This is a genomic window from Oscillospiraceae bacterium (assembly GCA_034925865.1).
Classification (GTDB): Bacteria; Bacillota; Clostridia; order Oscillospirales; family SIG627; genus SIG704.
Genome location: JAYFRN010000002.1, coordinates 1 through 57,671, shown reverse-complemented (window position 1 = coordinate 57,671; position 57,671 = coordinate 1). Strand labels below are relative to the sequence as shown.

Here is a 57,671-nt window from a genome sequence, read left to right as displayed (position 1 = left end):
CGAATAATATGCTTTCTCTTCACGCAAGCGACAACAATGAGTATTACGGCTATGGAATTTGGCTGGACAAACAGTATAATGAATGCAGTATAGGCAATGGAGATTTCACTCCTCACTTTGAAGGTTGCGATCCGGGAGTCAGCTTTATTTCAAGTAGAAGTATAAATAAAATTGTTATTACTGTCGTCAGCAACATGGGACAAAATGTATGGAAAATAAGAAATGATATATTAAAAGAAATCGAGGATTTATAATGCCAACCGTAACTTTCTATAATCAAAACGAAATACCCGACGAGTTTTTGGATTTTGCGGTAATTGCCGCGAGATATAACGGCAAATGGATATTCTGCCGCCATAAGGAGCGCATGACATGGGAAATTCCGGGCGGACACCGTGAACCCGGCGAGAGCATTCTTGAAACCGCAAAGCGTGAACTTCATGAAGAAACCGGAGCGGTCGAGTTTGATATTAAGCCTGTAAGCGTTTATGGTGTAACGAGATACGGGATGCTGTTTTTCGCCGATGTGAAAAAGCTTGACGAGCTGCCGCCGGAAATGGAAATAGGTGAAATATCTCTTTTAGAAACTCTGCCGAAGGTGCTTACATATCCGGAGATTCCGTATTTGCATGAACATGTGCAATGGTGGCTAAATCTCCAAACCAATGCTGATGAGCTTTGGGATGTTTACGATGAAAACAGGTTTCTTACGGGACGCACACACAGACGCGGTGATCAAATGCCCAAAGGTGATTATCACCTTGTGGTTTATATTTGGCTGCAGAACAGTAAGAGCGAATACCTGCTTACAAAACGCACTCCAAATAAGGGCTTTCCGAATATGTGGGAATGCACAGGCGGTTCGGCACTTGCCGGAGACGATAGCCTGACCGCGGCAATGCGCGAGGTTAAAGAGGAAACCGGATTGACTGTTATAGCCGGAAACGGCAAAAGAATCATGACTTTGAAGTACGAAGATTGTTTTGGCGATGTTTGGCTTTTTCGGCAGGATTTTGAGCTTAGTGATATTGTGTTTCAGCCAAATGAAACCTGTGGTGCCATATATGCGACAAAAGAAGATATTTTAAAAATGAGAGAGGACGGAACACTTGTGCCGTTTTCGTATCTCGATGAGTTTTTTGAGAGGGTGGCAGATTTGCGTTTGATTACTCAGTGAACTGAACATTCTTGAAGTTTCAAATTTAATTTTCCGAATAAGGATAGATTATGACTACAAATATGATACCTGAGTTGAAAATTACACATGTTAATATAGATCCCCAAAAGCGAATTCTTGTTACTAGTGATATTCACGGGCATTTGTCTTACTTAAAGAATGTACTTGAAAAAGCAGAGTTTTCCGAGAATGACATTTTAATTATTGTCGGCGATATTGTCGAAAAAGGTCCTGAGAGCCTTAATACTCTGCGTTATGTAATGAAGCTGTGTGAAAAAGGCAATGTGATACCTCTCATCGGTAATGTAGATGCGTGGCGGCTTAATATGATAAACGGAATATGCGAAGAAAGTGTTCAGAATTTTTATGACTATATTCTTAATTGCAGAGCATGGTATGGTACGAGCTTTTTCGATGAATTGACAAATGAGCTCGGATTTATTTGTAAAAGCCCCGAGGATATACTGGAATCAAAGGAAGCGGTTATAAGGCATTTCAAAGCTGAATTTAGCTTTCTTTCAGCTTTACCTACGGTGGTTGAGACACAGAACTATGTCTTTGTCCACGGCGGACTTCATGATAAAAAACCTGATGACAATTGTAAAAGAAAGCTTTTTGAGCTTTTGAAATATGATGATTTTATGTCCGCCGACCTTTGCTTTGATAAATATATAGTCGTAGGTCATTGGCCGGTTATGCTTTATGGAGATAAAATTGCTCAGTCAAATCCCATAATCAATAAAGATAAACGTATAATTTCCATTGACGGCGGCTGCGGCATTAAAGAATACGGTCAGCTTAATTTACTGATAATTCCTGGTGTAAATAGCGGCATCGAAAGCGTTTACTATGTCAGCTATGATGATATCCCTGTATACTGTGCTCTGGAATCTCAGAAGGAATCAAATGATTCAATCAGTATTCGCTGGATCAATAACGAGATTAAAATTCTAGAAAAATCGGACGATTTTACATATGTCGAACATAAAGACAGCGGGCGAAAATTATGGATACCAAATTCTTATATACGGGACGAAACTCACTGTCGGGATTACACAGATTATGCTTTACCTGTTCAAAAAGGCGATAAGCTGTCGCTTATAACTGAAACGTCAAAAGGATATATAGTTAAAAAGGAAGGCGTTACCGGGTGGTATTATGGAAAACTGAAAAAGGTATAGCTTTTTATCGTTTACTTTTTCAATTTTAGAAAGGAATGTATGATGAATCTCGAATATTCATTATACAACAATTTATTATGCAGGGTAAAAGAGCTGATAAACAATCATTATTGCATATAATTAAAAATAATATTTGGATGCTTGGGCGCGTAATAAAATATGCCCCGAGTCTTATAGTTGATCAACTTATAAGAATTCCATTGTCAGTTTTAGCTACATATGTAAATGTCAATATTACCCGGTGGATTCTTGATAGTGTCCAGAACGAAATAGGATTAAAATCAATTATAATCAAAATAATAGCTATTTTTTCGTTTTACATTATTTTTAACTTCTTTTTTTCTTTTTCAGGCATTGTATGGGTGCCGCAGAAACAGATAAACCTCGGATCAAGAATTCGAGAGGATGTTATAAAAAAACCGGTAGAATAAATCAAATTGACTTTCAAAACAGCGAATTTTTTGACCTTTACACATTAGGACTGAATGAAATAGACGTTCGCGCAGTTTCTGTGCTCAACAGTGTAGCATCTTTTCTGACAGCATTTTTAAATTTTCAAATAGTTTTTGCAGTTACAGCAACAATCAACAACAGCTTTGCTTTTTTTGGTGTAATTGCTGCTGTATTTGACTTTGGACTTAGCATAATAAAACAAAAATTATATTATAAACAAAATATCGATACTACACCTGACGATCGTAAACGAGGATATATAAATCGTGTTACTTATCAACCGGAATTCACTTCAGATCTTAAAATATATCCTAACTTTATTGATCTTCTCGTTTATCGGTACAAAAAAGCTACGTACGCTGTAAAAGCGATTATATTAAAATACTCATGGAAAATATTACTGCTTGATCAATGTCAACAAATCCCCGGCACAATATTCAGATATATGATACCTTGGATTTATATAGCCATTCTTTTAGCAAACGGTCAGATTTCAATTCCGGAAGCGACAGTATTATCCGCTTCAACCTTGTCGATTGCGGGAAATCTAACATCATTTATGATTAGTTCTGGCTCATTTTATTCGCACAGTCTTTACATTAATAATCTTCGAAAAATTTATAATTATAAAGAAAAAATAGAATGTGACAGCGGTGAGAATATTAATCCTTCAGCACCAATTAATATTCGCGTTGAGGATGTTTCTTTTTCTTATACAGAAAAAGAAATAAATACAATTAATAATATAATTATGAATATTAACCACGGCGATAAAATAGCAATAGTCGGCTATAATGGAGCGGGAAAAACAACACTTGTTAAATTACTGATTCACTTATATGATATAGATGGCGGTAAAATTATAGTTAATGACAGGAATATTTCCGAATATAAAACCAAATCACTTCGTTCACGTATTGCATTTTTAAGTCAGGATTTTAAAATCTACAATTTTTCGCTTGCAGAAAATGTCCTCATGCGACCTGTTTTAAGTAATGATGATATTAATCTTGTAAATACTGCGTTAAAAAAAGTAGGATTATATGATAAAATTATAGCGTTGAGTAATGGGATAAACACTTTTATCACGCGTGAATTTGATGAGACAGGTACTTATTTTTCCGGTGGTGAGATGCAAAAGCTTGCACTCGCAAGAATTTATGCCGGAAATTACGACTGTATTATTCTCGATGAATCGACGAGTGCGCTTGATCCCGTAAGCGAAGATGAAATTATCCGCACGATATTTGAAATATTTAAAGATAAAACAATAATAATGATCTCTCATCGTTTAGTCACGGTAAAATATGTAGATCGAATTTATTTTATGTCTCATGGGTGTGTATGTGAGAGCGGAACTCATCAAGAACTAATGTCGAATGGTGGCGATTATTGCAAATTCTATTCTACGCAAGCGAATAAATTTCAAATATAGGTGGAAATATGTTAGCTAAGTTTATAAAGAAAGTTTCAAACCGATGATAAACATTAACGATTACACGAAGATAATTTTAATCGGCAGCGGCGGAAGCGGAAAGTCCACCTTTGCGAAACAGCTTGGCGGCGTTACCGGTCTGCCTGTCATTCATCTTGACAATGAATTCTGGCGTCCGGGATGGGTGGAAACGCCGCGCGACGAATGGGTTGAAAAGCAAAAACAGCTGATCAGCGGTGAAAAATGGATTATCGACGGAAATTACGGCGGAACGCTGGAAATGCGGTTTGTCGCGGCGGATTTAGTTATATTTCTCGATATAAACCCGGTTATCTGCGTTTGGTCGGCGGCAAGGAGAACCGGGAAAAAGCGCTCTGATTTGCCACAGGAATTAACTGAGCCAAAAATTTTCAGCAAGGATTTCCGGGAATTCGCCAAATGGATATGGAACTACCCTAAAACAGGGAGAAATAAGGTTATTGCGCTTCATGAGAGGTATCCGGATAAAGCGTTTTTACAGATAAAAAGCCGCAGGGAATTGAAGAAGTATCTGAAAGTAAAGAGGAATAATGGTTAATGTTGATAGATAATTATAATGTGCCAGATATCTTTATTAAAACTGGTCAAAAAAAAGAATGGCTACGTCCACATATTCACACGAATGTTGATAGATTTTTCTTAAAAGATAAATGTTATGCCAATGAATTTGAATGGAGAATCGTACTTTTAGGTGAAAACGGAAATGATATTACATTAGAAAATGATGATCATTATATATTAAATATTGAACCTATTGAAGTATACAAAATCGGAAATACAATTGATATATTAAATAGTTTTTCGATAATAATTGAAGAAGTATTATGATTACTAAACAAAAACCGTTTTACAAGCGTTTCGAATTTTTTGATATGCTCAGCGGACAGCTGCAGACTTATGAAAGCGAGTGAGTAGTTATGAATATAGCTGTTTTTGCCTCTCATGGAGGTTCGGATTTACAGGCAATAATTGACGGTTGCAAGAACAAAAAAATAAATGGACATGTATGTGCGGTTATAAGTAATAATTCAGACGCTTACGCTCTTCAAAGAGCGAGAAATGAGGAAATTGATTGTTATTGTATCAATGCGACAAAGCACCCGAATTGTTCAGACTTGGATATGCAATTACTTGACATATTGGTCTTACATAATACAGATATGATATTTCTTGCGGGGTATTTAAAGAAAATAGGAATACCGATTCTTCAAAAATATGATAACAGAATTTTCAATATTCATCCTGCACTTCTTCCTAAATATGGAGGTAAGGGAATGTACGGAATGAATGTTCATAGAGCTGTTGTTGAAGCTGGCGAAAAAGTATCAGGCGTGACAGTCCATAGAGTAAATGAGGAATATGACAGCGGTGATATTGTATCTCAAACAAGAGTTGATGTTCTACCTAATGATACGCCTGAAAGCCTTGCGGCACGAATACTTGAGCGCGAACATTCTTTTTTAGTCGAGGTAGTCAATAATATTATTTCCGGAAAAATTAAGCTTGGAAGGTAAGTGATAATATGTGTATTACGATTGAATATCTTCAAGAATATATAAAATCAAAGGACTGCAACCCGGAAAAAAAGGAGCAGTATTTTCTTAAGCTTTCGGAAGAAGTCGGTGAGCTTGCGCGCGCAATTCGAAAAAATCTTCGCCCGCATTCTGAAGAGCAGATCAAAGAAAAAATAGAAGAAGAACTTTGGGATGTAATTTATTATGCGTTAGCAATCGCGAATACCTATGATATAAATCTTGAATCGGTGATTCCGCTTAAAGAAAAGTTAAACAACGAAAAATACAATACCGGAATTAAGTTTGGTGACAGATTATAATATTATCGCTATGTCACACAAAGCGAAGTTGTCATATGGTATAAAATGATTGGAGCAGAAAAAATGGAATATATTGAAAACAAACCTACCTCCGCAAAAGCGATCGCCGACCTGCGTCAGTCCGTCGGCTGGGACCGCATGGAGGATGATTATAAAAATCCCCTGATGACTTCGTATTATCATATCACGGTATACGACGGCGAAAAATTGATTGGTTATATTGATACTGTTTCAAACGGCGTAACCGACGCGTACATACAGGATTTGATGGTTCATCCGGATTATCAGGGGAAAGGAATCGGAACAGAGCTGATGAACCGCACTATCGGATATCTGAAAAAGCACAGGATTTTTATGATTTCGATTATTTTTGAAGAAAAACTGAAACCGTTTTACAAGCGTTTCGGATTTTTTGATATGCTCAGCGGACAGCTGCAGACTTATGAAAGCGAGTAAAACAAATGGAATATAAAATTCGCATGGCTCGGATAACTGACTCTGATGAAATCTTGAAAATATACGAGCCGTATATTACCGACACTGATATTACTTTTGAAATTGATGTTCCGTCTGCTGAAGATTTTCGAATCAGAACTGAAAATATAATGAAGCAATATCCATATCTTGTCTGCGAATGCTATGGTAAGATTGTCGGTTATGCTTATGCTTCAAAACATCGCGAAAGAGCCGCATATAAATACAGCGTCGATTTGTCAATTTATATTATGCCGGAATATCACCGCCTCGGCATCGGGCGTAAGCTTTATAACTGCCTTTTCGATATATTGAAAAGGCAGGGCTTTTATACCGCATATGCGGCAATTGCTTTGCCCAATGAAAACAGCATCGCTCTCCATAAAATAATGGGCTTTAGTGAAGTCGGTGTTTTTCACAACGTTGGATATAAGAAGGGCAATTGGCATGATGTCATTTGGTTAGAAAAAGTCCTCAATGAATATGAGAATGCGCCGGGAATAATTAAAAATATAAATGATATCGGAAAAATCATATGATCCTCTCCGTCTCGTGCCGCACGGATAATATATTAATTGTTCTACATCTCCGATGTATTTATTGATATGTTGTTCGGATGGCTACAGACATATGAAAGTGAGTAGATTCATGAAATTAATTGTAATAGCTGACATACATTCAAATCATATTGCGTTGGAGTCAGCTATAAAAATGATAGATGAAATAAATCCTGATGGAATTATTTTTCTTGGCGACTATGTTACCGATTGTCCATATCCACAGAAAACAATGAAGTTGCTATATTTGTGCATTGAAAATTATCAATGTTGGTTTATACGTGGCAACCGTGAAGATTATTTATTGAATCATCAAAAAAATCCCAATGACGGATGGTGTTATTCATCAAGCGTTGGCTCGTTATTGTATACATACGAAAACCTTACAAAAGATGATTTACGCTTTTTTGCGGATATGCCGTTATGCCGAGATATAGAAATTAACGGTTCCCCTGTTATTACCGCATGTCATTCTTCGCCTGCAAGTACTACAGAATGGATAAAAGATAAACCGGAGCTGCTTGACAAATATATAGGCGAAATAAAAGGAGATATTCTTCTGTGCGGTCATACTCATCGAATTGGGTTATACCGCAATCACGATAAAACCGTGTTGTTTTGTCCCAGCTTCGGATTACCTCAGGACATGAACAGCGATGCACGATTTACAGTTTTGGAGCTTATGGATGGTAAATGGTCATATAAAATGCTTTCTATTGAAATTGATATCGAAAGGCTGATTTCTGAATTTGAGGAAAGCGGGCTTTCCAATAAGGCACCGGTTTGGTCTCGCACTATAATAAAATTGCTTATAGAAAAGCGAGACGCCCCTATGCAATGCGTTAGTCTTGCATGGGATAAAGCCAAAGCAGATAATTACAGTGGTGGTACAATATTACCGGAAGCTTATTGGAATGAAGCAGCAAAGGAGCTTGGAATATAGTGATCCTCTCCGCCTCGCTACTCATGGACATTAAACGCTATTTCATAGAATAATAATTCAAATAATGCAATTACATTTATTTATTATGAGAGAACTGAAATGATTAAAGCAATACTTTTCGATTTTGACGGCGTATTGACAACAGACGCAACAGGCTCAACATCAATTTGCAATTATATATCAATGTATACTGGTATTAGTTTAGAAGCTTTTAAAAGTGAATATTACAAGTATAACAATGACCTTTTATATGGTAAAATTACACACGTTGATATATGGCAGAAGCTATGTGATAATCTGAATTATAATATCAGTATGGATATTCTTAATGACTCTTTTATAAATACGCCGATTGATAAACAAATGCTTTTTCTTGCCGAAACCTTGAAAATTAAAGGCTATAAAATCGGAATGATAACAGACAATAAAGCCGATCGCATAAACTGTATTGTAAAACACTTAAACTGGAGCAAAGTTTTTGATGTTATTACCGTTTCAGCTAATATTGGATCAGGAAAAAACTGTGAAGAAATATTCATTCAAACGATTGAAAGCTTAAATCTTTTACCAAATGAGTGCGTTTTCATTGATAACCAGGAGAAAAACCTCATTATACCGAAGCAAATGGGCATAATGACAATTTATTTCGATCATATAAAACGTGATTATGAAAATCTTATAAATGAATTATCAAAAATAGGGTGTATTTTATGATCCTCTCCGCCTCGCGCCGCACGGATATTCCGTGCTATTACTCCGAATGGTTCATGAACCGCATAAGGGCGGGATACGTTCTGACCCGCAATCCCATGAATCACGCGCAGCTCTCACGCATTGCCATAACGCCCGATGTCGTGGATTGTATCGTATTCTGGACAAAGGACTCGGGAAATATTATAAGCTGTCTTCCGGAGCTCGACCGGATGGGATATAATTATTATTTCCAATTCACGCTCACGCCGTATGACAGGACAATCGAGCCGAACCTCAGGAATAAAACCAAAATCGAAGAAGCCTTTATCGAGCTATCAAAGCATATCGGCAAAGAACGCGTCAAATGGCGGTATGACCCGATAATTATCAATGCTTCGCTTGATATCGCATATCATAAGCTTCATTTTTTGCGTATGTGTGAGAAACTCTCGCCATATACCAACACTGTTACAATCAGCTTTGTGGATATGTATCCAAAGCTGAGAACAAAACTGATCCTACCGATAACAGAGGATAAAATCACTGAGTTATCAGCGTTTATCGGTAAAACTGCAAAAGAATACGGCATCCGCGCTGTCGCCTGCTGTGAGAAAAACGACCTGACGCCGTTTGGAATACAAAAAGCTTCTTGTATCGACAGAGAGTTGATTGAGAGAATTCTTTCAGAAAGGGCGAAACCTGAGAAAATAGCACTTGACACATTATTTCCCGACAGGAATCAACGTGAAGGCTGCGGCTGTTGTGAGAGCATCGACATAGGCGCGTACAACACCTGCATGAATGGGTGCATATATTGCTATGCGAATAATGATCCCGTTTCAACGGCGCGCCGTCATAAAGCTCATGACCCGAATGGTGAGCTGCTTTTCGGAGCTGTCGGAGAAAATGAGAAAATAACTATAAGAAAGGTAAAGCGGGATGCACGCATCCTGTCGTATAATAAATAATAAAATGCAAATTTCGTTTTACTTTTTAGATAAATTAAAATCAGAGATGGTTTTACCAATACTTTACGATATTTTATATTCCAACATGAACGAAATTGCACCGACAGGAAACAGTTATGAGCAGGATCGAACCGAATGGACATCTTGTATTTTACCCGCGCTTGAGAAAACGCAGCGGCAGATTGTTTTGATTTATAATAGAGATGTTATTATCGGATATTTTCAGTACTATGTGAATTCAAATGTATTCATGATGGAAGAAATACAGATTAAGAAAGAATACCATGGAAGTGGAATATTCGGTCAGCTTTATAAGTGGCTTATAAAAATGATTACTCATGATATTTTGTATGTAGAAGCGTATGCAAACAAGAAAAATATTAAATCCCAAGCAATACTGAAGCATCTGGGACTTGAAATTATCGGGGAAAACAAGAACGGAAAAAGCTTTCTTTTCAGAGGGAAATATCAGATGATTACCGAAAAATACGAATTGGAGAAATAAAATGAGAGCACCATTTCAGATTCTTGCAATACCGTATAGAATAGTCAACGATACCTTTGCGTTTTGCGTTATGCACCGTTCGGACATTGACCAGTGGCAGTTTATCGCCGGAGGCGGCGAGGATGCGGAAACACCGGTTGAGGCGGCAAAACGCGAAATTTTCGAAGAAGCGGGAGCAACAGTTAATGATATAATAAAGCTCACCTTTATGACATACGTCCCCGCAAATTGCTTTGCGGAGCGTCACCGCAGGCTGTGGCCATCCGATACATATATTTTACCGGAATATAGCTTCGCGTTTGAATGCAACGAGGAAATAGTTTTATCGCATGAACATACGGAATGTGCCTGGATGACATACGATGAAGCTTATGAAAAACTCAAATGGGACTCAAATAAAACAGCTTTATATGAATTGAAATGCAGACTGGAGAATACAAAATGAACAGAATTGAGTTGCTTTTTGATGAAATTGAAAAGATACTTGACCGAATGACAAATAAAGACTCCCGCCGCGCAATGAATAATCATTTATACGGTGTTGCACAGGCTGCCGCTCTGATAGCACTTCGGAGAGGTGAAAATACCGAGCTTGCGACGATGGCGGGAATTTTGCATGATATAGCATATTGCAGAAGCTGTGATATCGAGCCATACAGAATTTTTGATGTCACCGGTGCAAATCATGCCGAAAAAGGCTCTATCGCGGCATTGGAAATATTGACAGAATTAAATATTACCACTCTGGAGGAAACCAGGATAATTTGTGACGCGATAAAAAGGCACAGCGATAAGAATACTGTTGATAAACCATTCGACGAGGTGCTGAAGGATGCGGATGTTTTTTCCCATGGACTACATAATGTTACATCCTGTAATTTTCGAGGCGAGAGATGGGATCGGTTGTGTGAAGAATTCGGGATTGATAACCCGAGAATAAATAATTAATATTTATCATTAGTGTATAAGAATATAAAATGTAGTTGTTTTAATTGAGATGAAGGAGAGAATTTACAGCATGGATTTCGGAATGCCAACACTACTTGAAATAAAATCGCTTGAGGACTGCGCTGCGCTCTGTCATGAATTGGGGCTTGCGTTTATCGAGCTGAATATGGATTTGCCTGAGTATCAAGCAGATATGCTCGACCCGACACAACTTTTGGACATTGCGGGACGATTCGGCATTTATTATACCATCCATCTTGAAGATACCGCTTCTCCGTGGGATTTTAATAAGCGCATTGCAGCGGCGTATATTGAAACCGTATTACAGACGATTAGAATTGCAAAACAGATAAGCATTCCGGTTTTGAATATGCACTTTCATCAAGGTGAACATTTTACCTTGCCTGAAAGAAAAGCGTATCTATTTAAGGAATACCCGCATGAGTACCGTCAGAAACTGATCGCATTTCGGGATACTTGCACGGCGGCTATTGGTAGCGCAGACATTAAAATATGTATTGAGAATACGCGTTCTTTTCAGCTTGACTACGTTGAGGAGGGTATTTCACTCTTACTTAAAAGCCCTGTATTTGGTCTAACATTTGATATTGGGCATAATGCAGGAAACAATTTTCAACAACAACCTGTAATTGAGCGTAACATAAACCGTTTGTGTCATATGCATTTACACGATTACGAAAGGACGCGCGGTGACCATCTCCCGCTTGGCGAGGGGGAATTGGATTTGTTAAAATATGTCGATATCGCAAAAAAATATAATTGCCGTGTGGTGCTTGAAACGAAGACCATAAATGGAATTAAGCAGTCGGAAAATTATATAAAGAGATTAATAAGCGGATTTCCATATTAACAAAGTATGGAATATTTGAAAGGGAAAAATGATTAATGTTGAGCAAGCGACAGAAGAAAAGAGCATTCCTATTATTGAAAATATTCTAATGGATGCCTTTATTTGGCTTGACGGTATCGGAAAGCCTTTATGGAGTAAAGAACAAATTTCTTGGGCACGACTATCGAGAGATTTTACGCCATCGGATTTTTATATTGCATTTATGGATGGTGCGTCGGTTGGGTGTATGGCACTTATCGATTACGATCAAAATTTTTGGCCTGATGTCAAAAAAGGTCAATCATTATTTATTCACAAGCTAGCAGTAAAACGTGTAGCGGCGGGGCAAGGAGTTTCTTCAGCATTGATAGATTTTGCAAAAAATGAATGTATAAAGCGGAGGATACCGGCTCTTCGCCTTGACACACATGCTCTTATTCCAAAACTAAGGGCGGTTTATGAACGTAATGGTTTTACACTTGTGGAAGAACGAGTTTTGTTCGGGAAATATCACACAGCTTTTTATATTTGGGAAATTGAAAATAAAATGACGCTAAATTCATAAAATTGGAGAAGAAACATGGCTACCTGGATGACGCATTTTCGCGTTGCGGATAAATTTATCGACATCATAGGCAAAGACAAGCTTGATTTACCCTGCTTTATATTCGGAAATATCGCGCCGGATTGCGGAATCCCGAATGACGATAACCTTACGTATACGCCGGACAAGGATATTTCACATTTCGGGCATACAAGCAACCGTGATTATGCCGCTTTCAGAGAAAACTATTTAGAGGATAAAAGTGATAAAGAAAGCTTTTCTTTTTATCTGGGATATTATCTGCATCTGCTTACCGATGCGGAATGGGTTTGTAAAATCGCTCGTCCTGCAGAAAAGCAATTTAAGGACAGCTTTACCGATAAAAGCAGCTTTATATGCGCAATAAAAACAGATTGGTATGACCTCGACAAGTTGTATTTGAAGAAAAATCCCCAAATGCGCGCTTTTTCTATATTTTCGGGAATGAAGAGCTTTGCAAATATTTATTTTAATTTTTTCCCGTCTACTGCTTTTGACTGGCAGCTGAACAGAATACGCAGCTTTTATCTTGCCCCGGCCGGTAATCTCAATCGTGAATATAAGTATTTGACAGAGGCCGAGCTTGACGGATTTATGAATGAGTCACTTATAGATATGACGGAAGAAATGGTGAGGGTTGTATAGTGAAACTATACATAACCGGCTCCGTCGCAAGCGGAAAGACAACGCTCGCGCGCAGTATCTCACAGAGGACAGGAATTCCGTTTTACAGTCTCGATGAAGTTGTTCATGAAAAGGACGATACCAACCCCACAGGAAACCGCAGGCGTACACCTGAAGAACGGGATTTGATTTTTGCCGGAATTCTTGCCAAACCGTCATATATTATCGAGGATACCGGACGCGAATGCTTCGAAAAGGGAAGGCGGGAGGTCGATAAAATCATATTACTTGATATACCGATTCCTGTTCGTCGGCACAGAATAATAATGCGGCATTTATTGCAAAATTTTGGGCTTGAAAAATGCGGTTATAAGCCTACATGGAAAATGCTTAAATGTATGTTCAAATGGGCGAGGGAATACGATACGAAGATAAAAGCCCGCATTATGACATACGGTGATAAGGTCATTGTGCTAAAAAGTATAAAAGATATTAAAGAGTTTGAGGAAACTTGTATTTAATATGAAGGTTAAAAATGTTTGACATAAACCAACTTCCCGAAAACATATTCCGCAAGGTGCGCGGACTTACTTATAATAAAGATTCAATCGGAGAATCGGGCTCTGATGTGCTTTTATTTGATGAAATGGCTTTGAAAATCGAAAATACCTGTGAGTCGGCGAATAATGAAAAGATTATGCTAGAATGGCTCGATGGAAAGCTGCCCGTGCCGAGAATTGTCGAATTTGAACAAGCGGACGCAAAGAATTATCTTCTGATGACACGGCTGCGCGGTGAAATGGCCTGCTCTGACTTAAATATGGCGTCGCCTGAGCACATGGTAAAAGCATTGGCTGACGGATTGAAAATGCTTTGGAAAGTTGATGTTTCGTCCTGCCCGGTTAAAAACGGGCTTGATGAAAAGCTGAAAGCGGCAAAATACAATATTGAAAATGACCTTGTCGATTTGGATGACCTGAATGACGATACCTTAAGTGAAGACGGCTTTTCTGATATACAGGCACTTTATGATTTTCTTTGTGCCAAACGTCCCAAACAAGACTTTGCGCTTTCGCTTTCACATGGCGATTACTGTTTACCGAATGTATTCGTGTCCGGTGACAAAGCCGTGGGCTTTCTCGATCTCGGAAACGCCGGGGTTGCGGACATATGGCAGGATATCGCGCTGTGTGTGCGTTCTTTTGAACACAACCTCTGTTTATACGGGTATAACAACAATGATTTCATAAAATATAAAGAGCTGTTGTTTAACGAGCTCGGCATAAAGCCGGATGAAGAGAAAATAAAGTATTATATTCTTCTTGACGAGTTGTTTTGATATATGTAAAGTGATAAAGAAAATGAAAAATCTTATTTTAATTCTTGGAGCAAACGGCATCGGAAAATCTACAATAAGCGCACAGTTGCTTCGTCTTCTGCCGAATTCCGCATATATCGACAGCGATTATTGCCGAATGATGAATCCGGCACAGCTTAATGACGAGACTGTTTTCGTAAATAAAAAGAATATATTAGATCTGATGCTCAATTATTTTGGCTGTTCAATTATCGATAATGTGATATTCCCATATGGTTTTCATGGGCACAGAAAACAGCTTTTTAACGATTTATTGAATGAACTCAAAAAAAAGGTAGATTTTCGTCTTTATACGATTCTGCTTGTCTGTGATGAAGCGGAAAACATCCGCCGATTGAAGGCTGATAACAGAGATGATGAACGCATAGAAAGAGCACTGAGAAACACCCGTAATATTTTTGGTGGTCTTGATTGTCCGACAATCGATATAACCGAGCTTTCGCCGGTTCAAAGCGCGGAGAGGATTATGAAGATAATTATAGATATGTCAAAATCGTATTGACATATAGCAATGTATGTTATATAATAAAAATATTATCAGATTGTTTTATGCAGTGCAATTCAGCTGCCTTTTTATAAATTATATCAAAAATCGAAAGGGAGTAAACAAGCATCATGCTTACCGGAAAAATTAAAAGAATTTCAATTTTAGCTATATGCATATTAGTGATGTCATTCTTAATTATCGGAGTATTTGCTAATACTACAAGTGCCGGCGCTTATGACATAATAAAATCGACATTAACAGAAGTTGAAAAACAGATTGATGAAGTTAAGAAACTTGATGGCAAAAACTGCACAAACAGTTTGCCTCTTGGATTAAGCTCAAACCCTTATGACTATATTGCAAACAACAGCGAATATAATAGGCTGGTTGCGATGGGTCTGGACGCAATGAATGCGATTGAGAAGTGCCTTGCTGATGAAAATGCTTATACAGGTTTGAAAGGTTATATATTGGCAATCGCGATGGAGGATATCGCGAAAGTTGATTTGAAAAGCTTTAAAGCATACAACTGGCAGGACAGCAAATCATTTTTATCCAGTTGGAAACAACTGAAAATAAATGCTGTCAACGAAGTTCCTCAGGTAATGTCAAATGCTTCTCTTTCGTCACAGGAAAAATGGGCTGAAATTGCGAAATTCGGAATACTTGCGGTTGAGCCTCTGGAGGCATTTCGGACGCAGCTTCGTTCCTCTGATAACGGCAAAGAAAGCAACGGTGAATCAGAGAAATTAGCTTCGCAGATGATAAACTTGCTGACTACAAGCAATAAAAGCACGATCACCGGAATAGCTCGTTCGGATATAAATCCTCCGGATTAAATCTAAGAAATAATTCAACATATATGAAAACCGAACGCACTCGGGTTTTCGTGTTCGTTAAACGCTACGATTTAAAATTATACGCAAAGACATATTCGCATCTCTTGCTTTTTAAAGGTAAAAAGAGACCGTGAATATGTCTTTGTTTTTATTATTAACTTATAACTTATAACTTATTATTGATTACTCTCTTGTATATCTTCCCACTCGGCACTTGTTTCAGGTTCCTCGTCCGGATCTGTTGAAACGGGCAAATCCGCTTCGGATATGACGGATATGCCGCTTGCGGATGGCTTTGAAAGGCACCCATAATCACTTGCGCAATATATATAATTGATCAGATTGAAGGTTGTCTGTCCCACAATCCCGTCGGGAACCAGCCCGAACAGCCTTTGAATGGACATTACCGTCTTTTCTGTCTGGGCGCCGAATATGCTGTCAATCTCGACTTCTCCTATTATCGGCAGATATTGATATATGAGTTTCAGTCGCGCCTGTATATATCTTACTTCATTTCCCGCAGAGCCGCGTTTTAAAGGCGTTCCCGCGTATGACTTGGTGCCTACGCATGTCCTGTCTGAAAAGATACATTTTGACGCAACCTCGTTGTATGTGGATGTAAGTCTGTTCCATGTCTGCCTGCTGACAATTCCGTCAGCTATGTAATTATAAATTTTCTGAAATTCCATGACACTTGCTTTGGTGAGGGCTCCGAAGCCGCCGTCTTCTTTAAGCGATTTAATCGGGACAAAAATTGTGTTTATCAGATTTATCATTGCCTGAACGTGACGTACGTCGTCTCCGGTCGAACCGACACGAAGCGGTGTTCCGGGATACGGTCTTAAGGTAAAAGGAGAATTCGGCACGTCAAGATTCTTCACAGCGCCGAGATATACATTAACAATAGAAAGCCACGTTATTTTTCCGACGATTCCGTCTTCGGTAAGATTATAATTGCGTTGAAAGCTTTTTACGGAATTTTCCGTGCCGCGTCCGAAAAAGCCGTCGACCACGGTGGTTAGCACATTCGGATTTACCAGATTAATTTTGCTTAAATAAAACTGAATCTGCTGTACCTCAATGCCCTTGGAATTTAATTTAAGAACAAATCCGGGATATGCATACTCCGTATATGCCGGGCGCTGTCCTTCGCTTGACAGTTCAGCAAGCCTTTTAACGGAAACATATACATATGATATTTTGTACCATGTCGATTTACCGACTATTCCGTCGACTGATGTAAGAAACAGCTTTTGAAACGCCCTGACCGCCTTATCTGTCATCTCGCCGAAAACGCCGTCTGTCGGCGTAAATGGTATTATCGGATAATTTATCGCGATGCGGTTTAATTGAGACTGGATAAGCCGTACATTATCGCCTTTTGAGCCGATAGATAACGGAGTTCCCGGATAAGAGCTTGTAATCGCGCGCAAATTTCTTGAAGCGACCAGCTCGACATTGCCATAATAATATTTGATTATTTCATCAAAGCTGTATCCCTCATTCGCGAGAGAGACTGTGCCCCATTGGCTCATTCCCGGACATGTCACGGTAGTACCGCTGCAATATTCCGCATAATAAGGCGCTGTACTGAATGGTCTTTTTATATATACATTGAATACTTCATCAACCTCTGAAGAGATCGAATCAAATACATTTCTTCCTTTTACAAAATATTGATCATAGGCGGTTGATGAAGTGATGTCAAAGTTATACCCTCTGCTTCTGTACCACTCGGTGTAAATCCTGTTCAGAGCAAGCGAAATCTGCGCAATAATATTTGCTTGAAGCGAGCTTTTCGGCCAGGTCGGATATATTTCGCTTGACGCCACGTTTTTTATATAATCCGTAAAGCTGACCGTATAATTTTCAGCGTTAGAGGACGGAGCTCCGAGATGCACGACAATTTTTTCTGGTATATAAACTCCCTCCAGAATTTGTATTGCAGGTTTTACGATATCATCGGACATAATTTTATCCGCTTTCCGTTCCTGCACAGGATTTAGATTCGCTTTACTGTCGGGAATTTTTTTAATTGTTTCATTTTGCGTGTATGTAAGGTGATGAGGAGGAATCAGATAGTTGAGCGGAGGAGCGGCATCGGGAGACGGAACGGTTACGGGAAGCGGGATCATATCTACCGGCAGAATTGCCGTATTATCTCCGAATATCTGAATGTTGTTTATTATACTTCTATAATATCCGTCCGCACTTACTGCGGCAGTATATACCGAATATGGTGTTCCAGAAAAATGGGGATTAAGGCTTTCATTCAAATCCGGAGCCTCAAGAGGTATCGGCTGAGTCATGCCGCCGACTTCCAATCCGGTGGTTTTTTCGTAAACAGTCGTCCCGTTGGAGGTATCGATTTTTATTTTACATTTATTAACCGCTAACTGATTGAAGGCGGTTCTGAGTTTTAATATAAGATATCCTTGTGACATAAGGCTTTCTCCGTTTCATTGTTTGTTTTATTGTTATATATTATGTAAATTGTGATACTGTGTTTCAATGATTGGTTTATAATGCAAGGGTAATAATCCTTAGTGCAAGGCGAAAGGAATAAATTCATCGATTTTGCTATATGTATAAATATCATGTTTAAGCAGTGTATAAAAGTTTTATCACGCCATTTCCTTATATAATATGCAAATTTCATGCATTTGACAATAAAAATGTCCATAGATTTTATATGATTATAAGACACGCTTTTCAAAAAAAAGCCTCTGCAACTTTTTCTGTGCAGAGGGCTCGTAAAAAGCAGATAATTAACTCGGAAATTAAATAATTACCGCTGAAAGAGAGAAAAAGCTCTGGCATATGGGCTTTTCTCTCTAATAAAACAATATTATTTAGATGCCGCATTAATAATGGATATGTACTTTAATATAATTCGCTTTTATCAAATGGGTTGAAAGTCGAAATAGCCGAGCATTCCCTCATAAATTGCATATGCGAAACCATAAGGATTGTCGCGCAGCAGGGCGGCGTCGCTTTCATTGGTGATAAAGGCGAGCTCAATCAGGACTGCCGGCATTTTTGTTTTTCTGAGGACATAGATATCGGGACGGATTCTCACGCCTCTGTTCTGTGTTCCCATTCTTGAGACAATTGATTTAAGGATATGTTCACCAAGCCAATATCCTTGAGTATATTGCGCGTAAACCAATGCTTCTGTTCCGTTTGCTGAGGGATTGCTGAACGCATTACAGTGGATGCTAATAAAATAGTTAGCAGGCCAGCTGTTTGCCATATATACTCTCTGCGTCAGGCTGCTTGCGGTCGAGGTGCCGACGACTGCGCTCGGAGTTTTGCGTGAAACACGCACTTCAAAACGCGGATCTTTTCTTAAAATATCCGCCAGATATATTCCTACTTTATATGTAACTTCCTGTTCGGTAAGACCGTTCCCTTCGGCCCCTGGATTTATATTTCCCGGGTTGTGCCCCTGATCAATAAAAACACGGATTGCCATATAATCACCACCATTACAGTGTATTAGCAATCCGCAAAAAGTGTTCATAATAATTGATCAGTTTATAAAAAATCTCAGCACAGTACATTGTGTTATTAACTCGGCAATTAAATAATCCTTGTTTTACAATGAGAAAAGATCATATACCAGAGCCTTTTCACTCTTTCAGCGGTAACTATTTAATCGCCGAGTTAATAAAAAGCAATGATTTTCAGGGTTTCAAGGAGATAAAAAGCGGAATCCTTTAAAGTCTGTCGTTTATTTTCTTTGAAATGGTCAGACATACTGCCGCGGTCAACACAATAAGCGCAATTGAACCAAAAGACGTAGCGATATGGTCGTTGCGTCTTTTCCTGTTTATCATTTGCGAAAGACCGAAATATTTTAAATCGGCTTCGTTTGGGTTCAGCTCTGAAACAAACGGCGCTTTCTGTTCGGGCGTTTCCGGTCTGATTCTGTAATGACGGTAATAATACCGGCATTCAGGACACTCACGCAGGTGATCGTTGACCAGTTCCATTGTGCTTTTGCTCGCCGTGCCGTCTTTATACAGGCTGACGAGATCGATAATGGTATCACATGTTATATTCATCATTTAATTCCTCCATGAGCATTTTTTTTGCCCTGAAATATATCACCTTTGCTGAATTTTCTGTTATTCCGAGTACACTTGCTATTTGAGAAAAGGGGATTTCGGCATATATCCGCAGAATAACTACATTGCGGTATTTTTCGGGAATTTTAGATATTATTCTTTTTACTCCCGTTATTACCTGCTGACGTTGAAAAATTTCTTCGGGGGATTCACTGTCTCCGGAGCAGTATACATCGGCGATTGAATCAAGGCAGACCGTGTTCAGATCCATACGGTTCTTCTTAAGATATTTAAAATATGTGTATTTTGCTATCGCCGCCAGCCATGTGAATATATCGCTGTCACCTTTGAACTTGTGGAACGAAATATATGCCTGATAAAAGGTCTCCTGAGTCAAATCCTCCGAGAGATCGCTGTTTCCCGAAAGCCGGCAAAGGAAGGCATAAATTCTCGGATAAAAATCTATATAAAACTGTTCGAAATTTTTTTCTAAGTTATTATCCACCGCTTCTCCTTCCTTATATTTAAATAAATCATTCTTATTCTGTTTAGTGTCGGTATTTGATAAAAGGTTACAAAAATATTTTTAATTTTATTTCATGGTTTCTTGTAACCAATATGCCGTTTTTGAATACTAACTGACAAATACAAATGAAACGGTGCATTATGAATTTTAAAATTATAGCGACCGGGAAATTTATTCCCGAAAGAATTGTAACAAATGATGAGCTTACACAATATATTGATACCTCGGATGAATGGATAAAAAAGAGAGTCGGTGTACATGAGCGCCATATATGCACAACCCAAAGCGCTGCCGATCTGGCATACGGAGCGGCAATTAACGCTTTGGAAAACGGCAGCGTTAAGCCTGCTGAGCTTGACGGAATAATATGCGCCTGCATCAGCTCGGAATATGCTTCTCCGTCGATTGCATGTATTCTTGCCCAGCGCCTCGGTCTGAGCTGTATGGCTTACGATGTCAGTGCAGCCTGTTCGGGTTTTATTTATCTGCTCGAAACGGCGGCGGGCTTTTTTGCACGGGGCAAGGTCAAAAAGCTTTTGATTGTCGGTGCGGAGCGCATGAGCCGCATGGTGGATTGGCGTGACCGCTCAACCTGTGTTATTTTCGGAGACGGAGCGGGCGCGGTTCTGCTTGAAGAGGGCGACAGCTATAAATCGTCTGTTTTTAAAACCACTGGAGGATGCGACGTTGTATGTGTTCCGCAGTTTTCGGGCGAGAATTCGCCGTTTTACAAAGCCGATTCTCCGGAGCCTTTCATACATATGAACGGACAGGAAACTTTTATATTCGCGGTTAATTCCGTGTGCTCGGATATAGAATATCTTCTGGCAGAAAACAATTTGTCTATGGAAGACATCGCTTATATAGTGCCTCATCAGGCAAACAAACGGATAATAGATTATGCCGCCGTAAGGCTCAAGGTGAGTTCTGAAAAATTCTATTTGAATATTGAAAAATACGGAAACACCTCGAGCGCCTCAATTCCGATCGCCCTTGACGAAATGAACAGAAACGGAATGCTGAAACGCGGCGATCTTATTATTATGTCCGCGTTCGGCAGCGGGATGACAAGCGCAGCATGCCTGATTAAATGGTGACATCTGCCCGTGCGGCAGTATTCATAAATAAATTATATTACGAAAAGGATTAAAAGAAAATGATTTTTGAGAAAATAGTTGAAATTATAGCTGAAAAAACAGATAGGGACCCTAGTGAAATAACGAGGGAAACGCTTTTTTCGGATCTTGAAATTGATTCGCTTGATGTTGCTGAAATGGTAATGAGGCTTGAAGATGAATTTTCAATTTCGATTGAGCTTGACGGAATGCAGAAAACTGTAGGAGAATTCGCCGAAAAAGTAGAGAAAGCATCGGCAGCAAAGAATAAGACTGAATAAATATAACCTTCGAGATGATTTTTGCTTTGCGTACCCGACACCTGAATTTGCAATAAGCCACCGGCTTGCTGTGAAACCGTAAAATTTTTCGAACAGGATAGATTCATTCATCTGTCTTGATGAATGTGTCATGGTCATTAATATGAATAAAAACAGGATTTGCGAACTCGCAAAAATAAAGTATCCAATATTTCAGGGCGGAATGGCATGGATCGCCGATGCCCGTCTTGCCGCGGCCGTATCAAACGGCGGCGGGCTTGGAATTATATCGGCTATGAACGCCAATGCGGAGTATCTTCGTCAACAAATCGCGCTTGCGCGCAGTTTGACTGATAAGCCCTTCGGAGTCAATATAATGCTAATGAGCCCTTATGTCGATGAGGTGGCACAGATCGCCGCCGACGAGCGTGTCGCAATCATAACAACCGGCGCCGGAAGCCCCGCAAAATATATGGAGCTTTGGAAAAGCCGCGGGATAAAGGTGGTCCCTGTAATTGCTTCGGTCGCTATGGCAAAGTCTGCGGAGCGGAGCGGTGCGGACGCGGTTGTCGCCGAGGGTCAGGAATCGGGCGGACATATTGGAGAGCTTACGACAATGACGCTTGTTCCGCAGGTATGTGACGCGGTAAAGCTTCCGGTTCTGGCTGCCGGAGGAATTGCCGACGGACGCGGTATAGCGGCGAGCTTTGCGCTTGGCGCGGAAGGCGTCCAGCTCGGAACACGCTTTTTAGTGGCAAAAGAATGCGGAGTGCATCAGAATTATAAGGATATGGTTATGCACGCGAGTGACATATCTACAGTCACTACGGGAAGGCGCTTCGGCGGCAATACATGCCGCTGTCTGAAAAATAAATTCAGCCGTGATTTTCTCAAAACGGAATATCTGCCAGAAACGACTGCCGAAGACGTTGCTGCTCTCGGCGTGGGCGCGCTCAGGAAAGCGGCTGTCGAGGGAGATCGAGATCAGGGATGCTTCCTTGCCGGTCAGATTTCCGGAATGATCAATCGCGAACAGACAGCAGCGGAGATAATTTCCGAAATATTCACACAGGCCGAAGGTCTAATGAACGGAGTTGACTGGAAATGAAACGTCGGTGCGCATTTATATTCTCAGGACAGGGTTCGCAGTTTCCGGGAATGGGAAAGCTCTTTTACGATTCAAGCAAATCTGTGCGTTCGCTTTATGAAGCGGCCGAAATGCTTCGCCCCGGAACGATGGAAATTGCCTTCGGTTCAGATGCGGCGGCGCTCCGCGATACTCGAAACACTCAGCCATGCCTATATCTTGCGGCACTCGCGGGGGCTATTGCGCTCGGAGAGAAGGGAATCCATGCCGATTTTGCCGCCGGCTTTTCTCTTGGAGAGCTTCCCGCGCTTGCCTATGCGGGTGCTTTTACATATGAAGACGGATTTCGTCTGGTTTGCCGCCGCGCGGAGCTTATGGCCGAATGCGCCGCGAGCAATCCCGCGAAAATGATCGCTGTTATGAAGCTTCCGGATGAAAAGGTAGAAGAAATTTGCCATGGTTTCGCACAGGCGTATCCGGTGAATTATAATTGCCCAGGTCAGCTTGTATGCGCCGTTGCGGAAAACATAGAAAAAGAATTCGTTCATTCTGTCTCGGCGGCGGGCGGCAAAGTGCTTACCCTTGCGGTAAGCGGCGGATTTCATTCTCCGTTTATGGATAAGGCGGCCGTGTCATTCGCAGAATTCCTGAAGGACTTTATACTGCGCGAGCCGGAAATTCCTGTTTATTCAAATTATTCCGCTCAGCCATATGTGTCAGATATCGCATCCGGATTGCTTTTCTCACAGATAAATCATCCTGTCAAATGGCAGAAAATAATTCAGAATATGAGCGCCGAAGGCGCTGATGTATTCATTGAAGTGGGCGCAGGCGCCACGCTTAAAAAGTTTGTTGAAAAGATCCTGCCCGGCGTGGCAGCTTATTCCATACAGAATTATGAAGACATATCGGATGTTTCCGGGGAGGTTGGACATACGGATGCTGAAGAATAAAGTTGCGATAGTGACCGGAGGTTCCCGCGGTATAGGACGCGCCATATGTGAAAAATTTGCCGTGGAAGGTTGTTCGGTTGCGATTATATATCAGGGGAGACAGGATGCCGCCGAGAAAACGCTTGCAGAAATTCTTTCGATGCTTGCTCCGGGTGCGGGAGCGAAAGTATACAAATGCGACGTGTCTGATTATGATGACTGCGCTGTGCTCGTAAAGCAGGTTTGCGCGGATTTTGGACATATTGATATTCTGGTAAACAACGCGGGGATAACGCGTGACAAGCTGCTTCTTGCGATGAAACCCGAGGATTTCGATGCGGTGATGAATGTAAATTTAAAGGGAAGCTTTAATATGATCAAACAGGTTTATCCTTTGTTTTTACGTCAAAAAAGCGGCAGGATCATAAATATTACATCAGTTGTCGGACTTTGCGGTAATGCGGGACAGGCAAATTACAGTGCATCAAAAGCCGGACTTATAGGTCTTACAAAATCGGTCGCAAAGGAACTTGCGGGACGCAGCATATGTGTCAACGCAATAGCGCCCGGCTTCATCAATACGGATATGACCGCATCACTTCCGGAATCCGGATTTGAGGAGAGCATTCCCGCACGTCGCAGAGGTGAGCCGGCGGATGTGGCGGCGCTTGCGGCATTTCTGGCTTCGGACGAAGCCGGCTATATAACAGGAGAGGTTATTCGTGTCGACGGCGGTTTGGCCATGTAAAAATAATACACGCTTTGGAGTAAACATATGAAAAGAGTAGTTGTAACCGGAATTGGCGCGCTGACTCCGATCGGCAATTCGGTAGCTGAATTTACCGAGGCGCTCAGAAACGGGAAAAACGGAATTGGGAAAATAAAAGCGTATGATGCAACGGATTCAAAATATACGCTTGCTGCCGAGCTTAAAAACTTTGATCCCTTAACGCGTCTCGAAAAAACAACGGTGCGCAAAAACGATTTATTTGTTCAGTACGCGCTTTATTCCGCGGATGAGGCGATTGAGGACAGCGGAATTTTGGGGAAAATATCTCCTGACAGGTTGGGAGTGTATTACGGTTCCGGAATCGGGGGCTTCAATACGCTGTGTTCGGAACATCAGGCATTTCTTGAAGGCGGACCGCGCAAGGTTACGCCACAGTTCATTCCCAAAATGATAATCAATATGGCCGCGGGAAGCATCGCAATTCGTTATCACGCAAACAACGGGTGTATTTCGGTTTGCACCGCTTGCGCCAGCTCAACATCGGCGATCGGAGAAGCATACAGAGCAATAACCGGCGGATATGCGGACGCGATAATATGCGGAGGCACGGAGGCGGCGATAAATCCTCTTACCGTTGCCGGCTTCGGGAACTGCATGGCGCTTACCGACGCTGCTGATCCGTCTGCGGCATCGCTTCCGTTTGACCGGAGGCGCGCCGGCTTCGTACTCGGCGAAGGCGCGGGAACTCTGATTTTAGAGGAGTATGAACACGCAGTTTCAAGAAACGCGAAAATATATGCTGAAATTTTCGGGTACGGTTCCACCTGTGACGCATATCACATCACTGCTCCGCGTCCGGAAGGAACGGAAAGCATGCGTGCGATCAGGGATTCTCTTTCCGGTTCGGACGGCGGCGACTGTTCAAAAATTTATGTAAACGCACACGGTACGGGAACGCCTCTCAATGATAAAACAGAGACGCTTGCGCTTAAACTTGCTTTTGGCGAGGAAGCGAAGCGCTTGCATATAAGCTCAACTAAATCTATGACAGGGCATATGCTCGGTGCCGCCGGCGGCGTGGAAGCCATCGCCGCTATATGCGCGCTGAGAGACGAAATAATTCCTCCGACGATAAATTTATTCGAGCCGGATGAATCCTGCGATCTCGATTATACCCCGAATACCGCACAGCATGCGAAACTTGATATAGCTTTATCTGTTTCGCTCGGTTTCGGTGGACATAATGCCTGTGTGGCATTCAAAAAAACAGAAGGGTGAAACCGAATTATGGATATATCAAGACTTCGTGAAGCAGCTGAAATAATGCGGGAATTCGGACTAGTTAAGCTCGATATAACCGATGGTGATACACATATCGCACTTGAAAAACCGAATTTAACATCTCCGCAGCCGCCCCTGCCTTTATCGGTTCAAACTGATAATTCACAGCCTGATACTATGCCGCGCTTTGAAAACACCTTACCCAGGAAGAATATCTATATATTAAAATCGCCGATTGTCGGAACGGTTTATTTTTCACCCGCTCTTGACAAACCTCCGTATGTAAGCGTCGGTTCACGGGTTGATGTGGGTGATGTGGTATGCATTATTGAGGCGATGAAAATGCTTAACGATATTACGGCCGGAGTGGGTGGAACAATAGTAAAAGTCTGTGTCGAAAGCGGAAAGCTCGTCGAATACAATCAGCCCCTTTTTGAAATTGAAATTGAAATTAATGAAGATAAAAATGAAAATGAATAAAAACATTGATAAATAATGTGGAAGGGACGCGGGCGGACCGTTTCTCCGCGTTCGGTGTTTCGGATGAATAAAGAAGAACTTAAAAAGCTACTGCCGCACCGCAATTCCATGCTTCTGCTTGACGAAGCCGAAGCGATGGATGGTGTTGCTCGCGGAACAGTCAAAATCAGAGGAGACGAATGGTTTTTGGACGGTCATTTTCCTGGAAACCCGGTTGTCCCCGGAGTCATACTCTGTGAAATGATGGGGCAGTCGGTATGCGTTCTCCTCGCTGCTCAAAGCGAAGGGAAAACTCCGATGTTTACCGGACTTGATCATGTACGGTTTCGCCGCCCGGTCAAGCCCGGAGAGTTATTCTGCACTGAGTGCCGCATAACTCGTGTTTGCGGCAGCATTTATTTTGCTTCCGGCGAAGGCTTTGTGAACGGTAAAAAATGCGTATCCGCGGAATTTTCATTTGCTTTGACAGGAAACGGGTAAAACTATGATAGCAAAAATACTTATTGCCAACCGTTCGGAGGCGGCGGTGAGGATCATTCGCGCCTGCCGTGAAATGGGTATTAAAACAGTTGCGGTCTTTTCGGAAGCGGAACGGGATTCGCTGCATGTTGCGCTTGCGGACGAAAGCGTCTGTGTCGGCGGAGCGTATTCCGGCGACAGCTATTTGAATATGGAGAGGATCGTCAGCGCGGCGATAGCCACAGGAGCGGTCGGTATTCACCCCGGCTGCGGCTTTCTGTCTGAAAATGCTGATTTCGCAAGGCTGTGCGAGGCGCAGGATCTGCTTTTCATAGGTCCTGACAGTGAATGTATACGTTCTCTGGGCGAAAAAAGCCGCGCGCGTGAAATTGCCGCAAGCGCGGGCGTTCCGACCGTACCGGGCACCGGAGTGATCAAAAGCGAAGAAGAAGCTTTAAAATTTGCGACTGAAATAGGATATCCTGTTTTGGTCAAGGCAAGCCTCGGAGGGGGCGGAAAAGGCATACGCCGCGCGAATGACGCGGAATCACTGCGCGGAGCATTTTCGGCAGCTTCAGGAGAAGCAAAAAAAGCATTCGGATGCGCTGATGTATATATAGAAAAATATTTAACTCATATCAGACATATAGAGGTTCAGCTGCTTGCCGATAATTACGGCAAAATTATAACATTAGGCGAACGCGACTGCTCGCTTCAGAAGAATAATCAGAAGGTTATAGAGGAAACGCCATGTCCGGCGATTTCGGATCGGCTGAGAAGCTCGCTTAAGGATGCGGCTATCGCTGTCGCGCGGGAAGCGGGATATAAAAACGCTGGTACTGTAGAGTTTCTTGTCGATGAAAAAGAAAATTTTTATTTTATCGAGATGAACACGCGTTTACAGGTTGAACACGGGGTTACGGAGGAAATCAGCGGAATCGATATAGTAAAGTGGCAGATAAGAATTGCCGCGCAGATCCCGTTGCCTGATGAATTCGAACATGTTGCTCTTCAGGGCGCTTCAATTGAATGCCGCATTAATGCCGGAGAATCCGGGAAGATTGATTTTCTTCACGCGCCGAGCGGCGTGAGGATTCACTTCGATTCAGCTCTTTTTAGCGGCAGTACTGTTTTGCCTTATTATGATTCCATGCTCGGAAAGCTGGTGGTATGGGCGCCAAACCGTGCCGAAGCCATACGTAGAATGAATTCGGCTTTGTGCGAAACAGCGATCACCGGCATTGCGACCAATATCGACGAGCTGCTTCATGTGATTTCGTCGCGTGAATTTGTCGACGGCAATTACGACACGGCATTTTATTCTGAATACATCAAGGGTATTAAATAATTATGGATAAATTCTTGGGAATTTTCAAAAAAGCTGCGAATTCACTTGAACCCGGAGGAATCAATCAAAAGCAACCGGGTGAGGAATATTTACAATGTCCTGTCTGCAAACGATACGAGCCTCAGCATATAATTGCAAAAAACAGCGCCGTTTGCCCCTGGTGCGGACATCATTATCAAATAAGCGCGCGCAGCCGGCTTAAGCTTGTTACCGACCGCGCGAGCTTTAATGAGCTTTTTACAGAGATATCAAGCGGAAATCCTCTTACTTTTCCCGGATACAACAACAAAATAGCAAAGGCGCGCAACGATTCGGGAGAAACCGAAGCGGTAATATGCGGGAGTGCGTCAATAACAGGCCTCTCTGCGGCAGTCTTCATAATGGAAGCAAAATTTATGATGGGCAGTATGGGAAGCGCGGTCGGAGAGAAGCTCACGCGTCTGTTTGAATATGCGACAGAAAAGTCGCTTCCGGTCGTCGGCTTTTGTGCGTCGGGCGGCGCGCGTATGCAGGAAGGCATATTATCCTTGATGCAGATGGCAAAGGTGAGCGGAGCCGTCGAGAGACACGGATCGGCAGAAAACCTGTTCATTTCAGTTTTGACAAATCCGACCACCGGCGGAGTAACGGCAAGCTTTGCCATGCAGAGCGATATTATTCTCTGTGAGCCGGGGGCATTGGTCGGCTTTGCCGGCAGGCGGGTCATCGAGAAAACCACACGCAAAAAGCTTCCGGCTGATTTTCAGAGCGCTGAATTTGTCCTTTCGCACGGCTTTATTGACAACATCGTTCCGAGAAGCGAACTGAAAGCCGTTCTCGGCAGGCTTTTATCACAGCACATAAGAAACGGAGGCGGACAAGAATGACATCGTATGAAAGATTATTGGCGGCGCGTTCGCCTGACCGTCCTACCGCGTTAAAATATATTGAGCGTATTTTTGAACGGCGTACTGAGCTGCATGGCGACCGGTGCTTTGGCGACGATCCCGCGATGCTCGGCGGAATAGGAGAGCTGGGCGGTATTGTCGTCACCTATCTCGGAATAGAGCGCGGACGGAACACCGAGGAGAGGATTGCCTGCGGCTTCGGATCGGCGATGCCGGAGGGATACCGTAAAGCATACCGGCTTATGAAGCAGGCTGAAAAATTCAATCGTCCGGTTGTGTGCTTTGTGGATACCGCCGGCGCGGCATGCGGCGAAGAAGCGGAAGCGCGCGGACAGGGTCAGGCGATAGCGCAGAATCTTGTTTTGATGCAGGGCCTTAAGGTTCCTGTAATCTCGATAATAATAGGTGAAGGCGGCAGCGGAGGCGCGCTCGGAATAGCGGTCGCGAACCGGGTGTATATGCTGAAAAATTCGGTTTACTCCGTCATATCGGCAGAGGGCTGCGCTGAAATCCTGCTTAAGGACGTATCCCGCGCGTGCGAAATAGCTGAAAGCCTTAAAATCACATCGGAGGATATGATTTCAATGTCGGTCTCCGACGGAGTGTTCGATGAGGATTTTGATAATTTCGATTCCATGTGCGGCAATATCAGCGAGCGGCTTTTTGCCGATATTCAGGAATTATCGGCCATATCAAAGGATGAGCTTTTAGCTCAGCGTTATGCGAGGTTCCGTAAAATTGGGATTTTCAATGAAAATTAATTGACATATGATGAAGAATACACGTCTTCGTTGAAAAGAAGCCGGGCAAGAAACTTAATAAAACAGCTTTATCTTTCTCTAACGGGATTGATAAAGCTGTTTTGTTTTTACTAATGAAAAATAATTTTATCTTGAAATGAAAGCAATGATATGTTATACTATGATTATATCATCATTATATTCTGAATCATTGAGTAATTTATATTTAAATATAATTTGGCAGACTAAAAGAAGAAAGTATATTATTTATGAAAAGCATAATAACAAAAAAGAATATATTCTCTGTAATATGCCTGATTGCTTCGCTTGCTTGTTTGATAATTATCATAAATAATATCCTTTTATATGCGGATGATTACTATTACGGTACATTTTTCAGAGATGGATTCATAAGCTTTATTATGAAAAATGTAGAGCATTACAAGACCTTCAACGGAAGAGTTATCGTTCATCTGCTTGCGGAAGCGATAATACCGTTAGGTACGGTTGTGTTTTCCATCGTTGCAGGTATGATACTTTATGCGTCTTTTTATTTTTCGAGTAAGGCTTTCAGCCACAACAGTGCTTTTTTTATCGCGCTCTCGTTTTCGGCAGTGCTGCTTATTCCGGTTCGGATTTTACGCGAGAGCCTTTTATGGAGATCTGCCTTTTTTAATTATGTTTATCCGTCTTTTATGATAATTATGGTTCTTTGGTTTTTAAAACGGAATGTAACAAAAGGTAAAATTCCTGTAACCGGGGTATTTTTATTGTTTTTATGCGGTGCTACCACCGAGCAGTGCGGATTTGCGGCAATATGCCTGACGCTCTCCGTTACTTTAAGTGAAATAAAATATAAAAATATAAATATCAAAGAAATCATCTTAAAAAGTTGTCTTCCGTGTTTTTTAGGATGGATCACCGTTATGCTTTCTCCGGCTACGATAACTCGGGCAGGTAGAGAAAATTCATGTGGGATTGAGAATTTACTCGGAAAAATAAACCCGGCAGAAATATTAAATCGGCTTTGGTCATTATCAAAGCAGCTTTTTTCTCCACAGGGCGCAGGTCTGTTTTGCGTTTTAATCGCATTGGCGTCCTTTATTGCAATAAAATCAAATAAAACGCTTAGACATATATCCTTTTTCTGGGGATGCTTACTAGGAACTTATTTATTATGGCAGACTGACAGTAAGGCTTTATGCATTTCTATTTTTGTTTTAAATACCGTTTATACAGTATATCTTATATACATTTTAATTAAAACGGAATCTCTGCGTTATCAGGGCATTTTACTTATCACCGCGTACGCAAGCGTTTTTGTCATGCTTGGTACCGAATCTATATATCCGCGTACCTTCCTTCCGTTTATACTGCTTATTATACCGGTGATATCAAGCTTTTTGACAGAGGCATTTTCAGAGAAAACATTTTTTCCAGCTATAGCTGCCGTTATCGGAGTGGCTGTTATCTTTCCGACAATAAAAGGGTATGTCTACAATAAATCAATAGACAATATAAATATTTCAAATGTTAGAAATAGCGGTCAAAAGATATCTTACTGTCTTGATTACGATGATCTATACAGACATACTATGATGCAGGATGACGGATATTTTTACCAAACCTTCCGCGAATATTACCGTATTGAAGAAAATAGTTTAATCGATTTCTGCGGTAAAAACATGCCATGTGTCTTTGTAAACGGCAAATATATCGGATATCCTGCCGCTTACATAAATAACAAGCTCTATATTCCTATTGAATTAGTACTTAAAGAATTGGGAGGAACGGAAGCGTATTATGATGGAATGACGCATTTCAGCTATAAAAACGTTGAATATATTTATGACAGCAAAGCAAAAAATATATCATGTAATGACGGAAAGTATATAAAAAACGTGTCTCTTGGCGATAAAGTAATTTCTGCTATATACTTTTCTATTCCCTCTGATATTGCTTGCGAAATATTTGATTTAGATGTTAAAGTGGATGGTAAGGGAAATATTGAAATAAATAGCTGAGCCGCATGCCTCGTCCGGGTTAGTAATGAATATTTCTATCAAACTTGAAAAATTTACTTTAAAATAGAAAAGATATATTTTATGCTAAGATGCCTTTAACACGCTCTGTATTACATATTATAATATATTAAATAAAGAATTTGAGGATGAAACAAGAATGCAAGACAGATATGCAGGCGATGTTGGTGATTTTGGGAAAATAGGAATACTACGTATTCTTGCCGGAAGTAATCTCCGGATTGGAGTAAATTGGTATCTTGTTTCCGACGAAGTACATAATGACGATGGGAAACATATTGGTTATCTCAGTGATTCGAAATTTATAGGTTGCGATGACGAATTGCTCGGCAAGCTTGGTTATATGGTATATGGTAATCAACGAAGCATTTCTATGTTGGAGAACATGAATCTCATTTCAAATGCTGTTTATTACAATGATCAATTGCTATCGCCACAAGAATCAAATAAAAAATTTCGAAATGAATGGCATAGTAATGCCTTACAAAAGTTAACGGACACTGATATTGTATTTCTTGATCCTGATAACGGATTGCTGCCTAAAAGTGTTTATCCGGGCAGCAAATTAAGTATAAAATATATTTTCGAGAATGAAATCGTTGATTATTATTCATCTGGACATAGCGTTATTTTCTACAACCATCGTTCACGACTGGAAGAGGACACCTACCTGAATCGTTTTCGCACATTTTTTCAAATTGATAGTCTGTGCAGCGCTTTTTCCTTCGATATGAAATTTGTACGTGGAACAATCCGGGATTATTTCTTTCTTATTCATAATAGACATATAGAACAGGTAAAAGAATCAGTTTTAATCATGATGAACAGTAATTGGAATCAGCATTGTAAATACCTTCGACTTGATTGAATTGTATAAAATGACCTCACGATATAAATAAAAATAAAAGCTGGAACAGGCTTATATCGGCTACGTATAATACGCTCCGATATAAACCTGTTCCGGTGATTTGTTTAGGTAAAATTAATTTTTAGCAGAGTGATTTTAAAAGTCGTGTAATTTTTGTCCGCCGTTGCTTACTTAATCGGCAGTACGCGCCAAAGCGCCGTTTATCAGATCGCGACCATAAAGCTTTACCGTATGGTTGTTCTTGTTTTCGAGAGGCATATAAATAAGCTTATCCGTTATCAGATCATTTTCTGCGGATAAGTGATTTCCTTTGACAAAGCTTCCGCAGGAAATAACATTGCCGTCGGTGATTATGGTATTTGCCTCATGTCCGGGTATATAAACCGCGGGCGAGCCACATTCTCCGACACAGTTGAACCGATTGTCACGGAATGTGAGTGAATCGAATTTATCGATATCAAACGGCGCGTTGATACAACGTTCGCAGAATATTTGGTTTCCGCTTATGTCGAGACATACTTTGCTGTGGAACGAATGGTTGACGGCGGCATGGAGCGCAACCGCGTTTGTGATCTTTTTAGCGCGAATTATATTATTCTTTATCTGAATCATTCCTGATGTCTGGGAATAATATGCGTAGATCGGCCATGCGTCTCCTTCGGTAAATGAGAAATTTAATATTTCATTATCGTTGATTATATAATTACGATCAAGCGAGGTATCCTTTGTTTCAGAGTATACGCCGAAGGAAATGGCCATATTCCAGTTATATGTCGCGTTGTAAGGAAGCCTTTCGCAGACCATATTACTGATTATATTGCCGCGGATTATCGCGTTTTTAGTGTTGGGACCCTCCACATAAATGCCGTATAATAAATTATTGTCGCAAATATTACCCTCGATTACAGCGCTTTCTCCGGCATGAAGATCAATCCCCTTGCGGTAATTATATGAAGCTCTGTTCCCGATCACCTGTATGTTTTTCGGCATTCCGCCCGACCATCCTGCACAGCCGTATCCGGTGCCGCCGTCATATGGCGAGCCGTGATATTCAAAAGCGTTGTTCGTAAGCGATATGCCGTCGACATAGCCGTAAAGGACACCGGCTACGCGATTATGATGTAAATAGCATTTATCAATTATACAACGTTTAGCGTAATTATCCGGGGTTCCGTTAATAAATATACCGTTGGCGTTGAAGCCGAATATTTCAATCTTCTCGACGACAACATCATCGCAGGCCGAGAAATAAAACGCGGAGATTTTACCCGAATAGCTTTCGCCAAGCTTTTCAAAAAACCTGCCGCGGTATTCTATCTGAAGCTCGCTGATTCTTATATCATTTGTTCCGGATGGAAAATAGAAAAGAGAAGAGGACTTATCGCTGTCGCTGTCTTTTTGATCATAAGTGTATATGATATGTGATTGCCTTCCGTCACCGACCATTTTAAGATGAGATATTGAAATCGTGACTGGCTGTTCAACAAGGTATTCGCCGCGGGGAAAATATAATGTGCCGCCGCAGGGTATCTGTGCGAGCGCTTGCTTTATGGCGGAGGAACAATCTGTTTTACCATCAGGCAATGCGCCAAAATCCCGGACTGAAATTAAATCGCTATACATAAACTGACCTTTCTTGTTGAGAAAATGGATATGACATATTAAAACATAAAATCTAAAATAAATCAATAAAAATACAAAAAATTATATGGATATACTGACGAAAAAAGACCGCTCTGAGCGGCCTTTCTTCGGATACCTATAAAAAAATAAATTAGAGAATAATAATCAGGAAAGTTCGATATACTCGCCCATTTTAATTTTATTGGCTGTTACGAATCCGACAGGTAAAGAAAGAACGGCATGGCAGTCACGCATCGGAGACGGCAGCTTTTTTGGTACGACATTTTCATGTACGGTTATAACACGGTTGCGGCTTGAAAGATATAAAAGATCTGAACGCGTTGATATTTTTTTCATAAACATATGCATATGAGATCTGATAAGAAAGCATTCATTGTCGGCAGAATGTATTTTTGGTGCTGTTATAGCCGCATCAAAAAATCCGTCAATCTTTTTAATATGTTCAGATAAACATTTACCCATGTACTTTACACAGAGAGAGCTGTTATTTATTGCAATGGATTGAGATATATTATTTCCGTCGGCTTTTGTATTATTGTTCTCAGAAGATGACAATACTGTTTTTGCTTCTGTCATTGCGTGTATTCCCTCCGATATTACACATCAATATTTTTTTCATTTAACGGGATTGCAAAGTTTCGCATGTAATATTATTGAGTAAAAAGTTAAAAATATTCATAACTGATAACTTTTATATACCCATTAAAACAAATAGTGGGTTGTCTTCGCCTGCGTACCACTCGCAGGCGAAGACAAGATTGCGCATTTACACGCCGCTGACGCGCAGAATTCCTTTTGGTTTACAAGCAATGAAATTATTATTATAATTTCATGGGGGCTGCTTATTAAACCAAAGGAAAACCGGGTTTTCGCATCAGGTTCACGGATTTCTCCGTTGTTTTGCGCTGTAACCGGCTTAAACCGAAAGTGAAAAAACCGGATACGCAATATAAAATAAGTGGCCGTAAGCACAAAAATCGATCGCTCCGGGCGTAAGCTATGCTCCGCCGAGGACGACCGATTATTTTACTTACACAACCGCTATTATGCGTACCCGTGTAAATAAAAAACAGGCTTTATTCGGCAGCTGGCTGTCATGGGTAAGCCGCAAAATACGGCGAACCGTTAGACCCTATAGTTTTGCGTCGCTTTTTTTCAAAAGCTTTGCCATTTTCGTGAAACCTACGATAATGTTCACTTATTTTAAATGATCACATATAAACCCGATTGCCACCTCGAATTTATATGCTTCTCATTGCTTATATTATAAAACCCATTCTATACTTTGTCAATAGTAAATTTCAAAAAATCAATAATATTATATTAAAGCTTTCTAAATATCTGCTGAATAATCATGAAACATACTAAATCATAGAAATCACGTTATAATCTAAACTTAAAATTACGATTTCTCTCTTGTAAAACAAGGATTATTTAATTGCCGTTTAAATAATTACCGCGCAAATGACAAAAAATCGATTATTCCTTATCAAGGCTAACTGACGACGCTTTAAACGGCGCTCCCATCTCATTTTGAAACAACACCACCCGATTTCGTCCATTGCTTTTTGCTGCATAAAGCGCTTGATCGGCACGGCTGACCAACTGCTCATAATTTTCGCTGTCATCATCTCTGAAAGCCACGCCGATACTTACAGTTATTATAGGATGCTCTGATCCCGAACTCGGAATCTCAAGTGTTTCTATAGCGGTACGCATTTCATTTACTATATTTAAAAATTTGTCACGGCAGGAGGAAAAGCCGACAATAATTGATTCGTCGCCTCCATAACGGAAAGCTTTTATTGCATTTCTGCTTTGAAAGTTTAACAGACAGCTGCCGATGCGATGCAGACATTCATCTCCTGCCTGATGCCCGTATGTATCGTTGAAGCTTTTAAAGCGGTCAAGATCGAGCATAGCAATGGCAGCAGGCTTATCATCGATGCTTGTGTGCTTATTACATGACAAACATTCAAAAAAACTCCTGCGGTTTAATAATCCGGTGAGAAAATCCGTATATTTCTGAATCTCGGCACGGCGTTTCATCTCGATATTTTCCAGTCTCGCATATCTCAAAAATTCTCCAGTTGCGATTCCGAGAACCAAAAAGCAGACTGTATTGACTATGTCGTCATTAATAACAGATGCTTTTTTAAAATGAACTGCAAACATTATATAAACGCATGAGAACAATGCCGTAACAAGATTTACACGTGTATTTTTGTCCAAAGTAATGACAGGGATTTCAATAAGTAAAGCGAGAATTTGTGACGCATATGAAATCAGGCGTAACAAAGCAGCTGGTTATAACAGCATAAATTAACAATATCGAATAACCTATATACATTGTTACTGCTGAAGATATGCGCCGTTGAATAGGCTTAAGCAGAATCAGCATAATTAACGATGCAAAAAACCATATCAAATATCCCGATCTGAGATTACTGTAAAAAGTATTAAAAAAAGTCATGAAGAAGAGTAAAATCGAAATCACAGAGGACAGAATAAGCATAGAAAATGATATAATGCCGTTGATCTCTTCCACATCGACACGATTATCAACCAGCATTTTGGCGACTTTTGAATTATGTTGTTTTAAATTATTAAAAATTGTCATTAAATTTCGACCTTGTCAATCTCTCTTTTTAACTGTAATATATAAAAGACATAGTATTATAAAACGACAATTAAATAAGTCTTGTTTATAAGAGAGAAAAGACCATATACAAGAGCCTTTTCTCTCTTTTGACGGTAATTATTCAATTGCCGAGTTAATAATTCAAATCAATGTCATTATATACAAAATATTAGCATAAAAAAGCACAGTATGCAATATATAATACAAATTTAATAAAAATTATCCTATAACGAATCGTAAAACACATTCATTTATCTGAGTAATGCTGATATAAACCGTATGGCGTGTACACATTGTATACACGCATACAGCTTGTTTAGGTTCCATACATTTTTTATATGAGGTTTCTTGCAGAACATAAGAATTATCAACGCTGTAAAACTCATTATGCTTCGTGAGAAAATATATACCTATGCAATCTGCATAAAGAGAGAAAAGCCCATATACCTGAGTCTTTTCTCTCTTTAAGTTGTAATTATTAAAATGCTATGTTAATAAATCACCTTCCGAAATAAGCGTCAAGAGCCATATTATAGCCCTCCATGAAAGTGAATTTATTGACCCACAGGCCTTCCAGACCTTCAAATATTTTTTCCCATGCGATCGGAACCCCGTTCACGCCTTCCCATACATTACAGTGTGCGCCTATGATATCGGTAACACCGGTTATAAATTCAAGCTGTTCTCCTATTGCTTCACTGAGATTCAAAGCTGCTGCCATCACTTCCTTGTAATCGTCGATTGATAGCGAATATGCCGCCACGCTTCCTACGGAAGTTGTTATTCCGACAACAATCCCGACTCCTATCTCGGCGTAAGTTTTCGGGAAACAACCCACCAGATATTCGCACATGCCTGCCCGTTCGCCCGTATCAAACACAGAGACGGTGTCATAGGTTTCCATATCGATCTCAAGCCATGCCCATTTTTCCTTTCCGTTGACCGTAGACGGTTTGGTCTGATAGATATAAATCGTGGGATGAAATTCTGATTCGGCGTTCTTCCTCATCCGTTCCAAAAGGAGCGTGGGATATCCGGTTTCATCAAGGATTTCTATAATTGCGTCTACATCGGTTTCAGATTCTAGACCGATGACGTTAATCGAACCATCCTCGGGGATATTCTTCCATACATCCATATAGTCGATGCCTTCACTGCCGGGAAGAGCTTTTGCTTCCATGTTGCTGGCAAAATAACCGTACATAATGTTATATGCATGCTTTTGCTCATCGCTTCCGTTATGCAGTTGATTCCGGTGGTTCATAAGATCAACCGTGGCTTCCGCTCTTTTACCGTCCGACTTCATTGTAACAAGCAATGCGATAGACTGAGTTGAGCGTCCGGCTTTAATATTCAGTTTTTCGGACGTTTCTCTTCCCATATCAGAAAGCCCCTTTACAAGACGTCCGATCGTTTCGTGTCCGAGCCAGCGCGATACGGAATAGTTGGCGGGATTATCTGCCGCGGAGGCTTCCACTTCCGCCATTTGTTCTATTGATCCGGCGGAATCTTCCGCAAGCTCAGGCACATTCCATGCGAGCGTATGGAAAACCTCGGTCAATTTTTGATTTTCTCCAAGCAATGTGGTATGAACGGTTTCTTCATCCAGGCGTATGATAATCTGCTCGAATTTATAAGAAGAAGTATCCACCCAGCTGTCCGAATCATACAAAAAGCCTTGTCTTGTGTCAAGGACAGGCAGGATCATTTCGCCGCCTTCGCTCTTCGCGGTTGAAATATAACTTATATCGATTAAATCAAGGCTCATGTCGGGCAAGGAAAGTTCTCTGTCGAAAACAGTAACTGTTTCATAGAAATCTCCGTCTCCTTCTCCGCCGCCTAAAACACTTCCGATATCGTTCATCATGCCGGCCGCAGCCGCCATGCCGGCGTTTCCTATCAGCTTGCCATACAGCTCGATGGTCAATCTGCCTTTTTGGGGAGTGATGTCCACGGGCGTTTCGTCTGTCGCAAGACAGCACATTCCGTTTAATTCGGAAATATCCTTGTTAAACACAGGAATAAACAGCTTTTGATTTCCTTTTCCGTCCGTATAAGCAATACCTATAAGCTTATCGGGAATTTCCTCAATACCGCTTATCCGTCCGATCTCCGCCTTTCCTTCCGCGGATATGACAACAGTCCGATATTTCGGTTGATATCCGAGGCGCGCAAGCAGCGTCCTTGCCAAAACAGACAGATCGTTTTGGGCTCCCCAGCCCTGGGTTATCACCGCTTCAGGTGCGTAACGGTACATCGCGGAATCTACATCATCTTCTTTGTTTACCATGCCAGGCAGCCAGTTCATTTTTTGCATCAACGCATAAAAATCATCGTCTGTTTTTACGGCTTTTATCTTCTGTGTGCCATAAATGGTGAGAGACGGCGCGGGCACTTGATTGCCAATAATTTCGGAGTCCGAAAGACCAACTGATTTTATATTGTTTTGCTCCGAACTGGTTGATTCATAAGCGGACACCGCCCCTGTAACCGCTTCGCTCAACGCGTTTTCAAAATCATCGTCAACCGGTATTTCAGGCTTTTCGGCAAGCAGCGACTTATCTTTGTATGGCTCCGTGCCAAGCTCGACAGACATATCAAGCATTTCGCTGCAGGTCAAGACCCAGCCTGACGGATCATCGTCAGGCAGAGTGAAGATCATGATTCCTCGTCTTGACTGCCCGTCATACGCACCCCATGATCCTGTTTTCTGAAGAACTCCGAATAAAAGCTTTGATGTCGCCTCAGAATCAACACTGACCGTATTTTCGCTTTCACTTGTAAAATCGCCGAGACCCTTTCGCCCTGCCGCGGCCATTTGAAGTTCTTCGGAGGTCATTGAATCACGAGAGTCAGACATTGATTCGCTTCGCTGGAGCATCAGCACGCTTTCGATACCTCCTGTGCCCTGGCCGTCTTTTTTGTCAGTCAAAGTAAAGTCGAGCACAGCCTGATTTCCGTCCGTCTGAAGCAGTGTGAATGAATTTACGGTGAGAGAAAAATATTTATTGTTGAAGGTCTTTCCGGTGCCTCCGGTTTTATAAGCGCTACCCTTCACAACCGGTATTAAAAGGCTGCCGTCGGAAAGATCTCCGTATATGTATGAATTTACGTTTAATAATTCTCTTGGCAGCACGAATGGCATACGTACTTTGCTGCACGAGCCCGGCGCCAGCATCGTTTTTCCTGAGAAGCCGAGAGGAAGCTTGTATACGATATCGCTCATCGGCACAAGCAGAACGCCTTTGTCCGTGTCTATCTGATATAAAAATCTTTCAACAGGATCAATATCGAGAAGTGCCTGAACCTTAGTATCAAACTGAGCTTCCAGCACTCTGAAAGCATTATTATTGTATTCGCTGTCTTCCGATTGAGGAAGATCAATTTTCATTAAAGAAGTCAAATCGGTCATTCCGATCATTTTCATAGAAAATGCGTCTGTAATCTTTTGTGTTACCTGAACAGGCAAGGAGCTCATAGAAATCATTTCCGATGTCAGCTTTCCGATCAGAGAAATTTCAATATGCCCGTTCTGGGTATCGTAAAGATGAAGTGAAAGCTGATTTATATTACTGCAGCTTTCCGGAGCGTCGACGAGGAATATCAGTGCTCCGCTGCGTGAATTTCCGCCGTCAACCTGAATGCTGCATTCACCCGGCATGGCGAAGGGACATTCCGCAAGCCATGTCGCCTCGCTGGCCGGCATCATCTGTCCTTCGTTGACGCTGACATAGAAATGATTAAAAATGTCGGGAATCTGATAAGCAGTCACTTTGGATGAAGCGTCGGATTTCTTAAACGCAAGCTCTGCGTTCAGCGCGAGGAAAAGCTTGCCCTGCGGCGCTTCAATGCCTTTAAATACATCCAGTAAATATACTTCTTTGACCTTCAATTCAGCGAATTTATTTGACTTTGACATATTGTCAAACGACATTCGCAGAATAACGCGGCTTTGAACACCCGGCTGATCCGACCCGGTAATAAGCTGAGCAGCGTTGCGGTCGTAAATAACATAAGGCTCACCTGACGCAAAATTAACTGTCTGAGGCGATACGGGTTTGCCTTTTCCGGTGACAGGAGAACAGTTGCTTAAGTTTTTTGCTGTATATAAGCTTACTTTGCTTCCGTCGTCGGCAGCATAGTCTATACCCATTGTGAAATCAACGCCGGTTTTCTTTACCGGGGTATCTATCCGGTTAAGAAGCTCGTTTAATTTTTCGGCAATCTTATCCATGCTGTCAGTCAGAATATAGTCTCCGCCCGCTTTTTCGGCTGCGTTCTTGAAAATTTCATCGAGGGATTCTGCTTCTGAACCTGTCGCGAGTCCAGCGAAAAGCACACGTATGCCTGAATTCTTAAGATTACCAAGTACGATGTCAAGGACATCAGCGTTTTCCGGATCGTAAAGGGCGGCATCCGTGAAAAATACAAGCACTCGTTTCTGCGAGGGTATGGGCGCGAGATTGTTATAGGCCATATTAAGCGCTGTAAGCGTAGGAGTGCTGCCGCCCGCGATGAGGCTGCCGACAGCTTGTAAAACAGGCGCTTTTTGATCTGTTGTTATCTGGTCATACCGCGGCTCCTCTCCGCCCTCGGGCTCCGCGAAGCTTCCGACCTGCATCAGCGTGCCTTGCGGCAGATTCAGAATAAAGTCGTGAAATACGGCTTTGATTTTGTCCATGCGCCAGCCGACATTATTATCTTCGGCAGGATCAATATTCATTGAGCCTGACCTATCGAGCATAAGAGAAACCACGGGAATCGTGCTGCTTTCGTCTTCAATTATTGTGGGACGCGTATAGGTCACTGTATATTGATTTCCAAATTTTCCCGCAACCGCGGCAAAAACGCTGTTCAGTGCCGATTTATCCGCGGCCATGTAATATGCTCCGTTTACGGAAGCGGCGGACATAGCCTTCAGTATTGCCGGGTCATGACCTTTACCAAAGCCTATCGTAAATACGGTAACGCCGCTTTCTTTAATGGCGTCGATAATTTCACCACTGGTGGCAATGCTCCCCTCTCCGTCTACTCCCGGTTCGCGGCTGTCCGCGCCGTCTGAGAATATAACCGCGTATCCGCGCTTTTTTCCTCCGAGAAGCTCAAGCGCCTTTCCTGTGGCGTCATAAAGCGATGTGGCGCCGACTGACTTGATTTTATCAAGCGCCTTCAACGCGGATGCCTTGTCGGTTCCTTCATGCAGAGTGATATCCTGCGCAAATTGAATTACCTGAATCGTTGTATCCTCCGGAAGGCTCTTTATAAATTGTATTGCCGCGTCAATGCACGGCTTCATATTGTCTCCCATTGAGCCGGAGCTGTCCAATACTAATACGACATTGCTTCCCGCGAGCATTCGTTCAACCTTTGTGACGGTACCCCGGGCGCCTTCTTCGCTGATTTTGATATCGTCTGCCGACAGTGAAAGTTCTCTGTCCTGCGGATCATTTATAATAAACGATACAGTACCTGTATTTCCGGAAACAGAATTATTTAAAAGCTCTATACCTCCCTCGTCTATATCAAAGCTTCCGCAGAGCCGTGATGTTGCTCCTACGGAGGCTTTCATTTCATCGGGTATAGTAACTGTGGTGACTTCACCGGCGCTGACAGGGACGAGCCTCATCACAGAATATTCATCTCCGAGACCGGATGGTATTGATACATTGTAATAACCGCTCGGAGCGGTGAAAAGCATATCGCCGTTTTCGTCGGCAATGCCGATGAGCTCATTGCCTGAAAGCGATATATCTGTATGTTCCGCGGATGCCCATTCCGGCAGGGTTACTTTTGCGGCTCCCGAAGGTATGCCGACAACGCGTATCGCACCGGGCGCTTCTCCCCATTTTACTTTATTGATATCCGCCGTATCATTTATACTGACCGTGAATTTCTCTGGTTTGGCTGCTGCGTTCTGCCAGGAAATGCACCAGCAGAGTCTGCCGTCGGTTATCGGCAGATTGTCAAGGACAAATGTATCAGTTTTCTTCTTATTCAGTTCTTCATCCGAAAGCGAAAGCTGAGTATGATACTTATAATTTCCGATTGTGCTTCCGCCTGTTATATCGACCTGTATTCCGCAGGTATCGGCACCCTCGAGCTTGATTGAAGCGGTCTGAAGCTTTCCCGGAGTGCATTCGGTTTCTAAATAATATACGCCTTTATAATCACCCGCATTGACAGTGAGTGATTTTCCGGCGGATAATAAGTTGGTTTTGACGACGGTAATTTCCGCGCCGCCGGATTCAAGCTCTCGGACATCCGCCCACCACATGACAGAATCGTTTTCCTTAAGTGAAAAAGTCGAATGGTCATGCGTGCCGCAATATCCTGTGCCGCCGGTTTTCTTTGTCTGCCATTGCATCCAATTCAAGGTATAATCAACGTCTGAAGGTATTTTCAAGACCCACTTCTCGCCGGTGATATTTTCGCATTTTTCCGTGTATCCCTTCAGCGTATGCAAAGTTACAGGCTCGTTGTCGAAACCGATATATTCAGCGCTTTCATAAAAAGAATATGATCCAAGCGGGTTAAAATACGGAACAGGCATGCTGCCCCAATCGTCGGCTGGACCGGTCTTTAAAAGCTTGAAATCAACATCCGGCTTACCTATGATATCATCCGTGACTATCCTGGCCTGATTGGGATCCGTATTATCCGCGCTGCCGGTTCCGGTATGTAAATGGCCGAAAAGGCTTCCACCGTATCTGACAGCGAAATATACGCCTCCTGAAACAAGGATCAGAGTAAAAACCAATATGATAATGAAAATTTTCTTGTTTATAATTGTTTTTTTCATGAGCTGCACTCCCAATTTAATATTGCTTTGATATAAGTTATATTTACCGCATCAGTTCCGTATTCCGATATTTGATTATAAGCTCTGCCCGCGAATTTACGCTCAGCTTTTTATAAATAGCTGTCTGATAGGTGTTCACTGTCGGATATCTGATATTCATTTGCTTTGCCGTTTCGCTGAGAGTTAATCCTTCAAGCAGGAATCGGCAGGCGGTCTTTTCACGGGGCGTAAGTTTTTTAATCAATTCACTTTTATCAAAATCATTTGAAACAATGTCATTTTTACTGAAACAGTTTTTATCGATATCAATTATATTTGATGTGGCTCCGGTATCGGTTTGGTTGCTGTTACAGACGGGTTTGGGCTTTAATAAATATTCTTTGATTTGATTGATTATTTTTATAGTATCGCTTCCTTCCTTTTCAAATCGGTTATCATCAGGCTGTATTTCAATTTATATTATTATCGTCAAAGATGCGGGTTGTCTATTCATTAATTCAAATGATGTGATGTAATAGTAATATCATTAGTTCTAATGATACATGAAAAACAGCTTAAAATTATAAAAACGGGCTGCAGTCAACCCTTTCGGATTTATGCATCCCGTTTTCATATTGTTTTTTTTACAAGAGAGAAAAGCCCATATATCAGAGCCTTTTCTCTCTTTAAGCGGTAATTATCTAAATTGCCGAGTTAATCAAACACAGTAACTATTTATTTGCTGTGTTATTAAATATAAGTTCGATAACACTGCCTTTTCCGAGCGTGCTTGTAAGACGGATTTCCGCTCCGTGAAGAATTGCTCCATGCTTTACAATCGATAACCCCAGTCCTGTTCCGCCGGTTTCTTTGGAATGGCTTTTATCAACTCTGTAAAATCGTTCGAATACACGGCTTTGATGCTCAGGCGCAATGCCTATTCCGGTATCCTCCACACTCAGAATGGCATGACCGTTTTCGTTTAAAATCGAAACTTCCGCGCTTCCGCCTTTTATATTATAGGTTATGGCATTATCGCATAAGTTATAAATCATTTCGTGAAGCGTATTTTCTATACCCTTTACACAAAGCCTTTCGCCTTTGAGGGAAAGAGCAACATCTGAATCCTTTGCTTTTTGTGCAAGCTCATCTATAACCTTTTCACATAATTTATAAAGATCGACTTCCGAAAACTCATTTTTCAGCTCGCTCTCGTCAAGCCTTGACAGCTTTATGATATCATCAATAAGCGACAAAAGTCGTTTGGCTTCATTATATATCTGTTCTGTGAAATGAGGAAAATCCTCCGGTTTTGCGATGCCGCTTTGCATTATTTCCGCGCATCCCAAAATTGATGTAAGCGGAGTTTTCAGCTCATGAGACACATTTGCCGAAAATTCACGGCGCATCTGCTCCGCCTGTTCTGACTCTGTTATATCTACGGCAAAAAGCACCGCCGCGTAATTGTCGTTTTCATTGACAGGATTCACGGAAATACGGTATATGCGTCCCGCTTTTGTCAGCTTTGCATCAGCAGATTTCCCGAGAAAAGCATCTTCGACCGCCCGGATGTAAGGTATATCGCGGCATATTTCAAGGTATCCGAGACCCTGTGGCTGATAGCATGAAAAAATACGTTTTGCGCTTCGATTTGCAGAAAGAACCTTTTTATCTGTGCCGTATATTATGAGCGCCTCATTCATACTGTCGGTTATTCCGGAAAATTCACGCTGTTTATGCTTGAGCTCCTCCATCTGAAGGGTGATTTTTTGATTTTGCTTATCAATTTTGACAAGAAGGGGAGACAGCTCGTCATAAGCATAGGATGAAAGCGGTGAATCAAGCTTGATATTATTTATCGGTCTGACGATACGTTTTGTCAGAGTATCAGATGCCGCGATTGAAATCACGAGAGCGAGCAGCAAGGTCAATTCTATATATGTCGCGGAAGTGTCGAAGACCTTTGCAATGTTTCTCATTGTTGACGCGACGCGTAAAATATTGCCATTATTTAACCTTACGGCATAATAATAAGTTTTTTCACCCAGAGTGTCGGATGCTCTTTGCGCTTCGCCGCTTCCGCTTTCCATCGCTTCGGCTATTTCCGGGCGATTTTTATGATTGTCAAGTACTGATGTGTCAGCGAAATTATCGTAAAGCACGGTCCCGTCATAACGGATGAGCGTTATGCGGTTTTTACTTGTTTTTCCGATGTCCCGCAGATATTCGATATTTTCATCATAATATGCCGCGGCGATATAACCGGCTTCGGTTTTTATTTCGGCTTTCCGTTCGGTTTCAAAATCGTGATAAACGGCAATCATAACCACGCTTACCGTTAAAGCGAGGACAAGAAAGGATGTTAACAGGATGCTCCAGAAAATCCGTCGTTTCATTGAACGCCGCCTATTCTGTAACCGACGCCGCGAACGGTTTCAATTATATCACAGCCTTCGCCGAGCTTGGCGCGAAGCGTGCGGACATGAACATCGACTGTCCTTGTTTCACCGTCGAAGTTATAACCCCAGACATTTTCAAGAAGAGTATTGCGCGTGAGTACAGTACCCGCATTTTTTAAAAGCAAACGCAGAATTTCAAATTCCTTAAGCGTTGTTTCAACCGGAGAGCCGTCAACGGTAATAGAATGAGCCTTTGTGTTTAGAACTACATTATTAAATGTATAGATCGTTTCTTCGTCCGCACAGCTTCTGCGCAATACAGCTTTTATGCGTGAGATAAGCTCCATCATCCCAAAAGGCTTTGATATATAATCGTCCGCTCCGTTGTCAAGGCCTATCACTTTATCGTATTCCGATCCCTTGGCTGTCAGCATGATGATCGGGAGCTTTTTTGTCATTGCGTTGCTTTTAAGTCTCTTTAAAATAGAGATTCCGTCCTCGCCCGGCAGCATAATATCGAGAAGAACAAGATCAGGGAGAGCTTCACGCAGAGCGGCGGAGAGCTTTCCGCCGTCCTCAAACCCTTTTGCTTTAAAGCCCGTATTCTGCAGCGTATAAACGACGAGCTCTCTGATACCGCGGTCGTCTTCCACTACATAAATCATTCTCCGTCTCCATTCCCCGCATGCTTACCGGTTATGGCAAATACAACCCATTCGGCGATATTCGTCGCATGATCTCCGATGCGTTCAAGATATTTGGAAATCATCAGAATATCAAGAGCCGTCTCTCCGTACAGCTTGTTGCATGAAATTAAATTTATAAGATCATTTTTAATCATGACAAATAATCCGTCTACTACATCGTCATATTCTATAACCGACATCGCAAGCGTTAAATCCTTTTTCACAAAGGCATCTACGCTTTCGGTAACCATTTTTATCACGGCTGTTGCCATATCTGAAATGTGCACATCATTTTTCGATTCTGACAGATCCGCGTAGGTAACAAGCTCTGAAATATCCGCCGCCTGATCGCCGATGCGTTCCATGTCGGTAACCATTTTAAGCGCGGATGATATAAGCCTGAGGTCATGTGCGACCGGCTGTTGCTGTAAAAGCAGCTTCATGCAGAGCGTTTCTATGTCGCGTTCCTTTTGGTCGATCTCCCTGTCGGTTCTTATCGCGTCCGCGGCAAGAACGGTGTCACTTTCAAGCAGGGCTTTGACTGCGCTGTCAATCGCGTTTTCGCAGAGAGCACCCATTGAAATCAGCTCGTTATTTAATAAAACAAGCTGTTCGTCAAATTTATTTCTCATTAGCCAAACCTCCCGGTAATGTAATCTTCGGTACGTTTATCGGCGGGATCGGTAAACATCGCGTCTGTATTACCGAATTCAATGATTTCTCCAAGCAGGAAAAACGCTGTTTTATCAGAAATACGTGTGGCTTGCTGCATGTTATGCGTAACTATAATAATAGTATAACATTTTTTAAGTTCGGATACAAGATCTTCTATTTTGCTTGTTGATATCGGATCAAGAGCGCTGGTTGGTTCGTCCATAAGCAAGACTTGTGGCTCTACGGCAAGCGCGCGGGCAATGCAAAGCCGCTGCTGCTGACCGCCGGAAAGGCCAAGCGCCGATTTTTGAAGTCTGTCCTTAAGTTCGTTCCATATTGCGGCGTCATTCAATGATTTTTCAACAATTTCATCAAGGCGCGCCTTGCTTTTTATACCATGTGTCCTGGGTCCGTAGGCGATGTTGTCATAAACGCTCATAGGAAACGGATTAGGCTTCTGAAAGACCATTCCCACACGCTTGCGCAGCAGGTTTACATCAATGCTCTTATCATATATGTTTTCGCCGTCAAGCAATACTTTTCCTGTTATTTTACATCCCTCTATAAGATCGTTCATACGGTTGAGCGTTTTAAGCAGAGTTGATTTACCGCAGCCAGACGGTCCGATAAAAGCGGTTATTTCATTTGAGGGTATATTTATTTTTATGTTTTTAAGCGCTTGAAAGCTGTCGTAGTATAAATTCAGATCATCTATTTTAAATTTATCCATTTATATGATCATGCCTTTCCGCCGAACCGCAAACTCATTGGCGGTTCGGCTTTGCCTGAATTGCGGTTTTAAAACCGTAAAGGTATTAATTTTACTGATTCATTTAACCTTTTCCGATTTTTTTTGCTATAAATGAAGATAAAGCGTTTATTCCGACAACTATAATCATGAGCACCACCGCCGTGGCATACGCCTGATTTGTGTTGAAGCCTTCCTTCCAAAGCGAATAAAGGTGAACCGAAAGTGTTCTCCCGCTTGACATCAAATTATCGGGTATATGCGCTACTGTTCCGGAGGTGTAAATCAACGCAGCTGTTTCGCCCACAATACGTCCGACAGAAAGCACTATCCCCGCGAATATTCCCGGGACAGCATATGGGATAACGATTTTGAAAACCGTGCGGAGCTTTCCCGCGCCAAGCCCGAAGCTTCCTTCCCGGAATGTGTCAGGAACAGATTTAAGTGATTCCTCAGTCGTCCTCATAATAACAGGAAGAATCATAATTCCGAGAGTAAGCGAACCTGCAAGAAAGCTCTTTCCCCACCCGATATAAATAACGAACATGAGATATCCGAACAATCCGTAGACAATGGACGGAATTCCCGCAAGTGTTTCTGCCATTATACGTACCGTTTCCGCCAGCTTGCTGCCTTTTTTCTCATATTCAACCAGGTATATTGCCGCGGCCACACCCAGAGGCACAACAATAATCAAAGTAAGGAGCGTCATTGAAACGGTGTTGATAAGCGCCGGATAAAGCGATACGTTTTCACTGTTGTATTCGAAGGCAAAGAGCTCCGGCGAAAGATAAGGAATACCCTTTGTAAATATATAGCCAATAATTCCGACAAGCGAGACAAGCGTTACGGTTATTGAAGCATAAGTAATAGTCCGCAAAAATATTGATTGCGTTTTCCTTTTCATTTATATGATAATTCCTTTCCGCCGAACCGCAAGCTTTTTACGGCTTTGTTTTGCCGAAACTGGGGTTGTATAAATCGCAAGGCAATATTCCGCTGATTGAAATTTAAAGAGCTATCCTTCAATCTTTTGTCCTCCTTTTAAGAAGTGAGAAGGTCAAATTTATGATCAGAATGAATACGAACAGAACAACGCCTGTTGCAATCAGCGCTTCGCGGTGCAGGTCGGCGGCATAACTCATTTCTATCACAATATTAGCTGTAAGCGTGCGGAGCCCGTCCAAAATTCCGCCGGGAATAACGGCCTGATTTCCAGCGACCATTATGACAGCCATTGTTTCGCCTATCGCACGTCCGATTCCGAGTATGACGGCGGCGGTTATGCCTGATTTTGCCGCGGGAAGAACCGAAAAAAACACACTTCGCTCATGACTGGCGCCTAACGCAAGAGAACCTTCGTAATAGCTTTCTGGCACCGCTCGTATAGCCGATTCAGATATTCCTATGATTGTGGGCAGAATCATTATTCCAAGCACAATTGAAGCCGCGAGCATTGACGCTCCGCTTACTCCGAATGCGTTGCGTATCGTGGGCACGATCACCATTAATCCGAAAAAGCCGTATACGACAGACGGTATACCGGCGAGCAGATCAACCGCTGGCTTTATGATTTTATAAAGCCGTTTTGAGCAAAAACGTGTCAAAAACATTGCCGACAGTATACCGACAGGCACACCGAGGATTATTGCGCCTGTCGTTACATAAATACTGGCAAGTATCATGGGAAATATACCGTAAATATCATTTTCGGGCTTCCAGACCGTCCCGGATAAAAATTTCCAGAATCCTATCTTTCCCATAGCGGGTATGCCGTTGGCAAATAAAAATATACATATTAATGTTACGGCGATAATGGCAATGCAGGCTGATATCATAAAAATGATGCGAGCAGTCTGTTCTTTAAAGCTTTTCAATTTAACCTCCGTATCAAACCAAACAGAGAGCCGAAGCTCTCCGTTTCGAATCGTTTCAGTCGATTACATCCGCCCATTTGACTGCTTCGCCAATGTATATTTTCATTACCTGATCCTTTGTCAGTTCTTCAATCGTATTCGCATTGTTGACGATTACCGCAATTCCATCCATACAGATTTCGGTAGGAGCTAGACCATTGGCAAGCTCGCTGTCTTTCAGCTCTCGGGAAGCCATTCCTATATCGGAAATTCCTTCTGATGCATCGATCATTCCTGACGAGGAATCGCTTTGTTGAATTTCTATTGTTGCGTTAGTATTAATTTTAAGATATGCTTCTTTTAATTTTTCCATCAACGGAGTTACAGATGACGAACCGGATATGGTGACCTTTCCGGATGGCTTCACGCCGTTGTATGCCGCCGCGTTATCAAGCGCGATATATCCCTTTGCTGATACAACCGCCTGACCCTCAGTGGAAAGTATGAATTTTATAAAATCATCGGCGACTGCCGAAAGGTCACCTTTTGTCGCGATATTAAACGGTCTCGCAATTTTATATGTTCCGTTTTTGATATTCGCCACTGTTGCCGATGCTCCGTCGATCTTCAGGGCTTTGACAGTATTGTTGAGAGCGCCGAGTGAAATATAACCGATTGAGTTTTTGTTTGAAGCTACGTTTGTGAGAACGATTCCCGTATCTGCGTTTATATCTGCTGTGGCAATCGTCCGGTCGACCTTATTGCCGGTTGTATCCTTCTGTTCGACTCCGAACAGCTCTATAAATGCTCCGCGCGTTCCCGAGCCGCTCTCGCGGGATATAACCGTTATTTTATTCTCCTTGCTGAAGCCTCCTCCGCATGATGTGAACGCAGTGCAGAGAAACGCGATTCCAAGGGCAATCGCAATTGCTTTTTTCATGTAAATATTCTCCTTATGTTTTTCGTTTTGTACTAATGTATCCGTACATTGATATAATAAGGCGTAATAGTAAAATCAAAAAGAACACTAAGGTTAAATCCAGGTTAAATACTCAGGAAAATGTCAGTTTGATTTTTAAACTGCTGTTAGTATGATCTGCGGAAGCATAAATTATGAGAGAAAGACTTATATACCAAAGCCTTTTCTCTCAAAAATTTCTTATGAAATAAATACTTATACTTTGAATGATTCTGACACGTTCTCTAAATTGATGAAACTGTGACGGCAACGCATTAATTTCTAATAACTGTGATTTTACACAAGCCCGAGCAATCGGACTGTGTTTGCCACGAATAAGCAGACGGCAATACCTGTCACAGTCGGAACAGCGAATGAAATAAGCGCCCATTTTATGCTCTGAGTTTCTTTTTTTATTGTTATGCATGTGGTCCCGCAGGGCCAATGCATCAGAGAAAAAAGCATAACGCAGACAGCTGTGAGCCATGTCCATCCGTTGTTTACAAACAACGCATGCAGCTGCGTTAAACTGTCAAAACCGGTCAGCGATCCAGTCGCCATATAACTCATAATAATGATCGGCACGACGATTTCATTTGCAGGAAAGCCGAGAATGAATGCAAAAAGTATATAGCCGTCAAGGCCCATCAAACGCGCAAACGGATCAAGAAACCCTGCGCAATGAGAAAGCAAGCTTAAATCACCTATATGTATATTGGCAAGCAGCCATATGACAAGACCTGCAGGTGCGGCGACGGAAGCCGCTCTGCCCAATACGAAAAGTGTTCTGTCTATTACGGAACGTACAATCACTTTTCCGATCTGCGGGCGTCTGTAAGGCGGAAGCTCAAGATTGAAAGAGGACGGCATACCTTTTAATATTGTTTTTGACAACAGCTTTGAAATCATCAGGGTCATAAAAACGCCGAGTACGATCACTCCGGTCAACATCAATGTGGAGGTAATTGATTGAAATAAACCTTCAAAAGCTCCCGCAAAAAACATAGTAATGATCGCGATCAACGTTGGGAATCTTCCGTTGCATGGCACAAAGTTGTTTGTAATAATCGCAATCAGGCGTTCGCGCGGCGAATCGATAATACGGCAGCCGATGATTCCGGCGGCATTACAGCCAAATCCCATACACATGGTCAACGCTTGTTTGCCGTGAGCGCAGGCTTTGCGGAAGTAATTGTCGAGATTAAATGCGATCCGAGGAAGATAACCCGAATCCTCCAGTAATGTAAACAGCGGGAAAAAAATCGCCATAGGCGGAAGCATGACAGAGACGACCCAGGCCAGAGTCCGATACATTCCGTCAATGAGAGGACCGGTAATCCAGACAGGGGACGAAATTGACTGCAACAGCCCGGACAGGCGGTCTTCCAGTGAAAATAATCCCGTGGCAATTAGTTCGGAAGGATAGTTTGCTCCTGTGATCGTAAGCCAGAATACGCCGAATAACAGCGCGATCATAATTGGTATGCCGGTCGCTTTTGAGGTCAGAATTTTATCGATTTTCCTGTCTCTTCTGGCATATTCCTTTTTATCATATATGACGGCTTCGCTGACGATTCTCTCACAGGCATTAACTATTTTTGTTACGACCAGATCACGAAAGCTTTCAATTAAAATTCCCGCTTCTTTTAAAATGAGCCTGGCTTCCGTTACCTTATCTGATGTTATTTTGTCTTGCATTAGGTCATAACCGAGATATTCTTTTAATGAACGGAGTATACTTTCATCTCCGTCAAGCAACCTGAGCGACACCCACCTGCTGTTTACTCGTTCCTGTAAAATTGCCGCGACTGCGGGTTCCAGAATTGAAACTGCTTTTTCAATTTCATCGCCGTAAGTGATACGAAGTGGAACTCCCTCAAAAGTACCTTCGGTAATAGAAATTACAGCATCCATTAACTCGTTAAGGCCATATCCCGATCTCGCGCTTGTTCCTACGACAGGGATATTCAACAACGATGCTAAAATATTGAAATCAATGTGTATTTTCTTTTTTTTAGCTTCATCCATCAAGTTTACGCACAACACGACTTTATCTGTGATTTCTATAGTCTGAATTAACAAATTAAGATTACGTTCGAGACATGTGGCATCGGCGACGACAACCACGGCATCCGGCTGACCAAAGCAGATAAAATCCCGGGCAATTTCTTCTTCGGTTGAATTTGCCATCAGTGAATAGGTGCCCGGAATATCTACCATGATAAAATTATTGCCTTTATATCGATATCTTCCTTGCGCGTTCATGACTGTTTTTCCCGGCCAGTTGCCGGTATGCTGATTCAAGCCGGTCAAGCTGTTGAAAACAGTGCTTTTTCCAACGTTCGGATTGCCCGCGAGCGCCACAATTTTATCTTGCTGTGTTTCTTTTTCTATATGTAGGCCGCAGTAGTTTAAAACTCCCGCTCCCGTAGACGAGCCTGTCAACCCCATTAAAAATTCTCCTTTAAATAATAACGGAACAATAGTAAAGTAAAGATCGTTGTCTCATACGCATCTGTTACAATGATTATATGTAGGTTTAGATCCGATTTGCTATTGTTCCATATGTTTACATCACCGATACCATGATTCTTTCCGATACATCGGATCTGAGCGCGATAACAGCTCCCCTTATCAGATAGGCCACAGGATTACCTGAAGGGCTTTTATAAAGCGGTTCAATCTCAGTTCCGTAAACAATACCGAGATCAAGCATACGTCTCCTGATGGTACCGTCGGAAGTCAGCATCGCGACATTTGCTTTTCTCCCGATAGGCAGTTGGTTTAACGATATATGATTTTCATTCATAAATTAATCCTCAAAAAATAAGCGTAGGGCAAGAAACTTTCCCTACGCTAATATATGATTTCTAATTTGAAAGTGTTACGAATATACTTGATTGAACGACTATGACAATATTCTAAAGGATCAAGCTTATGAACGAAAATATAAATTCGGATTTTAGGACAGTCCGCGGGTATCAGCTTGCCAATCGGCGGGAAGGGCAGTTAACTCCGGCGATGGAGGATTATCTGGAAATGGCGTACAGGCTTTGCATGGAGAATGATTATGCACGTATCGGACAGCTTTCCGATTATCTGAATGTAAAGCCGTCGTCAGCTTCGAAAATGATTTTTAAGCTTGCAGAGCTCGGTTATTTAAAATATGACCGTTATGAAATAGTACAGTTAACGGACAGCGGACGAGAAATCGGGGAATACCTTTTATTGCGGCATAAGACGGTGGAAAGCTTTCTGACTATGATCGGCAGCTCCAATCCGTTGGAAGAAACAGAGCTTGTCGAACATTCGCTTAGCTTATCGACTGTTTCGGCTCTCGGCATCATAAATAGGTTTTTTACAAGTCATGTTGAAATAATGCAAGAATATAAAGCATTTAAGGATGAAGCTGATTCTGAAAAATAATAAATTATTGTTCAAAATTCAAAATAATTCGGTTGTTTTGCGGAGCAATATTCAAGAAATATTCTTTATTACGGCGGAATGTGCCTTCTTCTATGCCAACATGATAGCTAAAATCATTATGAAGAAAGGTCATAGAATTTCCGTTTGACATTATCTTAGGCAGACCATTATGAATTCCGGTTTTGAAAGCAAGCGACCATTGAAGATTTTGATCTGCATTTTTTATTTCAAACGTGAGCGTTTTTACTCCGCAGATTATTTGCATGCTTCCTCCTGTTTTAAGAGGCCATACGACAGAAAGCTTTTCATTGTCAAGCTCAGTGACCTTCGCTTCTCCGCCCATGAGCGCGGTTGAACTGTCCTGCTGCATTACTTCAGGGTAAATGCCCGCCTGAATATTATTTCCGCTCCAGCGGTTTCCGTCTATTACAGGCAGAGTTTCGTATACACAGCTTTGTGACTCGCAGGTTGCTTCCAGATATGTTTCCCGGCAATTTTCGTCAAAAATATGAATATCACGAATATAAAGGCTGCCATTTCCCCAGAAGATATTTATTCTGTAATACCGGCTGCAATACCAAACCGAACGGTTTCCGGACTCACTCCAATCGCTCAGCGCTGTAATAGAAGACGCGGGTGTTACGCAGTATTCCGACTGATACCATTTTCCGGTATTGCCAAGCGTCATCACCTGCAGCTTTCCTGCGGAACGGTATTCCGAAATCAATTTAAACTGGTCTTCAATTCCGCTTTTCATTGCTTCCCACCCAAAGGAATTTTCTTGTCCGGCCTGAGCGTATCCAAATGAAAGACAAAGACCGTTGAAATTTTCTCTAATAAACCATCGTACCCAATCCGGCGAACCCCCGGCATTTTCACTGGCCGGTTCAAGTGTTTTCACGTCCTGCCAATCGCAAGGGTTGAAATTCTCATCAAGACCGGTATTGTATTGATAAATCGGATCGCTGCCCAGCATTCGGAAGACAGGGATATTGATCTGCGATTCCTTGTTCTGCGCGGGAATAAATGCGTTATATCGGCTCGGATAATAACCTTGCCCGTAATAACCGCCCCAAAGCGTATATCCGTCCGTTCCCCATTGATCCCTGCAGTTACAGAATGCCTTGATTTCATATTTACTTGACAGGTATTGCAGAGTATGAGCATCAATGAACCATGCTCCGGCGGCTTCGGGATAAAAGCCGAAGGCCTTTTTAAAATCGCACATGAACACATCGATCATCTTTTCACGTTCTTCGGGAGTATATCCGATAGTAAATCCGGAATTAACATGCCAGTCCCAGGAAAACCCGGGACGTCCTTTCCATTTTACTCCCGCTTTTTCCGCAAGCGGCTGAACAATTTCAAGCCAAATGCCGATTTCAAAATCTTCTCTTTTCAGATGAGAAATCATGTCTTTTCTTATCAATGCATCATACTGAAGCAAAAAGGTTCCGGGCAGATGATATAGCTTCAATGTCTCTATTTGCTTTATAACCGGTTCCAGTAAGTCTTTTTCTGGATCTCTGGGTTCTACGCCTCTTATGAAATTAATTATATTTATGATTTGCGGTTTCATTTTTCAGCTCTCCTGATAAAATTTTGTCTGAATACTGCTTGAGGTTTTAATAATATATACAGGTGATGTTTTATAAAAACGGGCTTGCCAACCTTTTGTTCTTATGGTATGATAATAGATATTTGTGAGTTTGGATCAAAAGGCTTTATTTACGCACTAATAATAAAGCTTGCTTTTATTTTGATGTAAAATAGTATGATATAGTATAATATTTTGGAGGAAATCAAAATGCTGAAACTAAGAATATTGATTATCGGAGCGCATCCGGATGATTGTGACGGGGGATGCGGAGGCATCGCGCTTAAATATATCAAAGAAGGCTGTACCGTGCAATTTGTTTCGGTTACTGACGGAAGCGCAGGCCATCAGAGCTATAAAAGAGAAGCGTTGGCTAAAATAAGAAAGTCGGAAGCACAGGCATCGGCGGCTGTCGGCGGGCTTACTTATTTGGTTCTCGACAATCCTGACGGCAGACTTGAAGTAAATCTGAATACAAGAGACGAGCTTCTTCGCATTATACGCAATTTTGCGCCTGATATTATCATAACACACAGACCAAACGATTACCATCCGGATCATCGTTATACTTCACAGCTGGTACAGGATAACTCATACCTCATAATGATTCCGAATGTATGCCCGGATACTCCGGCTTTAAAATTCCAGCCGGCGATTTTCTATATGAGCGACAGCTTTAAAAGACCGTATTCATTTTCTCCGAATGTCGCGGTGAGCATTGATGATGTAATAGACCGAAAGCTTGAGATGGTTTCGTGCCATAAATCTCAATTCTTTGATTTTTTACCATGGATTGACAGACTGCAGAAGGGTATCCCGGAGGATTACGATGACAGTAAATACGCATATGATTGCGTTAATGGCAGTGACCGGAGATCCGCGGATCGCTTTCGTAATTTGTTAATCGCAAGGTACGGTGAACAAAGAGGATCGGCGGTAGAATATGCGGAGGCATATGAAATGAGCGAATATGGGAGCCAGATTTCCGAAGAAGAAATAAATGATTATTTTCCGTTGTGATTTTTAGATAACAGATATGGGAAGAACTTTAATAATTTTAAACCAAATCGTCCTTAAAAGCAATAAAAATTAAATATATATACTTTGTTAAGTTTTTTCGCGTCCCCGCTTAGGATAAACGATATCAGAGGAAACTTTTATATTACCGTTATAGACATTTACATTTCCATGTAGAAAATCAGCGACAAAAGAGGCCGCGCAAGCAATTGCGCGGCTTGTCTTTATGTTGCTTGAATTTAGCTGGAAGATCAGAAGAAATTATTAACTGGCTATAAAATAACTACCATCTTAAGGGAGAAAAGGTTTTGGTATATTGGCTTTCATCTCATATTAAACCCTAACTTTCAACAAAGCAAGTAATACGAAGGGAAATATCAATAAAAAATGCGCAAAAAGCGAGAAAGAGCTTGCTTTTTGCGCATTTTTATGGTAAAATGGTATTACGTGGCAAGTAATATTGAGAGGGTGAAA

57 protein-coding genes and 1 riboswitch (1 of these 58 running past the window's edge) are annotated in these 57,671 nt (G+C 41.7%); of the genes, 38 read left to right on the top strand and 19 right to left on the bottom strand.

Annotated elements, in window-relative coordinates; all coding sequences use genetic code 11:
• From VB118_00955 to VB118_00845, 23 genes are all read left to right on the top strand, one after another.
• Window positions 1–254, top strand: the end of a protein-coding gene (locus tag VB118_00955) for a serine hydrolase domain-containing protein (protein ID MEA4831169.1). 769 nt of this gene lie to the left of the window's left edge; the window shows 254 of its 1,023 coding nt (coding positions 770–1,023); its start codon lies beyond the left edge, outside the window; its stop codon occupies window positions 252–254.
• Window positions 254–1,177 carry an NUDIX domain-containing protein gene (locus VB118_00950; protein MEA4831168.1) on the top strand — a complete coding sequence of 308 codons (924 nt, stop codon included), beginning with the start codon at window positions 254–256 and terminating at the stop codon, window positions 1,175–1,177. The genes VB118_00955 and VB118_00950 overlap by 1 nt, the downstream gene beginning before the upstream one ends.
• 50 nt (window positions 1,178–1,227) lie before the next feature.
• On the top strand, window positions 1,228–2,358 hold the full coding sequence (locus VB118_00945; protein ID MEA4831167.1) for a metallophosphoesterase: 1,131 nt from the start codon (window positions 1,228–1,230) through the stop codon (window positions 2,356–2,358).
• A gap of 358 nt (window positions 2,359–2,716) precedes the next feature.
• Complete coding sequence (locus VB118_00940) at window positions 2,717–4,246, top strand: ABC transporter ATP-binding protein (protein MEA4831166.1); 1,530 nt, start codon at window positions 2,717–2,719, stop codon at window positions 4,244–4,246.
• Window positions 4,247–4,289: 43 nt separating this feature from the next.
• The gene (locus VB118_00935) at window positions 4,290–4,823 is read left to right on the top strand and encodes a topology modulation protein (protein MEA4831165.1); all 534 of its coding nucleotides are present in this window, start codon (window positions 4,290–4,292) and stop codon (window positions 4,821–4,823) included.
• Window positions 4,823–5,113, top strand: coding sequence for a hypothetical protein (locus VB118_00930; GenBank protein MEA4831164.1), 291 nt, complete (start codon window positions 4,823–4,825; stop codon window positions 5,111–5,113). The genes VB118_00935 and VB118_00930 overlap by 1 nt, the downstream gene beginning before the upstream one ends.
• Window positions 5,114–5,202: 89 nt before the next feature.
• Entirely contained in the window at window positions 5,203–5,799 is a 597-nt protein-coding gene (gene purN, locus VB118_00925; protein MEA4831163.1) for a phosphoribosylglycinamide formyltransferase, read from the top strand.
• Between the two features lie 8 nt (window positions 5,800–5,807).
• Complete coding sequence (locus tag VB118_00920; protein ID MEA4831162.1) at window positions 5,808–6,119, top strand: MazG nucleotide pyrophosphohydrolase domain-containing protein; 312 nt, start codon at window positions 5,808–5,810, stop codon at window positions 6,117–6,119.
• 63 nt (window positions 6,120–6,182) lie between these two features.
• Window positions 6,183–6,575 carry a GNAT family N-acetyltransferase gene (locus VB118_00915; protein MEA4831161.1) on the top strand — a complete coding sequence of 131 codons (393 nt, stop codon included), beginning with the start codon at window positions 6,183–6,185 and terminating at the stop codon, window positions 6,573–6,575.
• Window positions 6,576–6,580: 5 nt separating this feature from the next.
• Window positions 6,581–7,132 carry an N-acetyltransferase family protein gene (locus tag VB118_00910; GenBank protein ID MEA4831160.1) on the top strand — a complete coding sequence of 184 codons (552 nt, stop codon included), beginning with the start codon at window positions 6,581–6,583 and terminating at the stop codon, window positions 7,130–7,132.
• A gap of 109 nt (window positions 7,133–7,241) precedes the next feature.
• Window positions 7,242–8,093 carry a metallophosphoesterase gene (locus VB118_00905; GenBank protein MEA4831159.1) on the top strand — a complete coding sequence of 284 codons (852 nt, stop codon included), beginning with the start codon at window positions 7,242–7,244 and terminating at the stop codon, window positions 8,091–8,093.
• A gap of 99 nt (window positions 8,094–8,192) precedes the next feature.
• Complete coding sequence (locus VB118_00900; GenBank protein MEA4831158.1) at window positions 8,193–8,807, top strand: HAD hydrolase-like protein; 615 nt, start codon at window positions 8,193–8,195, stop codon at window positions 8,805–8,807.
• On the top strand, window positions 8,804–9,754 hold the full coding sequence (locus tag VB118_00895) for a DUF1848 domain-containing protein (GenBank protein ID MEA4831157.1): 951 nt from the start codon (window positions 8,804–8,806) through the stop codon (window positions 9,752–9,754). Before VB118_00900 ends, VB118_00895 begins: the two co-directional genes overlap by 4 nt.
• On the top strand, window positions 9,726–10,259 hold the full coding sequence (locus VB118_00890) for a hypothetical protein (GenBank protein ID MEA4831156.1): 534 nt from the start codon (window positions 9,726–9,728) through the stop codon (window positions 10,257–10,259). Before VB118_00895 ends, VB118_00890 begins: the two co-directional genes overlap by 29 nt.
• A 1-nt stretch (window position 10,260) precedes the next feature.
• On the top strand, window positions 10,261–10,704 hold the full coding sequence (locus VB118_00885; protein ID MEA4831155.1) for an NUDIX pyrophosphatase: 444 nt from the start codon (window positions 10,261–10,263) through the stop codon (window positions 10,702–10,704).
• Window positions 10,701–11,207, top strand: a complete 507-nt coding sequence (locus VB118_00880; GenBank protein MEA4831154.1) for an HD domain-containing protein — start codon at window positions 10,701–10,703, stop codon at window positions 11,205–11,207. Before VB118_00885 ends, VB118_00880 begins: the two co-directional genes overlap by 4 nt.
• 70 nt (window positions 11,208–11,277) lie before the next feature.
• Complete coding sequence (locus tag VB118_00875; GenBank protein ID MEA4831153.1) at window positions 11,278–12,078, top strand: sugar phosphate isomerase/epimerase; 801 nt, start codon at window positions 11,278–11,280, stop codon at window positions 12,076–12,078.
• Window positions 12,079–12,106: 28 nt separating this feature from the next.
• On the top strand, window positions 12,107–12,622 hold the full coding sequence (locus tag VB118_00870) for a GNAT family N-acetyltransferase (GenBank protein MEA4831152.1): 516 nt from the start codon (window positions 12,107–12,109) through the stop codon (window positions 12,620–12,622).
• Window positions 12,623–12,637: 15 nt separating this feature from the next.
• Window positions 12,638–13,285 (top strand): zinc dependent phospholipase C family protein, encoded by a 648-nt coding sequence (locus tag VB118_00865; protein MEA4831151.1) that lies wholly within the window; start codon window positions 12,638–12,640, stop codon window positions 13,283–13,285.
• Complete coding sequence (locus VB118_00860) at window positions 13,285–13,785, top strand: hypothetical protein (GenBank protein MEA4831150.1); 501 nt, start codon at window positions 13,285–13,287, stop codon at window positions 13,783–13,785. Before VB118_00865 ends, VB118_00860 begins: the two co-directional genes overlap by 1 nt.
• Window positions 13,786–13,799: 14 nt before the next feature.
• Window positions 13,800–14,603 carry an APH(3') family aminoglycoside O-phosphotransferase gene (locus VB118_00855; GenBank protein MEA4831149.1) on the top strand — a complete coding sequence of 268 codons (804 nt, stop codon included), beginning with the start codon at window positions 13,800–13,802 and terminating at the stop codon, window positions 14,601–14,603.
• Window positions 14,604–14,625: 22 nt separating this feature from the next.
• Complete coding sequence (locus tag VB118_00850; GenBank protein MEA4831148.1) at window positions 14,626–15,144, top strand: AAA family ATPase; 519 nt, start codon at window positions 14,626–14,628, stop codon at window positions 15,142–15,144.
• 113 nt (window positions 15,145–15,257) lie between these two features.
• Entirely contained in the window at window positions 15,258–15,968 is a 711-nt protein-coding gene (locus VB118_00845) for a hypothetical protein (protein ID MEA4831147.1), read from the top strand.
• A gap of 176 nt (window positions 15,969–16,144) precedes the next feature.
• Here the strand turns inward: VB118_00845 and VB118_00840 are convergent, their stop codons facing one another.
• From VB118_00840 to VB118_00825, 4 genes are all read right to left on the bottom strand, one after another.
• Window positions 16,145–18,412, bottom strand: a complete 2,268-nt coding sequence (locus VB118_00840; GenBank protein MEA4831146.1) for a peptidoglycan-binding protein — start codon at window positions 18,410–18,412, stop codon at window positions 16,145–16,147.
• Between the two features lie 458 nt (window positions 18,413–18,870).
• Complete coding sequence (locus VB118_00835) at window positions 18,871–19,443, bottom strand: N-acetylmuramoyl-L-alanine amidase (GenBank protein ID MEA4831145.1); 573 nt, start codon at window positions 19,441–19,443, stop codon at window positions 18,871–18,873.
• A 244-nt stretch (window positions 19,444–19,687) separates the two neighbouring features.
• Window positions 19,688–20,038: a zf-HC2 domain-containing protein gene (locus tag VB118_00830; GenBank protein ID MEA4831144.1), complete on the bottom strand. Its 351-nt coding sequence runs from the start codon at window positions 20,036–20,038 to the stop codon at window positions 19,688–19,690.
• Window positions 20,019–20,543 carry a sigma-70 family RNA polymerase sigma factor gene (locus VB118_00825; protein ID MEA4831143.1) on the bottom strand — a complete coding sequence of 175 codons (525 nt, stop codon included), beginning with the start codon at window positions 20,541–20,543 and terminating at the stop codon, window positions 20,019–20,021. Before VB118_00825 ends, VB118_00830 begins: the two co-directional genes overlap by 20 nt.
• A 161-nt stretch (window positions 20,544–20,704) precedes the next feature.
• On the opposite strand from VB118_00825, the gene VB118_00820 reads away from it, so the two are divergent.
• From VB118_00820 to VB118_00760, 13 genes are all read left to right on the top strand, one after another.
• Window positions 20,705–21,661 (top strand): beta-ketoacyl-ACP synthase III, encoded by a 957-nt coding sequence (locus VB118_00820; GenBank protein MEA4831142.1) that lies wholly within the window; start codon window positions 20,705–20,707, stop codon window positions 21,659–21,661.
• Between the two features lie 59 nt (window positions 21,662–21,720).
• Window positions 21,721–21,960 (top strand): phosphopantetheine-binding protein, encoded by a 240-nt coding sequence (locus tag VB118_00815; GenBank protein ID MEA4831141.1) that lies wholly within the window; start codon window positions 21,721–21,723, stop codon window positions 21,958–21,960.
• A 142-nt stretch (window positions 21,961–22,102) separates the two neighbouring features.
• A complete protein-coding gene (locus VB118_00810; protein MEA4831140.1) occupies window positions 22,103–23,047 on the top strand; it encodes a nitronate monooxygenase in 945 nt (314 codons plus the stop codon).
• Window positions 23,044–23,979 (top strand): ACP S-malonyltransferase, encoded by a 936-nt coding sequence (locus VB118_00805; GenBank protein MEA4831139.1) that lies wholly within the window; start codon window positions 23,044–23,046, stop codon window positions 23,977–23,979. Before VB118_00810 ends, VB118_00805 begins: the two co-directional genes overlap by 4 nt.
• The gene (gene fabG, locus VB118_00800; GenBank protein ID MEA4831138.1) at window positions 23,966–24,706 is read left to right on the top strand and encodes a 3-oxoacyl-[acyl-carrier-protein] reductase; all 741 of its coding nucleotides are present in this window, start codon (window positions 23,966–23,968) and stop codon (window positions 24,704–24,706) included. Before VB118_00805 ends, fabG begins: the two co-directional genes overlap by 14 nt.
• A 27-nt stretch (window positions 24,707–24,733) precedes the next feature.
• A complete protein-coding gene (gene fabF, locus VB118_00795) occupies window positions 24,734–25,966 on the top strand; it encodes a beta-ketoacyl-ACP synthase II (protein MEA4831137.1) in 1,233 nt (410 codons plus the stop codon).
• 9 nt (window positions 25,967–25,975) lie between these two features.
• A complete protein-coding gene (locus VB118_00790; protein ID MEA4831136.1) occupies window positions 25,976–26,449 on the top strand; it encodes a biotin/lipoyl-containing protein in 474 nt (157 codons plus the stop codon).
• Between the two features lie 63 nt (window positions 26,450–26,512).
• Window positions 26,513–26,929: a 3-hydroxyacyl-ACP dehydratase FabZ family protein gene (locus VB118_00785; GenBank protein ID MEA4831135.1), complete on the top strand. Its 417-nt coding sequence runs from the start codon at window positions 26,513–26,515 to the stop codon at window positions 26,927–26,929.
• 4 nt (window positions 26,930–26,933) lie between these two features.
• Entirely contained in the window at window positions 26,934–28,256 is a 1,323-nt protein-coding gene (locus tag VB118_00780) for a biotin carboxylase N-terminal domain-containing protein (GenBank protein MEA4831134.1), read from the top strand.
• Window positions 28,257–28,258: 2 nt separating this feature from the next.
• Complete coding sequence (gene accD / locus VB118_00775) at window positions 28,259–29,122, top strand: acetyl-CoA carboxylase, carboxyltransferase subunit beta (protein MEA4831133.1); 864 nt, start codon at window positions 28,259–28,261, stop codon at window positions 29,120–29,122.
• Window positions 29,119–29,904, top strand: coding sequence for a carboxyltransferase subunit alpha (accA, locus tag VB118_00770; protein MEA4831132.1), 786 nt, complete (start codon window positions 29,119–29,121; stop codon window positions 29,902–29,904). Before accD ends, accA begins: the two co-directional genes overlap by 4 nt.
• A 248-nt stretch (window positions 29,905–30,152) precedes the next feature.
• Complete coding sequence (locus VB118_00765; GenBank protein MEA4831131.1) at window positions 30,153–31,907, top strand: DUF6056 family protein; 1,755 nt, start codon at window positions 30,153–30,155, stop codon at window positions 31,905–31,907.
• A 157-nt stretch (window positions 31,908–32,064) separates the two neighbouring features.
• On the top strand, window positions 32,065–32,793 hold the full coding sequence (locus VB118_00760) for a hypothetical protein (GenBank protein ID MEA4831130.1): 729 nt from the start codon (window positions 32,065–32,067) through the stop codon (window positions 32,791–32,793).
• A 171-nt stretch (window positions 32,794–32,964) separates the two neighbouring features.
• On the opposite strand, the gene VB118_00755 is transcribed toward VB118_00760, so the two are convergent.
• The 14 genes from VB118_00755 to VB118_00690 all read right to left on the bottom strand — a co-directional run bounded on the left by VB118_00755 (window position 32,965) and on the right by VB118_00690 (window position 53,966).
• Window positions 32,965–34,416, bottom strand: a complete 1,452-nt coding sequence (locus VB118_00755; protein ID MEA4831129.1) for a glycosyl hydrolase family 28-related protein — start codon at window positions 34,414–34,416, stop codon at window positions 32,965–32,967.
• 165 nt (window positions 34,417–34,581) lie between these two features.
• Window positions 34,582–35,013 carry a DUF192 domain-containing protein gene (locus VB118_00750; protein MEA4831128.1) on the bottom strand — a complete coding sequence of 144 codons (432 nt, stop codon included), beginning with the start codon at window positions 35,011–35,013 and terminating at the stop codon, window positions 34,582–34,584.
• A gap of 503 nt (window positions 35,014–35,516) precedes the next feature.
• Window positions 35,517–35,616: riboswitch (cyclic di-GMP riboswitch) on the bottom strand.
• A gap of 300 nt (window positions 35,617–35,916) precedes the next feature.
• On the bottom strand, window positions 35,917–36,612 hold the full coding sequence (locus tag VB118_00745) for a GGDEF domain-containing protein (protein MEA4831127.1): 696 nt from the start codon (window positions 36,610–36,612) through the stop codon (window positions 35,917–35,919).
• A gap of 965 nt (window positions 36,613–37,577) precedes the next feature.
• Window positions 37,578–43,877: a VWA domain-containing protein gene (locus tag VB118_00740; GenBank protein MEA4831126.1), complete on the bottom strand. Its 6,300-nt coding sequence runs from the start codon at window positions 43,875–43,877 to the stop codon at window positions 37,578–37,580.
• 43 nt (window positions 43,878–43,920) lie between these two features.
• Window positions 43,921–44,121: a helix-turn-helix transcriptional regulator gene (locus VB118_00735; protein ID MEA4831125.1), complete on the bottom strand. Its 201-nt coding sequence runs from the start codon at window positions 44,119–44,121 to the stop codon at window positions 43,921–43,923.
• A 466-nt stretch (window positions 44,122–44,587) separates the two neighbouring features.
• Window positions 44,588–46,252, bottom strand: a complete 1,665-nt coding sequence (locus tag VB118_00730) for an ATP-binding protein (GenBank protein ID MEA4831124.1) — start codon at window positions 46,250–46,252, stop codon at window positions 44,588–44,590.
• Entirely contained in the window at window positions 46,249–46,920 is a 672-nt protein-coding gene (locus VB118_00725) for a response regulator transcription factor (protein MEA4831123.1), read from the bottom strand. The genes VB118_00730 and VB118_00725 overlap by 4 nt, the downstream gene beginning before the upstream one ends.
• On the bottom strand, window positions 46,917–47,573 hold the full coding sequence (gene phoU, locus VB118_00720) for a phosphate signaling complex protein PhoU (GenBank protein MEA4831122.1): 657 nt from the start codon (window positions 47,571–47,573) through the stop codon (window positions 46,917–46,919). Before phoU ends, VB118_00725 begins: the two co-directional genes overlap by 4 nt.
• Window positions 47,573–48,325: a phosphate ABC transporter ATP-binding protein PstB gene (pstB, locus tag VB118_00715; protein ID MEA4831121.1), complete on the bottom strand. Its 753-nt coding sequence runs from the start codon at window positions 48,323–48,325 to the stop codon at window positions 47,573–47,575. Before pstB ends, phoU begins: the two co-directional genes overlap by 1 nt.
• A gap of 103 nt (window positions 48,326–48,428) precedes the next feature.
• A complete protein-coding gene (gene pstA, locus VB118_00710; GenBank protein MEA4831120.1) occupies window positions 48,429–49,250 on the bottom strand; it encodes a phosphate ABC transporter permease PstA in 822 nt (273 codons plus the stop codon).
• A gap of 118 nt (window positions 49,251–49,368) precedes the next feature.
• Entirely contained in the window at window positions 49,369–50,220 is an 852-nt protein-coding gene (gene pstC / locus VB118_00705) for a phosphate ABC transporter permease subunit PstC (protein ID MEA4831119.1), read from the bottom strand.
• A 55-nt stretch (window positions 50,221–50,275) separates the two neighbouring features.
• Window positions 50,276–51,139: a substrate-binding domain-containing protein gene (locus tag VB118_00700; protein ID MEA4831118.1), complete on the bottom strand. Its 864-nt coding sequence runs from the start codon at window positions 51,137–51,139 to the stop codon at window positions 50,276–50,278.
• Between the two features lie 315 nt (window positions 51,140–51,454).
• A complete protein-coding gene (gene feoB, locus VB118_00695) occupies window positions 51,455–53,608 on the bottom strand; it encodes a ferrous iron transport protein B (GenBank protein ID MEA4831117.1) in 2,154 nt (717 codons plus the stop codon).
• Window positions 53,609–53,726: 118 nt separating this feature from the next.
• Window positions 53,727–53,966 carry a FeoA family protein gene (locus VB118_00690; GenBank protein ID MEA4831116.1) on the bottom strand — a complete coding sequence of 80 codons (240 nt, stop codon included), beginning with the start codon at window positions 53,964–53,966 and terminating at the stop codon, window positions 53,727–53,729.
• Between the two features lie 128 nt (window positions 53,967–54,094).
• Between VB118_00690 and VB118_00685 the strand changes: the two genes are divergently transcribed.
• A complete protein-coding gene (locus VB118_00685; GenBank protein ID MEA4831115.1) occupies window positions 54,095–54,583 on the top strand; it encodes a winged helix DNA-binding protein in 489 nt (162 codons plus the stop codon).
• A 4-nt stretch (window positions 54,584–54,587) separates the two neighbouring features.
• Here VB118_00685 and VB118_00680 read toward each other — a convergent pair whose 3' ends face one another.
• Window positions 54,588–56,162: a hypothetical protein gene (locus tag VB118_00680; protein ID MEA4831114.1), complete on the bottom strand. Its 1,575-nt coding sequence runs from the start codon at window positions 56,160–56,162 to the stop codon at window positions 54,588–54,590.
• 228 nt (window positions 56,163–56,390) lie between these two features.
• On the opposite strand from VB118_00680, the gene VB118_00675 reads away from it, so the two are divergent.
• Window positions 56,391–57,200, top strand: coding sequence for a PIG-L deacetylase family protein (locus tag VB118_00675; GenBank protein ID MEA4831113.1), 810 nt, complete (start codon window positions 56,391–56,393; stop codon window positions 57,198–57,200).
• The last annotated feature ends 471 nt before the right edge of the window (window positions 57,201–57,671 follow it).

Excerpts from the sequence above, each read along its gene's own strand:
- fabF (MEA4831137.1), top strand. The coding sequence starts at position 24,734 with ATGAAAAGAGTAGTTGTAACCGGAATTGGCGCGCTGACTCCGATCGGC.
- VB118_00920 (MEA4831162.1), top strand. The coding sequence starts at position 5,808 with ATGTGTATTACGATTGAATATCTTCAAGAATATATAAAATCAAAGGAC.
- accD (MEA4831133.1), top strand. The coding sequence starts at position 28,259 with ATGGATAAATTCTTGGGAATTTTCAAAAAAGCTGCGAATTCACTTGAA.
- VB118_00790 (MEA4831136.1), top strand. The coding sequence starts at position 25,976 with ATGGATATATCAAGACTTCGTGAAGCAGCTGAAATAATGCGGGAATTC.
- VB118_00810 (MEA4831140.1), top strand. The coding sequence starts at position 22,103 with ATGAATAAAAACAGGATTTGCGAACTCGCAAAAATAAAGTATCCAATA.
- purN (MEA4831163.1), top strand. The coding sequence starts at position 5,203 with ATGAATATAGCTGTTTTTGCCTCTCATGGAGGTTCGGATTTACAGGCA.
- VB118_00675 (MEA4831113.1), top strand. The coding sequence starts at position 56,391 with ATGCTGAAACTAAGAATATTGATTATCGGAGCGCATCCGGATGATTGT.
- pstB (MEA4831121.1), bottom strand. The coding sequence starts at position 48,325 with ATGGATAAATTTAAAATAGATGATCTGAATTTATACTACGACAGCTTT.
- VB118_00910 (MEA4831160.1), top strand. The coding sequence starts at position 6,581 with ATGGAATATAAAATTCGCATGGCTCGGATAACTGACTCTGATGAAATC.
- VB118_00755 (MEA4831129.1), bottom strand. The coding sequence starts at position 34,416 with ATGTATAGCGATTTAATTTCAGTCCGGGATTTTGGCGCATTGCCTGAT.
- VB118_00915 (MEA4831161.1), top strand. The coding sequence starts at position 6,183 with ATGGAATATATTGAAAACAAACCTACCTCCGCAAAAGCGATCGCCGAC.
- VB118_00820 (MEA4831142.1), top strand. The coding sequence starts at position 20,705 with ATGAATTTTAAAATTATAGCGACCGGGAAATTTATTCCCGAAAGAATT.
- VB118_00880 (MEA4831154.1), top strand. The coding sequence starts at position 10,701 with ATGAACAGAATTGAGTTGCTTTTTGATGAAATTGAAAAGATACTTGAC.
- accA (MEA4831132.1), top strand. The coding sequence starts at position 29,119 with ATGACATCGTATGAAAGATTATTGGCGGCGCGTTCGCCTGACCGTCCT.
- VB118_00750 (MEA4831128.1), bottom strand. The coding sequence starts at position 35,013 with ATGACAGAAGCAAAAACAGTATTGTCATCTTCTGAGAACAATAATACA.
- VB118_00835 (MEA4831145.1), bottom strand. The coding sequence starts at position 19,443 with ATGGCAATCCGTGTTTTTATTGATCAGGGGCACAACCCGGGAAATATA.
- VB118_00745 (MEA4831127.1), bottom strand. The coding sequence starts at position 36,612 with ATGTTTGCAGTTCATTTTAAAAAAGCATCTGTTATTAATGACGACATA.
- pstA (MEA4831120.1), bottom strand. The coding sequence starts at position 49,250 with ATGAAAAGGAAAACGCAATCAATATTTTTGCGGACTATTACTTATGCT.
- VB118_00950 (MEA4831168.1), top strand. The coding sequence starts at position 254 with ATGCCAACCGTAACTTTCTATAATCAAAACGAAATACCCGACGAGTTT.
- VB118_00725 (MEA4831123.1), bottom strand. The coding sequence starts at position 46,920 with ATGATTTATGTAGTGGAAGACGACCGCGGTATCAGAGAGCTCGTCGTT.
- VB118_00760 (MEA4831130.1), top strand. The coding sequence starts at position 32,065 with ATGCAAGACAGATATGCAGGCGATGTTGGTGATTTTGGGAAAATAGGA.
- VB118_00870 (MEA4831152.1), top strand. The coding sequence starts at position 12,107 with ATGATTAATGTTGAGCAAGCGACAGAAGAAAAGAGCATTCCTATTATT.
- VB118_00900 (MEA4831158.1), top strand. The coding sequence starts at position 8,193 with ATGATTAAAGCAATACTTTTCGATTTTGACGGCGTATTGACAACAGAC.
- VB118_00930 (MEA4831164.1), top strand. The coding sequence starts at position 4,823 with ATGTTGATAGATAATTATAATGTGCCAGATATCTTTATTAAAACTGGT.
- VB118_00785 (MEA4831135.1), top strand. The coding sequence starts at position 26,513 with ATGAATAAAGAAGAACTTAAAAAGCTACTGCCGCACCGCAATTCCATG.
- VB118_00765 (MEA4831131.1), top strand. The coding sequence starts at position 30,153 with ATGAAAAGCATAATAACAAAAAAGAATATATTCTCTGTAATATGCCTG.
- VB118_00700 (MEA4831118.1), bottom strand. The coding sequence starts at position 51,139 with ATGAAAAAAGCAATTGCGATTGCCCTTGGAATCGCGTTTCTCTGCACT.
- phoU (MEA4831122.1), bottom strand. The coding sequence starts at position 47,573 with ATGAGAAATAAATTTGACGAACAGCTTGTTTTATTAAATAACGAGCTG.
- VB118_00830 (MEA4831144.1), bottom strand. The coding sequence starts at position 20,038 with ATGATGAATATAACATGTGATACCATTATCGATCTCGTCAGCCTGTAT.
- VB118_00890 (MEA4831156.1), top strand. The coding sequence starts at position 9,726 with ATGCACGCATCCTGTCGTATAATAAATAATAAAATGCAAATTTCGTTT.
- VB118_00935 (MEA4831165.1), top strand. The coding sequence starts at position 4,290 with ATGATAAACATTAACGATTACACGAAGATAATTTTAATCGGCAGCGGC.
- VB118_00945 (MEA4831167.1), top strand. The coding sequence starts at position 1,228 with ATGACTACAAATATGATACCTGAGTTGAAAATTACACATGTTAATATA.
- VB118_00885 (MEA4831155.1), top strand. The coding sequence starts at position 10,261 with ATGAGAGCACCATTTCAGATTCTTGCAATACCGTATAGAATAGTCAAC.
- VB118_00805 (MEA4831139.1), top strand. The coding sequence starts at position 23,044 with ATGAAACGTCGGTGCGCATTTATATTCTCAGGACAGGGTTCGCAGTTT.
- VB118_00940 (MEA4831166.1), top strand. The coding sequence starts at position 2,717 with ATGGGTGCCGCAGAAACAGATAAACCTCGGATCAAGAATTCGAGAGGA.
- fabG (MEA4831138.1), top strand. The coding sequence starts at position 23,966 with ATGCTGAAGAATAAAGTTGCGATAGTGACCGGAGGTTCCCGCGGTATA.
- VB118_00905 (MEA4831159.1), top strand. The coding sequence starts at position 7,242 with ATGAAATTAATTGTAATAGCTGACATACATTCAAATCATATTGCGTTG.
- VB118_00855 (MEA4831149.1), top strand. The coding sequence starts at position 13,800 with ATGTTTGACATAAACCAACTTCCCGAAAACATATTCCGCAAGGTGCGC.
- VB118_00865 (MEA4831151.1), top strand. The coding sequence starts at position 12,638 with ATGGCTACCTGGATGACGCATTTTCGCGTTGCGGATAAATTTATCGAC.
- VB118_00840 (MEA4831146.1), bottom strand. The coding sequence starts at position 18,412 with ATGTCACAAGGATATCTTATATTAAAACTCAGAACCGCCTTCAATCAG.
- VB118_00895 (MEA4831157.1), top strand. The coding sequence starts at position 8,804 with ATGATCCTCTCCGCCTCGCGCCGCACGGATATTCCGTGCTATTACTCC.
- VB118_00680 (MEA4831114.1), bottom strand. The coding sequence starts at position 56,162 with ATGAAACCGCAAATCATAAATATAATTAATTTCATAAGAGGCGTAGAA.
- VB118_00850 (MEA4831148.1), top strand. The coding sequence starts at position 14,626 with ATGAAAAATCTTATTTTAATTCTTGGAGCAAACGGCATCGGAAAATCT.
- VB118_00875 (MEA4831153.1), top strand. The coding sequence starts at position 11,278 with ATGGATTTCGGAATGCCAACACTACTTGAAATAAAATCGCTTGAGGAC.
- VB118_00690 (MEA4831116.1), bottom strand. The coding sequence starts at position 53,966 with ATGAATGAAAATCATATATCGTTAAACCAACTGCCTATCGGGAGAAAA.
- VB118_00740 (MEA4831126.1), bottom strand. The coding sequence starts at position 43,877 with ATGAAAAAAACAATTATAAACAAGAAAATTTTCATTATCATATTGGTT.
- VB118_00685 (MEA4831115.1), top strand. The coding sequence starts at position 54,095 with ATGAACGAAAATATAAATTCGGATTTTAGGACAGTCCGCGGGTATCAG.
- feoB (MEA4831117.1), bottom strand. The coding sequence starts at position 53,608 with ATGGGGTTGACAGGCTCGTCTACGGGAGCGGGAGTTTTAAACTACTGC.
- VB118_00815 (MEA4831141.1), top strand. The coding sequence starts at position 21,721 with ATGATTTTTGAGAAAATAGTTGAAATTATAGCTGAAAAAACAGATAGG.
- VB118_00845 (MEA4831147.1), top strand. The coding sequence starts at position 15,258 with ATGCTTACCGGAAAAATTAAAAGAATTTCAATTTTAGCTATATGCATA.
- VB118_00730 (MEA4831124.1), bottom strand. The coding sequence starts at position 46,252 with ATGAAACGACGGATTTTCTGGAGCATCCTGTTAACATCCTTTCTTGTC.
- VB118_00780 (MEA4831134.1), top strand. The coding sequence starts at position 26,934 with ATGATAGCAAAAATACTTATTGCCAACCGTTCGGAGGCGGCGGTGAGG.